The organism is Rhodococcoides fascians A44A, assembly GCF_000760735.1.
Classification (GTDB): domain Bacteria; phylum Actinomycetota; class Actinomycetes; order Mycobacteriales; family Mycobacteriaceae; genus Rhodococcoides; species Rhodococcoides fascians_E.
This window is the reverse complement of the sequence record NZ_JMEX01000008.1, coordinates 461,176-517,473: the sequence shown is the minus strand read 5'-3', so window position 1 is coordinate 517,473 and position 56,298 is coordinate 461,176. Positions and strand designations below refer to the sequence as shown.

The following is a 56,298-nucleotide window of genomic DNA, read 5'->3' as shown; positions in this document are numbered from 1 at the left end:
AAGAATGCCTGCGTCGCCGAAGATGGTGAACCACAGCGAACCGATGATCGTCGGGGCCAGCAGAACACCGAAGACGAACTCACGGATGGTGCGTCCACGCGAGATGCGCGCGATGAACATGCCGACGAAGGGCGCCCAGCTCATCCACCAACCCCAGTAGAAGATGGTCCACGCGCCGGCCCAGCCGTCGTCGGAGAAGGGGGAGGTGCGCAGCATCAGCTCCGGCATGGCCTGGATGTACCCGCCGAGGTTCTGCACCCAGGACTGCATGAGAAACAGCGTCGGGCCTGCGATCAGCACGAAGACGGCCAACCCGGCGGCGAGTGCCATGTTGATGTTGGACAGCCACTTCAGGCCACGCTTGACGCCGGAGACCACCGAGTACGTGGCGATGCCGGTGATGCCTGCGATGAGCAGGACGGTGACCCAGTTGCTGGTGTCGACCCAGCCCAGGTACTCGAGGCCGGCCGAGATCTGCTGAACGCCGAAGCCGAGGGACGTCGCGACGCCGAACAGTGTTCCGATGATCGCGACCGCATCGATGGCATGGCCGATACCGCCTTCGATCCGCTTACGCCCCAGCAACGGCTCGAGCAGCCAACGCACCGACAACGGCCGGCCCTTGCGGTAGGTCATGTACGCCAGGCCGAGGCCGACGACCACGTAGATCGCCCACGCGTGCAGGCCCCAGTGGAACAGTGTCAGTTCCATGGCCTGATTCGCTGCGGCGTCCGTCGACCCGGCCACTCCACCGGCCTCCGGTGGAACGACGTAGTGCGACAGGGGCTCGGCGACACCGTAGAAGACGAGGCCGATGCCCATGCCCGCGCTGAACAGCATCGCGAACCAGGACAGCACCCCGAACTCGGGCTTCTCGTCGTCGCGTCCGAGTCGGATGTTTCCGACGCGGCTGACACCGCAGTACACGGCGAAGACGACGAATCCTGTCGTCGCGAGTATGTACCACCAGCCGACGCCGTCGGTGATCGCCGAATTCAGCGTCGAGAACGCGTCGGCAGCAGTGCTGGAATAGATCACGGCGAAGGCGATCATCACGAAGATGACGATGGAGGCGGGGATGAAGACGGGCTTTCGAAGCCCGTCCCACGCTTCCTTCACCGCGTTGGGCTTCTTGTCCAGATTCACGTCGAGTCTTCCGTCCTCACGATTTTCGTATCCGAATCATGGGCGGCTACCGATGCAGTCGAGACCGGGCCGACCACATGTCGTTTCTCTTACTTATGCGTTCTATTGGTCAAGTGCCGGTAAACACGATAACCGACCTGTTCGACTCGAGCGAATTCGGCGTTCGACCGAGAACTCGCTGACGTGGCGATCTGCCGTTAATGTTTCGTCGTGCCGCAAACAACGACGGTGGTGGTCCTCGCACTCGGTGCAGCGCTGTGCATCGCAGTCGGGACAGTGGTTCGGCAGCGCACGGCAGCGCAGGTCCCGGTGGAGTCCAACGGTGCATTGGGGCCCATCGGGTCGCTGGTCAAGCAGCCGATCTGGTGGGTGGGGACCGTCGTCGGGATCCTCGGCTACGCGCTCCAGGCGGCCGCGCTCGGGATGGGATCGCTGCTGCTGGTCCAGCCTCTGCTGGTGCTGTCGTTGCTGTTCGCGCTTCCGCTCGGCGCACGGTTTGCGCATCGGACGATCTCCGCCGCCGAGTGGATGTGGGCCGCAGCACTGACCGCCTCGGTGGCGATTCTCGTCGTGGTCGGGGACCCGAAGCCCGGAGTGGAGAGGGCCGAGGCTCGGCACTGGATCGTCGTCTGCCTGATCGGACTACCGTTCGTCGCGCTGTGCGTCCTTGCGTCACGTAAGGCGAGCGGTCCTCGAAAAGCATTGCTGCTCGGCATCTCCGGGGGTGCATTGTTCGGCGTCGCCGCCGTGCTGACCAAAGGCGTGGTCCACCTCGTGAGCCGCGGAGTCGTTCCTCTGTTGACCTCCGTCGAGTTGTACGCGCTGATAGCCGTGGCGGTCGCGGCGATCACCCTGCAGCAGTCCGCATTTCAAGCCGGCGCTCTGCAGGCCTCGCTTCCTGCCACCACGGTGATGGAACCGGTGGTGGCGTCGGCTCTCGGGTTCGTGGTCCTCGGCGAGTACCTCGCCACCGGAAGAGGCGGCGGTGTGGTCCTCGTGGTCGCTCTCGTCGCGATGGTCGCGGCCACTGTTGCACTCGCCCGGTCATCGGCGCGAGACGAGCCGTCGGTGTCGATCTCGCCATGACCACCGGCCGCCTGTCGCCGGGACGGACGTTCGCCGGGTACACGGTCGAGCGGCTGCTCGGGGTGGGTGGGATGAGTGAGGTCTACCTCGTCGAAGGGCGCGAGACACTCAAGATTCTCGACGAGGACGCCTCGGGAGACGAGCAGCTCCGGGCGAAATTCGTCATGGAGGCGAAGATCGCGGCGCGGCTGCACCATCCGAACATCGTGTCCGTGCACGCCCACGGTGAGTTCGGCGGTCGACTGTGGATGACGATGCACTACGTCGAGGGATACAGCGCAGCGCGGCTCGTCGCACGCGGCCAGATCGCCCTCGACGTCGACCGAGCTGCCCGCATCGTCAGCGAAGTGGCGAAAGGTCTGGACTACGCCCACACTCAGGGCGTACTGCACCGCGACGTGAAACCGTCGAACATCCTGATCAGTACCGAACCGCGTGGCGGTTTCGAGCAGGTGATGGTGTCGGACTGGGGGATCGCGCGATTCCTCGACGCCGGACCGGTGGCGCGAGGAGGGTCGGTCTTCGCGTCCATTCAGTACGCCGCACCGGAACTGCTTCGCGGTGAGCGTCTGTCCGCTCGAACCGATGTCTACGCGTTGGGCGCAACGCTCGTGGAATTGCTCACCGGCAAGCCCCCGTATCCCCTCGCGACGCCGCTCGCGATCACGGACGCTCAGCTGAACGCGTCGCCTCCGTCGGTGACCGCGCGCCGACGAGACCTACGGAAGGGTCTCGACGGCGTCGTCGCGACCGCGCTGGCCAAGAAGCCGGAAGATCGATTCGCGACGTGCACGGAACTCAGCAACGCCGTCGCCGACGCCCTTGCTGCTCCCGCTCCGGAGCCCCCGCCCCGAAAGTCGCCCTTCGGGGCCGGGTGGCGTCGGAGGTTCTGATTGTCCGGCCCGTCAGTTGTCCGGATCGTCGTCGAGTGGTCTGTTGGCGACGACGGGGTACTGCCCGGTGTAGCCGAGACGTTCCTCGGCGACGGCGAGGACCTTCGTCCGCACCAGGAACCATCCGCCGATCAGTGCCGGGATGATGACGACGAGGGTGGCGATCGTCCAGGACCCGATCGGGGCGTCGAAGGCCATCAGAACCAGCACCCCGAAGAGGAACACCAGCGTCGCGTAGCTCGTGTACGGGGCGCCGAACAGACGGAATTTCGGACGTTCGAGGATGCCCTTCTTGGACCAGCGGTAGAGCTGGATCTGGCACAGCACGATCGTCGCCCAGCTCGCGATGATGCCGAGGGCGGACATGTTCAGCACGATCTCGAAGGCCTCACCCGGGGCGATGGCGTTGAGTGCGACGCCGAACAGCGTGATGAAGCAGGTGAGCAGAATGCCGCCGAACGGAACGCCGCCCTTGGTCATCTTCTTGGTGAACTCGGGAGCGCTGCCGTTCATGGCCATCGAGCGCAGGATGCGACCCGTCGAGTAGAGGCCGGCATTCAGTGAGGACAGAGCAGCAGTGAGCACGACGATGTTCATGATCGTGCCCGCGCCGCCGAGACCGATGCTCGAGAAGAACGTCACGAAAGGCGATGTTCCTGCTGCGTATGCCGTGTAGGGGAGCAATAGCGCCAGCAGGACGAGCGAGCCGACGTAGAACAGCGCGATACGCGCGATCACCGAGTTGATCGCGCGCGGCATGATCTTCGCCGGGTTCTCGGTCTCACCGGCGGCGGTGCCGACCAGCTCGACGGCGGCGTACGCGAACACGACGCCGGAGATGACGATGACCAGCGGCCACGCGCCCGACGGGAACAGCCCGCCGTTGTCGGTGATGAGGCTGATGCCGGGCATCTCGCTGCCGACGGGGATGCGTCCGGCGAGGAAGACGATGCCGACGATCAGGAACGTCACGAGTGCGACGACCTTGATCATCGCGGCCCAGAACTCCATCTCGCCGAACCACTTCACCGAGACCAGGTTGAGGCTCATGACCAGCACGAGCGCGATCAGTGCGATGACCCACTGCGGGATCACCTCGAACGATCCCCAGTAGTGCATGTAGGTGGCGATGGCCGTCACGTCGACGATGGCCGTCATGGCCCAGTTGAGGAAGTACATCCAGCCTGCGACGAATGCGGCTTTCTCGCCGAAGAACTCACGGGCGTACGAGACGAACGATCCCGACGACGGGCGGTGCAGCACCAGTTCGCCGAGGGCGCGGAGGATGAAGAAGACGAAGATGCCGCACAGGGCGTAGGCGAGGAACAGGCCGGGGCCTGCGCTGGCGAGTCGTCCACCCGCGCCGAGGAACAGCCCGGTGCCGATGGCGCCACCGATGGCGATCATCTGGAGCTGGCGAGGTTTGAGACCCTTGTGGTAGCCCTCCTCCTCGTGGTCCATGGCGGAGTTGTCGTACTTCGTGTCGACCGAATCGGACATGTGACGATCCTTGCTGTCGATGCGTGTATGGGTGTTTTGTCCGAAATGAGCTAGTGGCGAATGTTGCTGTCTCCGAACGTTATTTCCGGATCGCATCGAGCCGAAAGGCGTGCAATGTAAACAACGCGCCTGCATGTAAACAGTGCGTGAAAGGGTGAGCATCTGCTCGAGCTTCGCCCCGGCGTCGGACTCGGCCGGTCTTCTGCGCCGTAGGCGAACACTTCGGTGACGACCTTGCACTCGCCATGGTCGAGTGCTAGAAATGCAGTTGGCACTCGCGCCTTGTGAGTGCCAGGTCGGGACGGTGAGGCTGGGAATCATCGACACCCCTGGTCGTCCGTCGCGGGCACCGAACTCGGCCGAGCAAGTGCAGAAGAGCGACTGAACACGGTCGCTCTGCGTGTCACCCCCAATCCGGAGGATCACTTCGCAATGGCCAAGATCATCGCGTTCGACGAAGAGGCACGCCGTGGCCTCGAGCGAGGCCTCAACGCCCTCGCCGACGCAGTAAAGGTGACGTTGGGCCCCAAGGGTCGCAACGTCGTGCTCGAGAAGAAGTGGGGCGCCCCCACGATCACCAACGACGGCGTCTCCATCGCCAAGGAGATCGAGCTCGAGGATCCCTACGAGAAGATCGGCGCCGAGCTCGTCAAAGAGGTCGCCAAGAAGACCGACGACGTCGCAGGCGACGGCACCACCACCGCTACCGTTCTCGCCCAGGCACTCGTTCGTGAAGGCCTGCGCAACGTCGCGGCCGGCGCGAACCCGCTCGGCCTGAAGCGCGGCATCGAGAAGGCTGTCGCAGCCGTCACCGAGTCGCTGCTCGCTTCCGCCAAGGAGATCGACACCAAGGAGCAGATCGCTGCTACCGCTGGTATCTCCGCAGGCGACCCGTCCATCGGCGAGCTCATCGCCGAGGCCATGGACAAGGTCGGCAAGGAAGGCGTCATCACGGTCGAGGAGTCCAACACCTTCGGCCTGCAGCTCGAGCTCACCGAGGGCATGCGCTTCGACAAGGGCTACATCTCGGCGTACTTCGCCACCGATGCAGAGCGCCAGGAAGCCGTCCTCGAAGACGCGTACATCCTGCTCGTCAGCTCCAAGATCTCCACGGTCAAGGACCTGCTGCCGCTGCTCGAGAAGGTCATCCAGTCGGGCAAGCCGCTCGTCATCATCGCCGAGGACGTCGAGGGCGAAGCTCTCTCCACCCTCGTCGTGAACAAGATCCGTGGCACCTTCAAGTCCGTTGCCGTCAAGGCTCCCGGCTTCGGTGACCGCCGCAAGGCTCAGCTCGCCGACATCGCCATCCTCACCGGTGGCGAGGTCATCAGCGAAGAGGTCGGCCTCTCGCTGGAGACCGCAGGCCTCGAGCTCCTCGGTCAGGCACGCAAGGTCGTCATCACCAAGGACGAGACCACCATCGTCGAGGGCTCGGGCGACTCCGACGCCATCGCCGGACGCGTCAGCCAGATCCGCGCCGAGATCGAGAACTCCGATTCCGACTACGACCGCGAGAAGCTGCAGGAGCGCCTGGCCAAGCTGGCCGGTGGCGTTGCAGTCATCAAGGCCGGAGCAGCGACCGAGGTCGAGCTCAAGGAGCGCAAGCACCGCATCGAAGATGCAGTGCGTAACGCCAAGGCTGCCGTCGAAGAGGGCATCGTCGCAGGTGGTGGCGTCGCGCTGCTGCAGGCTTCGCCCGCACTCGACAACCTGAAGCTCGACGGCGACGAGGCAACCGGCGTGAACATCGTCCGCGTCGCCCTCGAAGCACCGCTCAAGCAGATCGCGTTCAACGCAGGCCTCGAGCCCGGCGTCGTCGCAGAGAAGGTCCGCAACCTCCCGTCCGGTCACGGCCTCAACGCCTCGACCAACGAGTACGAGGACCTGCTCGCTGCAGGCATCAACGACCCGGTCAAGGTCACCCGCTCGGCACTGCAGAACGCAGCGTCCATCGCGGCTCTGTTCCTGACGACCGAGGCCGTCGTCGCCGACAAGCCCGAGAAGGCCGGAGCGCCCGCAGGCGACCCGACCGGTGGCATGGGCGGCATGGACTTCTAGTCCGTCTCTCTCGAACAGGCCCGACTCCACTTCGGTGGGGTCGGGCTTTTTCGTGCTCGCGGAGGCCCGGGTGTACATGTGCCCTGGGTGTACGTGTGCCCTGGATGCACACAAATCGGGTTCGCAGGGCCGGATGTGGCGTCGGGCGGCGGTTTGTGTGCAGTCCGGCCCTGGATGTCTAGGCTCGTGGAATGGCAGCAGCGTCGGAGGCGATCGAACTCGAGGTGGGGGAGCGCATCGTGCGTGTCTCCAACCCCGACCGGGTGTATTTCCCCGAGAGCGGGGCCACCAAGCTCGATCTGGTGAACTACTACCTCGGCGTCGGCGATGGCATCGTCCGTGCTCTACGGGAGCGGCCGTGCATGATGCATCGGTTCCCGAAGGGTCTGGCGGGCGACAAGGTTCACCAGAAGCGTGTGCCGAACGGCGCCCCGGACTGGCTCGAGACCGTGCGCGTGACGTTCCCGCGCTACAACCGAACCGCCGACGAACTGTGCGTCACCGAGCTGGCGCACGTCGTGTGGGCTGTGCAGATGTCGACGGTGGAGTTCCACCCCTGGAACTCCAGGCGCGCGGACGTGGAGATGCCCGACGAGTGGCGCATCGATCTCGATCCCATGCCGGACTGCCCGTTCGATCGGGTTCGCCGAGTCGCCGGCGTCGCCGCCGAGGTCCTCGAAGACCTGGGTGCGACGGGCTGGCCGAAAACATCTGGCGGACATGGGCTTCACATCTACGTGCGGATTGCGCCGGAGTACGGATTCAAGGATGTTCGACGCGCTGCGCTCGCGTTCGCCCGTGAGGTGGAACGCCGCGCCCCCGACGACGTGACGACGGTGTGGTGGCGCAAGGACCGCGATCCGACGAAGCTGTTCGTCGACTACAACCAGAACGCGCGGGACCACACCATTGCCAGCGCCTACTCGGTGCGAGGCAATCAGCAAGCGACGGTGTCGACGCCGATTTCCTGGAACGAGGTGCCGGACGTCGATCCGCGTGACTTCACGATCTTCACGGTGCCGGAGCGGTTCGCGAAACTCGGCGACCTGCACGACGGCATCGACGAGGCGGTGTTCTCGCTCGATCCGTTGCTGGAATGGGCGGAGCGGGACGAGCGGGAAGGGCTGACGGAACCCGAGGAGTAACCGATTCGAGTCGTCATCGTTATCCGTGATCGGTTAATGGCTTCGTAAAGCAGACCGATAGGACGGGTAGACGAGACGGCGCCCGGTTGTCTTGGGACGAGGAGTGTTCATGATCGCCGCACGGTCTGCCGTCGTCGTTGCCGCTGTGGCTGCTGTTCTGGCCGTGAGCGGCTGCAGTAGCGAGGAGCCGGATGGCGCTGCAGCGTCGGAAACGACGAGCGTAGCGCCCCAGTCGACGTCGGAACAGCCGACGTCCGACCAGCCGACGTCCGATCAGCCGCCGTCCGGACCTGCGCAGCCCGAGCAGGAGATCGTCATCGTTCCCACGGCGCCTGCCCCGGAGGAAGCGTCGGATCTGTTCCCGTGGAATCAGCCCCGACCGAGCCTGGATTCCGGCAATGTCGACCCGGCACTGTTCGCGACCGATCTCGGCCGGTACAACTTCACCACCCCGTCGGGAAATATTCAGTGCGGGATCTGGGCCGGGGGATCACCCGCAGGCCAGGTCGGTTGTCAGGCCAAGACGAGTGTCGCGCCGTTCGAAGGCCGCACATGCACCAATGCCGAGAACGACAAGTACGCAGTGCGAGTGAACGACGGCGGGACGCAACACATCTGCACGACGCAAGGGATCTACACGGCCGACGAACCTCGAGTGCTCGAGTACGGTCAGGTGTTGTCCGCGGTCGGTGTGGTGTGCGAGTCCGACGAGATGTTCGGCATCACGTGCTGGGGAACCGAGGGCGCGTTCATGTTCGCGCGTGACTGGAACGAGAGCTGGAGCTAACGGCGGAGCGATTCCACGGCGCCCCGGACGGCGTCGAGGTGCGCGGCCATGGCTTCGGCGGCTTCCTCGTAGCTGCCGGATCGGATGCCCTCGACGATGAGGTCGTGCTCGACGTTGGATTTCTGCTGGCGTCGGGCGACGAGGTTGAGGGTCTCGGACTGACGGGTGAGCGCGCCGCGGATGTCGACGATGATCGCTTCGAAGACGCGGTTCTTGCTGGCTCGGGCGATGGCGGTGTGGAATTGGCCGTCGAGCAGTACCCAGGCGTGGTGGTCGTCCTCGCTTCGCATTTCGTCGGTGAGCCCTTCGAGGACGGCCAGGTCTTCGTCGGTGCGGCGCTCGGCTGCCCAGCCAGCCGACGGGATTTCGACGTGGGGGCGGGCTTCCATCAGTTCGCGGGCGTCGTAGTTGCCGATGTCGAGATCGCCGGTGACGCGATCTCGGGTGACGAAAGTGCCTCGACCCGTTTTGGTTTCGGTGAGTCCGAGTGCATTGCACGATCGAAGTGCCTCGCGGATCACGGATCGGCTGACGGCGTATCGGGTGGCCAGTGCGCTCTCGGCGGGGAGTCGTTCGCCGATGGCGATGTGGCCGGCGACGATTGCGTCGCGGATGTCGGCGAAGACGGCTTCTGCCGCGCTCAGTCTCGTTGCGGTCGGCTGACTGACCGCCCAGCTGTCCGACAGGTTCATGTCTGAATAGTCCTCTTCCTGCGGCGGGCGAGTCAAGGTGACGGTTGACGGGCGGACGTGTCTTGGTTCACACTTTAACCTGTCAGACAGCCGGACAGCCGGACATCAGAAGGAGCAGGACGTGGTGGAGACTCGAATCGAGAAGGACCTTCTCGGTGAACGCGAGATACCCGCGGAGGCGTACTGGGGCATACACACCCTGCGCGCCCTGGAGAACTTCCCCATCACGGGCCGTTCGATCGGTACCAACGCTCATCTGATCCGCGGCCTGGCCGCCGTGAAGTGGGCCGCGGCCTCTGCCAACGAGGATCTGGGGATTCTCGACGCCACCCGAAGCGACGCGATCCGTCGGGCATGCGACGAGATTCTGGGCGGGCAGTGGCACGACGAGTTCGTCGTGGATGTCGTTCAGGGCGGCGCGGGCACCTCGACCAACATGAACGCCAACGAGGTGATCGCCAACCGTGCGCTCGAGATCCTCGGTCATGCGCACGGTGACTACAGCCACCTGCACCCCAACGAGCACGTCAACGCAAGTCAGTCCACCAACGACGTGTACCCGACGGCCGTGAACATCGCGACGATCTACGCGGCGCACGAGCTGATCGAGTCCATGAAATTCCTGCGCGACGCGTTCCGCCGCAAGGCATCCGAGTTCGCCACCGTCGTGAAGATGGGACGTACGCAGTTGCAGGACGCGGTGCCGATGACTCTCGGTCAGGAGTTCGGAACGTACGCGATCATGATCGACGAGGACTGCTCGCGGCTGGAGGAAGCCGCGCTGCTGGTGCACGAGATCAATCTCGGTGCAACGGCCATCGGTACCGGTCTCAACGCGCCCGACGGATACACCGCGGCTGCGTGCGAGCATCTGCGCACCAAGACAGGACTTCCGCTGGTCACGGCGACCGATCTGATCGAGGCGACGCAGGACGTGGGTCAGTTCGTGCACCTGTCGGGTGTGCTCAAGCGGATCGCGGTGAAGCTGTCCAAGATCTGCAACGACCTGCGGCTGCTGTCCTCGGGTCCTCGGGCCGGCCTGAACGAGATCAATCTGCCTCCGATGCAGGCGGGTTCGTCGATCATGCCGGGCAAGGTCAACCCGGTGATTCCCGAGGTGCTCAACCAAGTGGCCTACGAGGTGATCGGCCACGACGTCACCATCACCATGGCCGCCGAGGCAGGGCAACTGCAGCTCAACGCCTTCGAACCGATCATCGTGAAGTCGCTGTCCGAAGGCATGGCCCATCTCGGCGCAGCCTGCCGTACCGTCGCGACCCGATGCGTGGACGGCATCACCGCCAACGCCGATCTGCTGCGCGCGCGTGTGGAGAACTCCATCGGTCTCGTCACCGCGCTGAGCCCGTACCTCGGTTACGCCGAGTCCACGACGATCGCCCAGGAGGCGTTGGTCAGTGGCCGCAATGTCGTCGACCTCGTGCTCGAGAAGAAGCTACTGGCCCGTGAAGAACTGGATCGTCTGCTCAGCCCGCAACATCTCGCCAATCTCCGCGTCGCGCCTGCACCGCACGCCGATGCCCCCGAAACTTCGACAAGGTAGCCGCACATGACAGTCGACACTCGACATTCGGAAGACCTCGGATACCGTAAAGCTCTGGTACCGAGACAGATTCAGATGATCGCCATCGGAGGTGCAATCGGAACCGGCCTCTTCATGGGCGCAGGCGGACGGTTGCACGACTCCGGTCCGGCCCTGGTGCTCGTCTATGCCCTCTGCGGATTCTTCGCTTTCCTGATCCTCCGCGCGCTCGGCGAACTGGTGATGCACCGACCGTCGTCGGGAAGCTTCGTGTCCTACGCACGCGAATTCTTCGGGGAGAAGATGGCGTTCGCGGCCGGCTGGCTGTACTGGATGAACTGGGCCATGACGGCCGTGGTCGACGTGACAGCGGTTGCGCTGTACATGAATTTCTTCAAGAAGTACTGGGCGCCACTCGGAGATGTGGATCAGTGGGTCTTCGCGCTGATCGGCCTGGTTCTCGTACTCGGTCTGAATCTGGTGTCGGTCAAGGTCTTCGGAGAGCTCGAGTTCTGGTTCGCGCTCATCAAGGTTCTCGCCTTGGTCACCTTCCTGGTCGTCGGCGTGTACTACGTCATCTTCGGAACTCCCATCGACGGTCAGGCTCCCGGCTTGTCGGTCATCACCGACAACGGCGGACTGATCCCCAACGGGCTGCTGCCCGCGATCGTCGTGGTGCAGGGCGTCGTGTTCGCGTATGCGTCGATCGAGCTCGTCGGCACCGCGGCGGGAGAGACCGCGAACCCGGAGAAGGTCATACCCAAGGCGATCAACACGGTGATCGTTCGGATCCTGGTGTTCTACGTGGGTTCGGTGCTACTGCTGTCGCTTCTGTTGCCGTACAGCGCATATCACGCCGGGGAAAGTCCGTTCGTCACGTTCTTCGGCGCGATCGACGTGCAAGGCGCCGACGCCATCATGAACCTCGTGGTGCTCACCGCAGCACTGTCCTCGCTGAACGCCGGGCTGTATTCGACGGGCCGCATCCTCCACTCGATGGCCGTCGCCGGATCCGCACCGAAGTTCGCGGCTCGGATGAACAAGGCCGGAGTTCCCTACGGCGGAATCGCTCTGACAGCGTTGGTGGCGCTCGCCGGCGTCGGACTCAACGCTGCAGTACCGGCACAGGCGTTCGAGATCGTGTTGAACTTCGCGGCCCTCGGTATCATCAGCGCATGGGCGGTGATCATTCTGTGTCAACTGAAGCTGTGGTCGCGCTCTCGCTCGGGAGACCTCGCCCGGCCGAAGTTCCGGATGTTCGGCGCTCCCTACACCGGTATCGCGACGTTGGTCTTCCTCCTCGCCGTGTTGATTCTGATGGCGTTCGACAAGCCGGTCGGTACCTGGACCATCGCGTCGATCCTGATCATCGCACCGTTGCTCGTCGGCGGATGGTTCCTGTGCCGCAACCGGATTGCCGCAGTGGCCGAAGAACGAGAGGGATGACGGCTTGTCCCACATTGCCCTGCTGACAACAGGCGGAACCATCGGGAGCAGCCGCGACGAGGACGGCATCTCGAGGCCCGGCTCCGTGGGTTTCGACCTGCCGGGCGAAGTACGGGTCCGCACCCTGATGTCCAAGGACAGCTCGGCGTTCGACTTCGCGGACCTGGACCGCATCGTCGACGCCGTGTTCGACGAGCTCGACGACCCGGCCTGCCTGGGTGTGGTGGTGCTGCACGGCACGGACACGATGGAAGAATCCTCGCTGTTGGTGGATCTGTTCCACGGTGACCCGAGGCCCGTGGTGTTCACCGGTGCACAGCGCACGTCCGACCACGCGGACGCGGACGGTCCGGGCAACGTCGCCGCGGCCGTCGACGCCGTTCTCGACGAGGCGAACCGTGGCCGCGGTGTACTCGTCGTGTTCGGTGGACGGACGCTGCCTGCGCGGGGACTGTCCAAGTGGCACACAACGGAACTCGACGCATTCGTCAGCTCCGGTGAGCCGCGCGATGTCGTGCCTCGGACTCCGATCTCCGGTGTCCGCGTGGACATCGTGGCGCTGTACCCCGGCGCCGACGCGGTGGCCATCGACGCCTTCGTCTCCGCGGGCGCCCAGGGCATCGTGCTCGAGGCCACCGGGTCCGGGAACACCAATCCGTCCGTCGTGGCGGCGGTGAAGAGCGCGGGTGTACCGGTCGTCGTCACCACTCGCGTGCCCGTCGGGACCATCGAGCCCACGTACGGCGGTGGCGGCGGCGGAGCGGATCTCGTGGACGCCGGGGCCGTGTTCTCGCCGTTGCTACGCGCAGGCCAGGCGCGGGTGGTGCTTGCGGTACAGATCGCTACAGCTCCGACTCGCCCCAGGTCGTGACGTTCACGGTGTCTCCGACGGACAGTGTGCCGCCGTCGACCACGCTGAATTTCGCGCCGAAGGCAACGCCCTTCTGCCTTGCCTTGCGGTACGTGCCGAGGGTTTTCAGTGGTTCGCGTCCGTCTCGCACTCCGCGCGCCTGGTCGACGGTGGTGACGGGGCAGCGGATCGCGAGTTTGGTGTAGGCGAGCTCTGTCTCTCCGATCGAGATGTCGCGGACAAGATCTTCGGTGTGGGGGTCGTCCCAGCCGGTGACGACGATGTTCGGCCGGAATCGATTCATCGGAAGCGGCGCGTCCATCCGGGTGTTCAATCCGTCCAGGGTGGACTCCGAGAGGATGTGAACGGCGGAGCTGTCCGCGAATGCCGCTGTCCCTGGGGTGATTCCGTCGGTGACGCGGTGAAAGTCGGAGGGGACGGCAACCAGCCGCGACGCCTCGCCGACGACGTCGCTCAACCACGACGCGACGTCGTCGCCCTGATCGATGCCGAGGAACGGCGCACGGAACATGGTGACGTCGATCGGCTGTGACCGTCGATCGATCGTGCAGGTGACCGACCCGAATTCTTCGTGCGTGAGCGTCAGTTGGTCGCCGTCGATCGACGGCGTCACCACGGCGAGGACGGGGTCGCTGCGTTGGCTGCGGAACGAGAAGTCGTCGTCGACGATCATGAATTCTCGATCGTGGTCGATCCCGCGAACCGTCATTCGTGCGGTGTCGAGTGACTGCCCGGCACAACCCTTGACCGGGTAGCAGACCAACTCGGACACTGTGGCACTCCGACCTGTGGCACTCACACCGGCGAGGATACTGGGGGCCATGACACGTGCATTGTTGGTAGTCGATGTTCAGAACGATTTCACCGAAGGCGGTGCTCTGGGAGTCGTGGGCGGTGCCGATGTCGCGCGTCGGATCAGCGGGCTTCTCGCGCGGCAGGGCGACGCGTACGACGTCATCGTCGCATCGCGGGACTGGCACGACGCGGACAGTGACAACGGCGGCCACTTCGCCACCGACGAGCAGCCCGACTTCGTGACGACGTGGCCGGTGCACTGTGTTGCGGGCACCGCCGGCGCCGCGTATCACCCGGAGTTCGCGACGGACTCGGTCGACGTGCATGTTCTGAAGGGGCAGGGTGAGCCGTCCTACTCCGCGTTCGAGGGCAGCACCGAGGACGGCACTGCGCTGCGGGACGTGCTGGATGCCAACGAGGTCACCGACATCGACGTCGTCGGGATCGCGACCGACTACTGCGTGCGGGCATCCGCCCTGGACGCGATCCACCATGGATTGGCTGTTCGGATTCTGACCGAGTTCGTTGCAGGGGTCGCGCCGGAGTCCTCCGAGACCGCCCTGAAAGAACTGTCCGACGCCGGTGCCGTGCTGGCCTAGGGCGTGTCGATGGTCGTCGTGATCGAGGTGACCGACGGTGCCGCCGGGGTACTGCCGAACCCGAAGGTGACCGGGGGCGTGACGGGTGTGAGGTGGCCGAGGTCTTCGCCGCGCCAGGATGCGGTGGCGCTGAGAATTCGGTGTTGGTGCTTCGCGCCGTAGTACTCGCGCCTGTCGTTCCCTGCACTGCCGCGGGTGCGTACACCTCGGAGGACCACCCGTGCGATGGGATCGGAGATGCGGCAGAACCACGGTGCCGTGGAGATCGTGGACGGGACCATCGCGAGGAGGGTGCCGAGTGCGGTGGAGCGTCCCGTTCTCAGAGTGAGTCGAAGGTCGTCGGTGTTCACGCTCACCGTGTCGCCGACTCGTGTGAAGCCGACCGGGGTCATTGATACGTCGTCGAACGTGTATGTCGCGGTGACGAATTCGCGCACATCTTCGTCCGGTGCGAGCAGAAGGCGGTGGCCGCCGGAGAACTGGATCATGACGTCGGTGAATTCTCCGAGCGGAGATCGGGTCCAGTGCCCGACGACGATGCGTACGCCCGACGAGGTACCTACTCCGAATATCTCACCGTGAAACCGTGATCTTCCCATCACACCGACTGTAACCCTGCGGCGTTGTTCTGGGTGCATGATGGATTCATGGCGTCCACGCGTTCCGATTCGCAGCAACCCACGATCTTCGTCCTGTTCGGTGCGACAGGCGACCTTGCCAAGCGCATGGTTCTGCCGTCGTTCCATCAACTCCATGTCGAAGGACTGCTCCCGGAGGAGTGGCTTCTCGTCGGCAACGGCAGGCACGACACGTCCGACGACGAGTTCCGGGATCACGTGCGCAGTGCGCTCGAGGAGTTCGGCTCCGGGGCGGACGACTGGGATTCGTTCTCCGAGCGAATCCGGTTCGCAGGCAACGGGTTCACCGTGGACGATCCGGGAGATCTTGTCGACGTCGTCGCGAAGGCTCGTGAGGACATCGGCGACGCGCAGCTGGTGCACTACATCGCACTGCCGCCGAGCACGTTCGAGGACTACACGGCCGCGCTGGGTGCGCACGGCCTCGCCGACGGCGCACGGGTGGTGTACGAGAAGCCGTTCGGCACGTCGCAGAAGGCATTCGAGCAGCTCGACAAGGCCGTGCACGACGTATTGGACGAGAAGCAGATCTACCGGATCGATCACTTCCTGGGCAAGGAAGCGACGCAGAACTTGCACGTGCTGAGATTCGCGAACGGCATGATCGACGGGATCTGGAACTCCGAGCACGTCGAGCAGGTTCAGATCGACGTACCGGAGACGCTGAACATCGACGACCGCGCCGAGTTCTACGACAGCACCGGTGCCGTGTTGGACATGCTGGTGACGCACTTGTTCCAGGTTGCTGCGGAGGTCGCGATGGAGCCCCCCGCGACGCTCGACGCGGAGGACCTGCAGTCCGCGCGTGAATCCGTCATCGGGTGTTTCAGGCCGATCGACACGTCCGAGGTGGTTCTCGGCCAGTACGACGGGTACCGCGACGTGGAGGGCGTGGCCGAGGATTCCGTCGTGGACACGTTCGTCGCCGCGACGCTGTGGGTGGACACCGACCGATGGCGCGGTGTCCCGTTCCTGCTCCGCACCGGAAAGATGCTCGGGGTCGGGGCCCAGCGTGTGTCGCTGGTGTTCAGGACTCCGGCGAACAGCCCGCTGAAAGATCTTCCCCGCGACGGTGCGGTGTTGTCCTTCGACCTGTCCGGCAACGGCGCGATCGACGTCGCGATGACGGTGAAGGAGCCGGGCCCGGACTTCGACCTGTCCGTCGGCCACCTGTCCCTGCCGCTGCCGTCGGTGCCTGATGCCGAACCGTTGTCCCCCTACTCACGTCTGATCCTCGACGTGCTGAACGGAGACCGGTCGCTGTTCACCCGGCCCGACGGCTTGGCTCACGTGTGGGAGGTCGCGGCGCCGCTGCTGAACGATCCTCCCGAGGTCAAGTCGTACGCACCGGGCTCGATGGGGCCTGACGAGGCCGACGAACTCGCCGCGCCGTGCGGCTGGCTGGTGCACTGACCTCGGTACCGGTGAGGGGTCAGCGCTGGGGCATCAGCATCCACGCTGCGAGGTACACGAGGGCGACGGTGCCGGCGGAGACGAACGCACCGATGACGGTGAGTACTCGGACGAGGTTCGGGTCGATCTCGAAGTATTCGGCGACACCGCCGCACACACCGGCGATCATCTTCTGCGAGTCGGAGCGAACGAATTCCTTGGGGGCGTTGGTGTAAGTCATGACACGAAGTCTGCGCGACGTCAGGGCCCCGGCGCATCGGGAACAACCCCCATCTCGACCCTGATTCGTAGCGCATGCCCGCCGTTCTCGGGGTGAACCGCGTCTGTCGTTCACCGAAGTGTCACCGGTTCGTTTCCGTATCCGGCTAGCTTCTGCGGTCATGACGCAAGATTTCAGCCTCCTCGGCGACCTGGCCACGGCGGTCGACCTGACGGACACCTCCGGGTTCGTCGTGGACGACAACGACGACGACGATCCCGTTCTCCTGACCGTCCCCGACGGTCGGATCGTCGACACCTGGCGTGAGGACTACCCGTACTCGGAGCGGATGACGCGGGCCGAGTACGACCTCCAGAAGCGGTTGTTGCAGATCGAGCTGCTGAAGCTGCAGATGTGGATCAAGGACACCGGCCAGCGTCACGTCATCGTCTTCGAGGGACGCGACGCCGCGGGCAAGGGCGGCACCATCAAGCGATTCATGGAGCACATGAATCCCCGAGGCGCACGCGTCGTCGCGCTGGAGAAGCCGTCGATTCGGGAGTCCACGGAGTGGTACTTCCAGAGGTACATTCAGCATCTGCCTGCCGCGGGCGAGATCGTGATGTTCGACCGGTCCTGGTACAACCGTGCAGGCGTCGAGCGCGTCATGGGCTTCTGCACCGAGGACCAGCACGCTCGATTCGTCCGTCAGGCACCGCTGTTCGAGCAGATGCTCGTCGACGACGGGGTCAGTCTCACCAAGTTCTGGTTCTCTGTGTCGCAGCTCGAGCAGCGCACTCGGTTCGCCATCCGTCAGGTCGATCCCGTTCGCCAGTGGAAGCTCTCGCCGATGGATCTCGCGTCGTTGGACAAATGGGATGCGTACACCGCTGCGAAGGAAGAGAACTTCAGGGCCACCGACACCGACGTCGCACCGTGGACCGTCGTCAAGAGCAACGACAAGAAGCGCGCTCGGATCAACGCGATGCGGTTCATCCTCAACAAATACGACTACGCCAACAAGGATCCCGAAATCGTCGGCGAAACCGACCCCTTGCTCGTCGGCCGGGCTCGCGACGTGATCGGCGAGTGAAAGCGCCAGGTCAAACAAGTAATCGAGCTGTTACGGTGCCGAGGCGTTACCAAGTTTGTTTCTGGATTTAACGGGGTCGGAGCCGAGACCGCCCGTTAATGCGGTAAAAACGTACATGGGTCGTGATCGATCGGCTCGTTTCCAAATTCAAGGAGATCTCATGGGTTCTGCAGCAGGCTTCATCGGTGACATCGTCAGCGGCGTGTACGACGGCATCGTCGACGCCATCGTCGATCAGATCGTCGGCGTTCTGACCTCGGGCAGCGCAGCCTGATCGGTTGAATCACACGCGGTGTCGGGGGCCGCGGTGATTCGATAGTTATCAGTGAAAACAAGATTCCTGTTTACTGTCGATTTGAATGCATTCGGTTTTTTATCGTTGCGGCTGTAGCCAATTCGATATTCGGTTGGTAGGAATGTATTCGGAAGTGATCGTTTCGTAACTTTCACATTCCGAGTACCTGACCTCGAATCGAAGGAGCTCAAAGGATGTCCATCAAGCCGTCGAACAAGATCGAACTTTCCGAACTTCTCGGCCTCCTGGCCCTCCTCTCCACGGGCAGCTCGGACAGCGGATCGAGCGAGGCAACCATTCCTGGCACGCCTCCCGTCAGCTGATCCACCGACCGCACACCGCGGTCCACGCGAACCTCGACGTCAGCCCGAACCGTGACCCGGTTCGGGCTGACGTCTTTTTCGGCCTTCCCGGCCTCGCCTTCCGTGCATAAAAGTCCTGATGAAGGTTTCGAGTGTCGTTCGAATTATTTGATCCGGTAAACATTCATTCGAACGACGCAATTGCGATCTCTTCGCTTTCCTCACGGCCATCCTGGTTGATAGAACTTTCCTCAGCCCGCCCATTCGTGGCATGGCCTTCCCCCTCAAGGAGATCCTCATGCTTGCTGCACTTCTTTCCCTCCTCGCCACCGGTAGCGCCGGAAGCTCCGAAGGCGCCGACACCGACGGTGGGCTGCTCACGGTGATCGGTGGACTGCTCGGAGGACTGCTGGGCGGCTGACCCACGCGTCGAGGTACACGAACAGCCGGCTCGCGTCACGCGAGCCGGCTGTTCGACTGTCCGGGGCCTAAGGTGTCGGCGTGGAGACAGTGCCGATTCAGATGCCCGACGGGACGAGCGTCCCGGTTCGCTTGTTCGAGGCCGAGACTCCGAGGTCCGACCTGCCGGTCATCGTCGTGCTGCCCGGCCTCGGCATTCCGGGCGGGTACTACGCGCTGTTCGCGCAGGCTCTGACGGAGCGGGGTTTCCATGTGGCGACGGCCGACCTTCGCGGCCAGGGGGACAGCCGACCGAAGCCGAGCGGAGTCAGCACGTACGGCTATCAGGAACTCGTCTCGGTGGATTTTCCCGCAATCTTCGAGGTGGTTCGGGAACGGTTTCCCGACGCCACGCCGTACGCGCTCGGTCACAGCATGGGTGGCCAGCTCAGCTCCCTCTATGCGTCGAGAATCCGGGGGCGGCTCGGTGGGTTGATCCTCGTTGCATCCGGATCGCCGTTCCATCGCGGGTTCGGTGTGGCCCGCGGGGCGTCGCTGTTCCTCGGGGCAGCGGCGATGTCGTTGACCAGCAACATCGCCGGGTTCTGGCCGGGTGATCGCATCGACGTCGGCGGGTTCGGGCGCCAGTCGAAGGTGCTCATCGAGGACTGGTCGAGGTTCGCCCGCACCGGTCGGATCGAACCGACCGGCGCGGACATCGACTACGAGGAACGCATTGCCCGGTTGACGCTTCCCATCCTCGCGGTGACGCTCGCCGGCGACGATCTTGCACCGCGCGCGTCCATGGCCAACCTGTTGAAGAAGTTTCCGCGCGCGGAGGTCACCACGCGGCACCTCTCGTCGCCGCGCGGACACAACGAATGGATCCGGCAGCCGGCGACCGTCGTCGCGGAGATCGAGGCTTGGTTCAGTCGCTGAGGGTGTTCCACAGGAATCGGTACGTCAGCGCGGTCTTGAATGCGAGTTGCGCGTTGTCGGCTGCGCCGCCGTGCCCGCCTTCGATGTTCTCGAAGTAGCGGACGGTGTGCCCTGTTTCTTCGAGCCGAGCCGCCATCTTGCGAGCATGACCCGGATGGACTCGGTCGTCGCGGGTGGAGGTCGCGATCAGGATGGGCGGGTACGTTTTCTCTGCAGGCCCGACGACGTTCTGGTACGGCGAGTACTCGGAGATGAACGCCCACTCGTCCGGGTCGTCGGGGTTTCCGTACTCCGCGACCCACGACGCCCCGGCCAGCAGCAGGTGGTAGCGCTTCATGTCGAGAAGCGGAACCTGGCAGACGATCGCACCGAACAACTCGGGGTACTTGGTGACCATGATGCCCATCAGCAGGCCGCCGTTGCTTCCGCCCTGTGCACCCAGCTGACTCGGCGTCGTGATTCCCCGGTCGACGAGGTCGCGGGCCACGGCGGCGAAGTCCTCGTGCACCTTGTGGCGCCCCGCGCGGAGAACCTGTGTGTGCCAGTCCGGCCCGTACTCACCGCCGCCACGGATGTTGGCGACGACGTAGGTGCCGCCCTTCTCCAGCCAGGCCGACCCGGTCGCTCCGCTGTACGACGGGGTCAGCGAGATCTCGAAGCCGCCGTAGCCGTAGAGCAGGGTCGGGGCCGGGGAGTCGTCGGCGGGCTCCTTCCGGACGACGAAGTACGGGATCGCGGTCCCGTCGAGTGAGGTCGCGAAATGCTGTGCGACGGTGAGTCCTTCGGTGTCGAAGAACGACGGCGCTTGCTTGAGTGCCTCGACGCCGCCGCCGACCGTTCCGAACAGCAGCGTGGCGGGAGTGAGATATCCGCTCGACGACAGGAAGAACTCGTCGCCGTTCTCTTCGCCGTCGGTGCCGACGATCTCGATCGACGTCAGTTCCGGCAGGCCGGTGAGTGGCGTGTCGCTCCATCCGTCGGCGCTCGGGGTGTAGATGCCGATTTCGGTGGCGACGTCGACGAGGGTGACGACGAGCAGGTGGTTCTCGGTCCACGCCCACTGGTGCAGCGACCGATGGGCGTCGGGCCGGAAGAGGACCGTGATGTCGCGGCTGCCACCGACGAAGTCGTCGAAGTTCGTCGCGAGCAGGGCGCCCGACGGGTACGTCACGTCGCCGACGGTCCACTCGGTCATCGTGCGGATCAGAAGCCACTGCTTGTGCACCGAAGTGGTTGCGTCGGTCGGGGTCTCGACAAGCGTGAGTGCGTCCCCCTCGAGGAGGTACAGCTCCGCGTTGTAGAAGTCGGTGGCTCGCTGAACGAAGTCGCGTTCGAAACCGGGCGTCCTGTCGTGCCACGCCGAGATCGAGATGTCCGACGCCTCGCCCTCGAAGACCGTCGTCGCCTCGGCCAGGGGAGTGCCACGGTGCCAGCGCTTGGCGATCCGCGGATAGCCCGAGTCGGTCAGGGAACCGTCGCCGAAATCGGTTCCGACGTAGACGGTGTCCGCGTCCATGTACCCGACGTCGGTCTTGGCTTCCGGAACGAAGAACCCGTCGTCGCGAAAAGTCCTCGACTCCAGATCGAACTCGCGCACGACGGTGGCGTCGGCGCCGCCCCGGGACATCGTCACCAGCGCGATCTTCTGATCGGGACGCAGAACCTGTGCGCCGCTCCACACCCAGTTCTCGCTCTCCGCGGCGGCCACGGCGTCGAGATCGAGGAGAACGTCCCACGCGGGCTCGTCCTTGCGATATTCGTCCATCGTCGTGCGACGCCAGATACCTCGGACGTGAGATGCGTCGCGCCAGAAGTTGTAGAGGTACTCACCGCGTCGGCGTGCGTACGGAATCCGCGCGTCGGTGTCCAGGACCTCGAGGATCCGTGCTTCGGTGGCGTCGAACTCGTCTCCGGCGAGTGCTGCGGTGGTCGCGGCGTTGCGGGTGCGGACCCAGTCGAGGGCCTCGTCGGCGGTGACTTCTTCGAGCCAGAGGTACGGATCGATCGCGTTGCTCATGCCCTATTTCTACCGTCTGCGAGTACTGTCCGTAGGTCATGGCCGGCCATGCGCTGACGTTCGCACTCGTGGGTCTCGTCGTCATGGTGTGGCCGTGGTCGGTGGTACCCGCGTTTCTGCTCGCGGCCACCGACAACGGTCCGAGAAAGCTTGTCGCGTACGTCCTCGGGTACGTCCTGGCCCTCGCCCTCGTGATGGTTCTTGCGGCAACTCTGCTGCCGCCGGGGCCGCGGACGAAGTCGACGTCTCACGCCCTTTCCTGGTTCGAGCTCGCCGTCGGCCTCGTTCTGGCGTTGTTCGTCCTGGTTCTGTGGATCCGTGGGCGGCGCACGGCGGGGCAGACACCGAAGTGGCTGAGAGGACTCGATCGGCTGTCGGTGATCGCGGCGTTCGTGCTGGGCTTGTGGGTGCCCAATTACATGCTGGTGACGGTGGCGGTGGCCGAACTGTCGCTGTGGGAATTGCACGGCGCAGAAGCCGTCGCCGCTGCGGTGGTGTGGGTCGTGGTCGCGACGCTCGGGGTCGTCACTCCTCTGGTGGTGCTGGCGAGGTCGGACCGCAACTCCGCTGCCGTCCAGCAGTCCTGGCGAGAATGGCTCGTGCAGCACAGTGCTGTGATCGTGTGCCTGGTCCTCGGTCTGGTATCGGTGGTGTTGATCGTGAAAGGGGGAGCATCCGTATGACTTCGCGGGAAATGATTCTGTGGGAGCAGCACTGTTGCCTTCCGCTCGTCTCGGCGTCGTCGGATGGAACTGGCGCAGACATCGCGGAGGTCGCACGGTATCCGCTCGGTTCGTACGTGTCGGTGAACGTCGGGTTCTCGCCGCATTCGTATGCCGTCGCGACGGCGTTGGCCGAGGATTTCCGTCGTAAAGCGCTGTCGGACGGTCGATTTCGAATGGTCGACGAGGTGCCCGACGGCAATCTGATCACGCTCGCCTTCGACCTGGAGGATTCCGGTCCGCTGGAAGGCGACCTCGACAACGTCGCGCACTTCCACCGCCTCGGTGTCAGATCGATGCTTCCGTCGTACAACTGGGCCAACGCGGCAGGCTGCGGATGCCTCGACACCGACGACACCGGCCTCACCGGCTACGGACGCGACCTCGTCGCGGAGATGAACCGTGTCGGCATGGTGGTCGACGGCTCGCACTGTTCGACGCGAACCGGCCTCGACCTGGCGTCGGCGACGCAGGTTCCGATGATCTACAGCCATTCGAACTTCTCCGCGCTCTGGGAGCATCCGCGCAACATCACCGACGAACAGGCAGTCGAATGCGCTCGGACCGGAGGAGTCGTCGGCATCAACGGCGTCGGTATCTTTCTCGGAAAGAACGGACGGGACGAGGGTGCGCAGCGGGTCCAGACCATGGCCGACCACATCGAGTACGGCGTCGACCTGCTCGGTATCGACCACATCGGAATCGGCTCGGACTACTCGTTCGATCACGAGGATTTCAATCTGGAACTCGCGACGCATCCCGAGGCGTTCTCGGAGGAGTACACCAAGTACGGGATGCTGCAGTGGGTGCCGCCGGAGGACGTCGTGACGCTGCCTGCTGTGCTGCGTGATCGAGGGTTCGACGAGGCGTCGATCGCCGCCGTGTACGGAGGAAACTTCGCGCGGGTCGCCGCCCGGAGCCGTGCTACCGGCCGGTAACCGGACCGTCTGGAGACAGTGATACACGACGGGACTATCCTGGGGAATCGTGACCTCACACTATGACGTCGTTGTCCTCGGAGCCGGTCCCGGTGGGTACGTCGCTGCTATCCGCGCGGCACAACTCGGACTGAGCACTGCCATCATCGAGCAGAAGTACTGGGGCGGTGTCTGCCTGAACGTCGGCTGCATCCCCTCGAAGGCTCTTCTCCGCAACGCCGAGCTGGCGCACCTCTTCACCAAAGAGGCGAAGCTGTTCGGCATCTCCGGTGAAGCGTCCTTCGACTTCGGCGCAGCGTTCGATCGCAGCCGCAAGGTTGCCGAGGGCCGCGTCAAGGGAATCCACTTCTTGATGAAGAAGAACAAGATCCCCGAGTACGACGGCAAGGGCACGTTCACCGACGCCAACACCATCGAGGTCGAGCTCACCAAGGGCGGCACCGAGACCATCACGTTCGACAACGCCATCATCTCGACCGGCAGCACCACCAAGTTGCTGCCCGGTACCGAGCTGAGCAAGAACGTCGTGACGTACGAAGAGCAGATCATGACGAAGGAGCTCCCGGGCTCGATCCTCATCGTCGGCGCGGGCGCCATCGGCATGGAGTTCGGCTACGTCCTCAAGAACTACGGTGTCGACGTCACCATCGTCGAGTACCTCGATCGCGCGCTGCCGAACGAGGACAAGGACGTCTCGAAGGAAATCGAGAAGCAGTACAAGAAGCTGGGCGTCAAGGTCATCACCGGCGCAGGCGTGCAGAGCATCGACGACGACGGCTCCAAGGTCACCGTCGAGATCAAGCACAACAAGTCCGGTGAGAGCGAAACCTTCACCGTCGACAAGGTCATGCAGTCCGTCGGGTTCGCACCCCGCGTCGAAGGCTTCGGCCTCGAGAAGACCGGCGTCGAGCTCACCGACCGCGGCGCCATCGGCATCACCAACACGATGCAGACCAACGTCCCGCACATCTACGCCATCGGCGACGTGACCGCGAAGCTGCAGCTCGCGCACGTCGCCGAGGCTCAGGCTGTCGTCGCTGCGGAGACGATCGGTGGTGCCGAGACACTCCCGATCGACGATTACCGCATGATGCCGCGCGCGACGTTCTGCCAGCCTCAGGTCGCCAGCTTCGGTCTCACCGAAGACCAGGCCCGCGAAGAGGCTCAGGCTCGTGGCTCGGACATCAAGGTCGCGAACTTCCCGTTCGCAGCCAACGGCAAGGCACACGGTCTCGGCGACGCCACCGGCTTCGTCAAGCTCATCGCCGACACCGAGCACGGCGAACTGCTCGGTGGCCACCTCATCGGCCCCGACGTTTCCGAGCTGCTGCCGGAACTGACGCTCGCGCAGAAGTGGGACCTGACGGTCAACGAGTTGGCTCGCAACGTGCACACGCACCCGACCCTGTCGGAAGCGCTGCAGGAAGCCATCCACGGCCTCGCCGGGCACATGATCAACTTCTGATCCAGCTTCACCGAAGAACATCCGCCCACAGCCTCGGCCGTGGGCGGATGTTCTCGTTTCTTCGGTCGGAGCTCCTCGGACGAAGGCTCAGAAATCGCGCTCGATGCGAAGGGTGCCGATAGTGGTGGCCAAGCCGTCGTATTGGCTTACGAGCAACAGGAATTCGATGAGTTGGCGTTCGTCGAATTCCTGGGCCAGAAGGGTCCAGGTCGGGTCGGACAGGTTCTTGGTCTTCAGGAGTTCGTCGGTTGCCGTCAGGATGGTTCGGTACCGAGGAGTCAATCCCGGGGACTCCGGCCCCTCTTTCACCTGTGCGAGAAGCTCTTTCGTCACACCGAATCGGCGTCCGATGCGGCTGTGGTGGTCCATCTCGTAGCCGCAGTCCCGCAGGTGAGCGACGCGGTTGATGACCAGTTCGGTCTCCTTCTTGGAGATGCGGCCACCCGGCATCAAGCGCCCGCTGAAGAACAGCCATCCCCGGAACAGGCCTTTGTTGCGGCCGAGGGTGCTGAACAGGTGAGCGTCGGGTGTGCCTGCGACTTTGGAGAGAATCCGACACAACGCCCAGTTGATCGGGCCCAGCTCCTTGAACGTGCCTGTCGGAATTCGAGGTGTGGAGAGGCGGGGTGTCGTCACCGGACCGACGCTACCGCCCGACCCCCACCCCGCACCAGGTAACGCGAGTCGTCGGCGTGGAACGAGTCAGGACTTCCGCCAATGGTCGAAGCGTTCCTTGATGTCCGACGCCACGTCGCCGATTCCGTTTCCGACGGCGTCGACGGCACCGGTGAAACCGCCGCCGAGATCCCGGATCGTCTTGATCAAGGGGTCTTCCGACTCGTCGAAGTTCTGCTTGTAGGTTCTGGCGGCGTTCTTGAATTCCTCCGACGCCTTGGCTCGGTGGTCCTGAGATTTCAGCGGGTACTCGCCGCGGAGCACGGCGGCATACTCCCCGCTGTCCACCCACTTCTTCAGCTCCGCTGCGCGTAGTACCGAGAACGGGTGGGACAGCAGTTCGATGTTGAGGAGTTTGAGGACGCCGTCGCGTAGGTCGCCGCTGGACTCGTACTCGGCGGCCTGCGCGAGGAACGCGTCGACGTCGATTTCGCTGATGCGGGCACCGCCTGCCAGCTTGAGTTGCACGCGGATGGCGGTGTGGACGTCCTGGCCGCACAGCAGACCGGCGCGGTCACCCGAAAGTTCGGATTTGCGTTGCCATTCCATCAAGCCTGCGATGATCGCCCGCAGTGCCCAGCCGCCGACGGGTACCCAGCCGATGGTTCCGGCGAGTCGCATGAGGTGCATCAGAACGGTCCGGTAGACCGCGTGCCCGGACAGTGCGTGCCCCAGCTCGTGACCGACGACGAATCTCTGTTCCTCGTACGTCATGATGTCCAGCAGGCCGGTGGTCACGACGATGAACGGGCGGTCCATTCCGATCGTGAACGCGTTGACCACGGGTGACTGCATGACGAACAGCTCGGGCGTCTGATCCGCGCCGAGAATGCTCACGCAGTCGGAGCGAAGATCGTTCAGGTCCTTGAACTGCTTGTCGTCGACGCGTACGGCTGTGGCGAGGTACATCAGCCGGTGCTGGCGTTCCCTGAGCAGCCCGGAAAGGGTGCGGAGCACGGTGTCGAAACCCTTCAAGCTGCGCAGGGTCACGAGCGCGGCTCTGTCCGAGGGGTGTTCCCATGCTCGCGAGCTGATGTCCGGAAACTCGATACGGGTGCGGTCCGGTGCGGCAGTCAAGCGGTTCTCCCAGCGTCGAAGATTCGCAGTCCAAAGTATCAGTAAAACGGGCTGCACGGTCTGCCCATCGGCGACGCAAGACAGGCTAACCTTCATTGAACTTTCACTCATCGAGGTACGGAGGAATGCACGATGTCGAGGTCTGATCACCGCGGCGTGGCGGTAGCGGTCGGAATACTGGCTTTCGGTCTCGTGGCGTGCTCGTCGGGCGGCGGAGGATCGGCGAGCGAGTCCGACGGCAGCGCCGACGAACAGGGCAAGCGGACCGTCGAGACCGTTCGCGGCAACGTCGAGGTTCCGGACAGTCCGATGCGCATCGTGACGCTCGAGCCGGTCGAGTTGGATACGTCCGTCGCTCTCGGTGTCGTCCCGGTCGGCACCGCTGTTCTCAGCGAAGCGACCGGTGTCCCGGCGTATCTGGGCGACGAGGCCGCGTCGATCGCGACGGTCGGGACCGTCGCCGAGCCGAGGATCGAATCCATCGCTGCGTTGAAGCCGGATCTCATCCTCGGGACCGAGACGAGGCATGCCGAGTACTACGACCAACTCGCGGCCATCGCACCGACGGTGTTCATGGCCTCGCAGTCCGATCCGTGGCAGGACAACGTCGACTTCGTCGGTCGTACGCTGGGCAGGGAGGACGACGCGCAGGCCCTGCTCGGCGAATATCGAGACCGCTGCTCCGACATCGCAACTCGATTCGACACCGAAGGTCGCACCGCGCAACTGATCCGGCCTCGGGACGACGTGCTCACGCTGTACGGTCCGCTGTCCTTCGCCGGCAGCACGCTGGAATGCGCAGGCTTCACCACACCGCCGCGGCCGGAATGGGCCGACGAGATCTCCGTCGACCTGTCTCCCGAACTCGTCACCGAGGCGCGCGCCGACGTCATCGTCGTCACCGCGACCGATCCGTCCGACCCGGCGGCGATCCCCGCCGCGATCACGGCGAACCCAGGAGCACTGCCGAACCCGCAGGCCGTCGATCAGTCCTACTGGATCACCGGCGTCGGACCGAAGGGCGGACAAGCAGTCCTCGACGACATCGAACGCATTCTCTCGCAGCCGAACTGAGACGTATCACGTGTAGGGGTACGGCAGGTCGGTGTCGACGTTCTCGTCGACGTGGACCTGCCGCCCCAGCTGTGGGAATGCCCGCTGCGCGCACGAGGTGCGTTCGCACACCTTGCATCCCGGGCCGATGGGCACCGCGGCGGCGCCGGAGTCCAGCGGCAACCCGTCCGCGTAGACGACTCGGCTCGCGTACGCGATGTCGCAGCCGAGCCCGATGGCGAAGTGCTTGCGGGGTGAGCGAAACCCGAGCCCACCGCTCTCGGTGGTGCGGGCGATCCACAGATAACTGCGGTCGTCGGGCATCGTCGCGACCTGGGTGAGAATTCTTCCGGACGCCGCGAAGGCGTCGTGAATCACCCACAGCGGGCAGCTTCCGCCGACCCGGGAGAAGTGAAATGCGGTAGCGGACTGGCGCTTCGAGATGTTCCCGGCGCGATCGGTGCGGACGAAGAAGAACGGGACGCCTTTGGCGCCGCGTCGTTGCAGAGTCGAGAGTCGATGGCAGACGGTCTCGAATCCCACTTCGAACGTCAGCGACAGCAACTCGATGTCGTAGCGCACCGACTCCGCCGCGTCCAGAAAAGTCTCGTAGGGGAGCAGGAGCGCACCTGCGAAGTAATGGGCGAGACCCACTCGGGCGAGCTCGCGTGCGGGTGCGCTCAACGACGAATCGGCGTCGACGAGAGCATCGATCATCGTGGCCTGCGACAGAAACGCCAGTTGAGTGGCGATCTGGTACGCCCGCTGGCCCGCGGTCAATCGCCTGGCGAGAGTGAGCCTTCCCTGCGAGTAGATGCGCTTGGGGCCCAGCTGTTCTTTGGGTCCCAGCCGTCCCTTGGGGCCCAGCCGTCCATCGCCGTCGTCCTCGATGTCGACGGTGACGCCGTAGTTCGCCTCGATGACACGGGCCAGCTGTAGATCGAGAGCACCGATGGTCAAGCCCTCGCGTGCGAACAATTCCTCGGCCGCGAGGTCCAGATCCGGTATGTGATTGCGCCGATCGTAGAAGAAATCGCGCACCTCCTCGTAGGGCATCGGCGAACCGTCGACGGGCAGATCGGTGCCCCGGCCGTCGACACCCGCGGTGAGACGTTCCAATCGATCCGTCGTGGCGTGCAAACGCCGATGCAGACCGACGAGTGTGCGGCCGATGTCCGGCATCCGCGACACCAACTCCTGCACTTCCGACATGGAGACTTCACCGTCGTCCGAGGTCTCGGCGAGCACGTCGTGCAGATCGGCGACCAACCTGGCGTCGGTGTCGGTGGCGAAGAACGTGGGATCCAGGTCGAACGTGCTGTTCAGGCGCAGCAGGACCGGCACGGTGAGCGGACGCTGATCGTTCTCGAGCTGATTCAGATAACTCGGCGACAGCTCGAGCGTCTTGGCCAGGGCGAGCTGAGTCAACCCGCGGTCGGCGCGCAACCGTCGCAGGCGACTGCCGGCGTAGATCTTCTGCACTGCGACCTCCTCGTGCTGGAGAGAGTATCCGACGGGCATTCGCAACATTCGCAAATTTGCACCCTGCGCATCGCAAAAATAGGCACGGGCCACACCTTTCGCAGGTGAGGCCAGGTGCGTACGTTTGCAAAAGAAGCGTGACCGCACAGCAGAAGAGGACCAGTCAGTGAAGACCCATCTGGTACGTACCCGTCGATCCGCCGAGGACTTCCCCCGGTCCGAGCACCTGGCGTGGAAAGTCGCGGAGGTGGCGGCCGATGCCGTCCCGGTACCCGAGGACACGGCCGACATGATCGTGAACCGCATCATCGACAACGCGTCGGTGGCCGCGGCCTCCCTGGTGCGTCGACCGGTCACGAGTGCGCGCACCCAAGCGCAGGCGCATCCGTACAGCCCCGGTGCAACCGTGTTCGGCGTACCCGGCACGTTCTCACCGGAGTGGGCGGCCTGGGCCAACGGCGTCGCCGTGCGTGAACTCGACTTCCACGACACGTTCCTCGCGGCGGAGTACTCGCACCCCGGCGACAACATTCCGCCGATCCTCGCCGTCGCCCAGCATTCCGGGTGCTCCGGCCGAGACCTGATCCGCGGACTCGCCACCGGCTACGAGATCCAGATCGACCTCGTACGAGCGATCTCGTTGCACGAACACAAGATCGATCACGTCGCCCACCTCGGTCCGTCGGCAGCAGCGGGTATCGGAACGCTCCTCGGACTCGACACCGAGACCATCTACCAAGCCGTCGGCCAGGCACTGCACACCACGACCGCCACCCGTCAGTCACGCAAGGGCGCAATCTCGAGTTGGAAGGCGTACGCGCCGGCTCTGGCCGGAAAGGTCGCCGTCGAAGCCGTCGACCGGGCGCTGCGCGGCGAGGGGGCACCGTCGCCGATCTGGGAGGGCGAGGACGGCGTCATCGCATGGCTTCTCGGTGGACCCGACGCCGAATACCAGGTGCCGTTGCCCGGACCTGGCGAAGCCAAGCGCGCAATTCTCGACAGCTACACCAAGGAGCACTCGGCCGAGTACCAGAGTCAGGCGCCGATCGACCTGGCCCGCCGAATGCGCTCCCGCATCGACGATCTCGACCGGATCGAGACGATCGTGCTGCACACCAGCCACCACACGCACTACGTCATCGGCACCGGGTCGAACGATCCGCAGAAGTTCGATCCCACAGCATCCCGGGAGACGCTCGACCACTCGGTGATGTACATCTTCGCCGTGGCGCTCGAAGACGGCGAGTGGCACCACGAGCGGTCCTACGCTCCCGAGCGTGCGCAGCGACCGGCGACCATCGAACTGTGGAACAAGATCTCGACGGCGGAGGATCCGGAGTGGACCCGCCGGTACCACTCGACCGACCCGGACGAGAAGGCTTTCGGCGCTCGTGCCGAGATCACGCTGAAGGACGGGACCGTCATCGTCGACGAACTCGCGGTCGCCGACGCCCATCCGCTGGGCGCCCGGCCGTTCGCCCGTGAGCAGTACATCGACAAGTTCAGGACACTCGCCGACGGGATCGTGTCTCCCGACGAGCAGGACCGCTTCCTCACCGCTGCGCAGAACGCGCCGACGCTGGCGGCCGGGGAGCTCGACCGACTCACGTTCACGGTCGGCGGCGACGTGCTGGCCCGGGCGCCGAAGACCCCGAAGGGCATCTTCCGATGACCGGCCTCATTGCCGCATCGACGTCGGCGTCGGACAAGCGGGCGGCGTTTCGCGCCGGTCTCGCCTCGGGCACGATCCAGCGGTTGCCCGGTGCCTTCTCGCCTCTCGTCGCGAAACTGGTGCAGGAAATCGGGTTCGAGGGTGTGTACGTCTCCGGTGCAGTGCTGTCCGCGGACCTCGGACTGCCCGACATCGGACTGACGACACTGAGCGAGGTCGCGGGCCGAGGACAGCAGATCGCACGCGTGACCGACCTGCCGGTATTGATCGACGCCGACACGGGCTTCGGTGAACCGATGAGCGCCGCACGCACCGTCACGATGCTCGAGGATGCAGGCATCGCCGGCTGCCACCTCGAGGACCAGGTCAATCCCAAGCGCTGTGGCCACCTGGACGGCAAAGCCGTCGTCGACACCGAGACGATGGTGCAGCGCATCCGGGCCGCGGTGTCCGCGCGGCGCGACCCGAACTTCGTGATCTGCGCGCGCACCGACGCGCGCGCGATCGAGGGAATCGACGCCGCGATCACGCGGGCGAAGGCATACGCCGACGCCGGGGCCGACCTCATCTTCACCGAAGCATTGGCCGACGAGGCCGAGTTCGCCGCGTTCCGCGGTGCCGTCACCACGCCGTTGCTCGCCAACATGACCGAATTCGGCAAATCCGAGCTGATACCGGCACACGTACTCCAGGACCTGGGGTACAACGCGGTCATCTACCCGGTCACGACGCTGCGGCTGGCGATGTTCGCCGTCGAGAACGGGCTACGTGAGATCGCCTCCACCGGAACACAAGCCGCCGACCTGGACCGCATGCAACACCGCAGCCGCCTCTACGAACTGCTCGAGTACGACCAGTACAACCGATTCGATCGAGGGATCTTCACCTACACGAGGGACGCGAGATGACCTATCCGACAACGAGAGCTGCCCTGGCCGAGACGAAGACGATCCACAAAGGCCTGGCCGGAGTGGTCGTCGACACGACGGCCATCTCCAAGGTGGTCCCGGAGACCAACTCCCTGACCTACCGCGGGTACGCCGTGCAGGACCTCGCGGAGCACTGCAGCTTCGAGGAAGTGGCGTACCTGCTGTGGAACGGCGAGCTACCGACGAACCCGCAACTCGAGCTGTTCTCGCAGCGAGAGCGGGCTCACCGCCGCGCCGACCGATCGTTGTTGTCGCTGGTGGCGAAGATGCCGGACAACTGCCACCCGATGGACGTCGTGCGCACCGCGATCAGTTATCTGGGTGCGGAAGACCCGGCGGAAGAGGACAATTCGGCGTCGGCGAACCTGAACAAGGCGCTTCGGATGACCGCCGTCCTACCGACCATCGTCGCCGCGGATCACCGTCGTCGACGCGGCCTCGATCCGATCGCACCGCACACCCACCTGGGGTTCGCCGAGAACTTCCTGAACATGTGCTTCGGGAGCGTGCCCGACCCGAAGATCGTCGAGGCGTTCGAGGTGTCACTGATCCTGTACGCGGAGCACAGCTTCAATGCGTCGACGTTCGCAGCCCGAGTCGTGACCTCGACACTGTCGGACATCTACAGTGCCGTCACCGCGGCGATAGGCGCACTGAAGGGAACGTTGCACGGCGGGGCCAACGAAGCGGTCATGCACGCCATGCTCGACATCGGCGAACCGCACTTGGCGAGGCAGTGGCTCCTGGACAAGCTCGCGGCCAAGGAGAAAGTGATGGGCTTCGGGCACCGTGTCTACAAGAACGGCGACTCCCGGGTGCCGACGATGCGAGCAGCCTTCCAGGACGTGGCCGAAGCAACGAACGGCCGCAAATGGGTACGGATGTACGACGTACTCGAACGCACGATGAACGAGGAGACCTCGATCGAGCCGAACCTCGACTTCCCCACCGGGCCGACGTACTACCTGATGGGCTTCGACATCGACGTCTTCACCCCGATCTTCGTGATGAGCCGAATCACCGGTTGGACGGCCCACATCATCGAGCAGGGTGCATCCAATGCGCTCATCCGTCCGCTCAGCGACTACTCAGGCGTTCCGCAGCGCGCAGTCGGTGCATGACGCCGTCCGAGCTCTAATTCTGCACTGCCAGTGCTATCTTCGCCATCGACAGAGCCTGAGTCGCACGGTCGATGACGATCCGCTGCGCGAGGTCGATGTGCGCCAGCAGCGACGCTCGTGCCGCCGCGAGATCCCCTTCCACGACGGCCGCACAGATGGCAACGTGTTCGTCGACAGTGGACGCGATGCGCTCCCGAGTCAGGGAATCGAACATCCGCACCGGTCGTATCCGTGCGTTCACCGCACGAAGCGCCTCGGCCAACGCAGGATTGCCCGACGCCGCCAGCAGCGTCACGTGGAACGATTCGTCCCGCGCGACGAACTCCGCGTCCGGGTGCGGAAGTGACGACCTCGCCTGCGTCCAGTCGTTCAGGACCTCGCGGACCGCGGTGGCGTCGTGCGGCTCGGTGTCGACCCGGTCGATACCTCGGAGCTCCAAAGTCGTTCGGAGTTCGTAGAGGTCGGCCAGATCGTCGAGACGTGGCCGGTACGGAAAGAGGCCCGCGTCGAGTCGCTGCACCAACCCGTCGGCGAGAAGACGCGCCATCGCTTCTCGGACGGGCGTGCGCGACACCCCGTACGCCTCGGCGAGTTTCTCCTCGCCGAGGCGTGTCGTCGGGTCGAACACCCCCGCCATCAGATCCTGACGGAGCGCGACGTACACCTGTTCGCGCAGAGGTCCTCCGCCGCTGATCGCGGTGTAGGGCACATCTGTCATGTTCGTGGTCGCCGCTCAGATCGCCATCGCTGCACGAACGTCGGCTTCCGAATCGGCCCCGCCGTTGCCGCTCGACGTGATTCGCCCGGCCTCGAGAATGTAGTAGTTCTGTGCGGACTCCAGAGCGAAGCCGATGTGCTGCTCCACCAACAGGACACCGAGACCGCCGCGACGGGTCAGATCCAGGATGGTGCGCTCGATCTCGGCGACGACCGACGGTTGGATGCCCTCGGTGGGCTCGTCGAGAATCAGCATCTTCGGTTCGGTGATGAGTGCCCGGGCGATCGCCAACTGCTGACGCTGCCCGCCGGACAGCAGTCCGGCACGACGGGTGAGGAGCTCCTTCAACGCGGGGAAGAGGTCGAGGGCCTCGTCGATCAGCGCTTTTCCGCGTTTACGGCCGTCGGCGACGACCTGCAGGTTCTCGGCCGTCGTCAACTGCCCGAAGGACTGTTGCCCCTGCGGTACGTAGGCGAGACCACGAGCGACGCGCGCGCTCGGCCGCAACGCGCTGACGTCCTCACCGTCGAACATGACCTTGCCCGAGGTGACCTTCAACAGTCCGACGGCGGCACGGAGCAGCGTCGTCTTCCCCGCACCGTTGTGTCCCATGACGGCCGCGACGCCGTCGGCCGGAACGGTCAGCGACGCACCGTGGATGACTTCGCTCCGGCCGTACCCGTTGCGTACGTCGATCAGCTCAAGCATGACTGTCTCCTTCTTCTGCGATCTGATCGAGTTCCTCGCCCGCCGCTGCGGTACCGAGATACACCTCCTGGACCTTCGGGTCGGCCTGGACCTCGGCGACGGTGCCCTCCGACAGGATTCGGCCTCCGGCGAGGACCGTCACCGACGTCGCGAACGCGCGCATGAAGTCCATGTCGTGCTCGACGACGACGACCGTGCGCTCACCGCCGATGCGGCGCAGCAGTTCACCTGTCTCCTCCCGCTCCTCGTGACTCATACCGGCAACGGGCTCGTCGAGCAGAAGCACATCGGCGTTCTGCACCAACAACATTCCGATCTCGAGCCACTGCTTCTGGCCGTGCGCGAGAATGCCCGCCGGCTTGTCCCGGTGCGCCTTCAGGCCGATCGTCTCGAGCGCCTCCTCGATCTCGTCCGACACCGTCTTGCGTTTGCGGAGCATCGTCGACCACGTGCGTTTCGACCCCGCTGCGATGTCGAGGTTCTGCAACACGGTGAGCTGCTCGAAGATGCTGGCAGTCTGGAACGTTCGACCGACGCCGAGCCGTGCGATCTGGTGCACCTTCTTGCCGAGCAGTTCGACGCCGGACTTGGTGACCGATCCCGTTGCTGGGACGAGTCCGGTGATGGCGTCGATCAGCGTCGTCTTGCCTGCACCGTTCGGTCCGATGAGAAATCGGAGATCGCCCTGCATGAGAGTGAGATCGACGTCGGTGTTCGCCTTGAAGCCGTCGAAACTGACGGTGAGACCGCGGACTTCCAGGTACTGGCTCGACATGCCTGCATTGCCACCGAACGTGGGCTGATGCCCCTCCACGTGGATCATTTGACGAGCTCCTTCTCCACGGCATCGACGGTGACCACGTCGTCACCTGCCTTCTTTCGTTTCCGGAGTGCGAACAGACCGGCCACACCCGCGGGGAAGAATCCGACGACGACGATGAACAGCAATCCCTGTGCGTAGGTCCACCCGGACGGGAACTGCTCCGAGAGTGTGGTCTGAGCCCACGCGACGCCGAGCGCGCCCAGCACCGGCCCCAGAAGTGTGGTGCGTCCGCCGATCGCAACGCCGATCAGGAAGGCGATGGACGGGACGATGCCGACGTCGTTCGGTGAGACGATCCCGACGATGGGCACGAACAGGGCTCCGGCGAGGCCGGCGAAGAACGCAGCGGCGACGTAGGCGACGATCTTGACGTTCGCGGGATCGTATCCGAGGAAGCGGACGCGCTCCTCCTGGTCGCGAACGGCGACGAGCAGCTCTCCGTACCGCGAGTACATCAGCTGGCGAGTGATGGCGACGACCGCGAGCAGAACACCGGCCGCGATGAAGAACAGCATCTGCTTGTTGGCCGGGTCGTTCAGGTTGAACCCGAAGAACGTCCGGAATCGGTTCAGTCCGTTGGATCCACCGGTGCTCTGCTGACCGATCAGCAGGATGGCGAACGCAGCGGCCAGCGCCTGACTGAGGATGGCGAAGTACGCACCCTTGACCCGACGCTTGAAGACGCCGAGACCGAGGACGAGTGCGACGAAAGCCGGGATGAACAGGATCCCGAGGATCGTGACGAGCGGAGACTGGAACGGAACCCAGTACGACGGTAGCTCGCGAATACCGGCGATGGACATGAAGTCCGGGACCGCGTCGCCGCGGATGTCGGCGTCGGAGATCTTGAGGTGCATCGCCATGATGTACGCACCGAGCCCGAAGAACACACCCTGGCCGAGCGTGAGCATTCCGCCTCGGCCCCAGGCTAATCCGATGCCTACCGCAACGATGGCGTAGCAGATGAACTTGCCGAGAAGATTGAGCCTGAACTCACTGAGAACAGCCGGTGCGACGGCGAACAGGAGGATCGCGGCGATGGCGAAACCGAGCAATGCTCCACGTTTCGCGACGAAGGTTTTCACACCAAACTCCTTGTCTTGACCGCGAACAGACCCTGCGGGCGGGCTTGGAGGAAGATCACGATGAGGACGAACAGAATGACCTTGGCAATGGACGCCGTCGTGTTGTACTCGATGAACGAGTTGACGATGCCGAGTGTGAACGCGGCTATCACCGCGCCCTTGATCTGGCCGAGGCCGCCGACGACGACCACCAGGAACGCGTCGATCAGATAGCTCTGCCCGACGGTGGAACTGGTGGAGCCGATCAGCGTCAACGCCACACCGGCGACGCCGGCGAGGCCGGACCCGATGAAGAACGTCGAGATGTCGGTCCTACGGGACGAGATGCCCGACGTCTCGGCGAGATCGCGGTTCTGCACGACCGCGCGGATGCGTCGACCCATCGGTGTCGTCTTGAGCGCGAACGACAGTGCGAGAACGCAGAGTACGGCGAGAACGAGAATGAAGATCCTCGTCTTGGGGACGACGGCTCCGAGGATGTCGACACCGCCGGACAACCAGCCGGGGGAGACGACGTTGACGGCCGGAGCGCCGAAGATGTCGCGGGCGAGCTGCTGGAGAACCAGACCGACACCGAAGGTGACGAGCAGTGTGTCCAACGGCCGGTGATACATGCGCTGGATGAGCGTGACCTCGAGCAGGACGCCCATGGCGCCGCCGACGAGGAATCCGACGATCAGAGAGATGAACAGCGACGCTCCGCCGGTGGAGACGATCTGCTGCACGACGTACGCGGTGTACGAACCGGCCATGATGAACTCACCATGAGCCATGTTGATGACGCCCATCTGACCGAACGTCAGCGAGAGTCCCAGAGCGGCGAGCAAGAGAATCGATCCGATACTCAGGCCGGTGAACAGCTGCCCGACTACGACATCCATGTAAGGCTCCTTTACAGGCCCCTCCGTGCGCGTACATGCCGACCCTGGCCTACATGTGCGCGCACAGCGGGGACCGGGGTCAATTGAGGTCGGCGGCCCAGTCGTAGGTCTCCAGGAACGGGTCGGGCTCGATCGGTGCCGGCGACTCCCAGACCGTGTAGATCAGGCCGTCGGGACGGATTTCACCGATGCGTGCGGTCTTGGAGATGTGGTGGTTGTCGCCGTTGATGACCACTTCACCCTCGGGGGCTGCGAAGCTCACGCCGTCCGCCGCGGCCTGAATGTCGGCGACTGCGAACGAATCTGCCTTCTCGACGGTGTTCTTCCACAGGTACACCGAGGTGTACGCGGCTTCCATCGGATCGGAGGTCGGCTTGTCGGCGCCGTACTTGGCCTTGTAGTCGGCGACGAACTTCGAGTTCTCCGGTGTGTCGACCGTCTGGTAGTAGTTCCACGCCGTCAACTGGCCCGCGATGTTCTGTGCACCGATGCCCGCGACCTCTTCCTCGGCGATGGACACCGAAATAACCGGCATGTCAGCGGCATTGAGGCCGGCATTGGTGTACTCACGGAAGAACGCGACGTTGGAGTCGCCGTTGAGCGTGTTGAACACGGCGTCCGCGTCGGCGGATCGAACCTTGTTGACGATGGTGGAGAAGTCGGTGGACCCGAGCGGCGTGTAGTCCTCGCCCTTGATCTCGATGCCGTTGGCCGCGGCGTACGCCTTGATCTCGCGGTTGGCGGTCTGCGGGAAGACGTAGTCGCTACCGACCAGGTAGAGCGAGGTGACCCCCTGCTCCTTCAGGTAATCCAGCGCGGGGATGATCTGTTGATTGGTCGTGGCGCCGGTGTAGAAGATGTTGTCCGACGCTTCGAGGCCTTCGTACTGCACCGGGTAGTACAGGAGTGCGTCGTTGTCCTCGAAGACCGGAAGCATGGCCTTGCGCGACGACGACGTCCACCCGCCGAATACCGCTGCGACACAGTCGCTGCTGATGAGCTTCTCGGCCTTCTCCGCGAACACGGTCGGCTCGGACGCACCGTCCTCGGCGACCACCTCGATCTGCTTTCCGTTGACGCCTCCCGACGCGTTGATCTCCTCCACGGCCAGGGCGATCGAATCACGAACCGTCACTTCACTGATCGCCATCGTGCCGGACAGGGAGTTCAGCGAACCGACCTTGACGGTGTCGCCCGAGGTGTCGACGCAGGATTCGGTGGCCCCGCCACCCTCGCCCGACGCCGTGTCACCGGCCCTGCTGCCGCACGCGGTGAGGGTCAGTCCGACCATCGCCAGCGCTGCGGGGAGCACCAGTGCCTTGGTGGCGAACTTGCTGGAAGGAAGAGCAGGCATCGCGGAAGCCCTTTCGCTTGTATACGGAGTTGTATTCGCGATTGCAGACAGTAAAGGGGAAGTATTGCGTTGATATGTTCCGCGGTGACGAGTTCGTTGCACGGATTACGCGGGTGTAAACAACCGGCCGTCGATCGAAATGACAAGCAGGGTTGACATCCAGTGACAAGTCCGCTTGACTTTTACCTATGAGAGACGCGGCGAAGGCCACCGACGCGCTGAAGATCAACTCGGTGCGCGAGCACCGCAAAGCGGCGCGGCTCACCCAGGCCGAGCTGGGCAAGATCTGCGGAGTCAGCAGGCAGAGCATCGTTTCGGTCGAGGGCGGCGATTACGCCCCGAGCGTCTACCTCGCGATCAAGCTGGCGCGAGCACTGGGAACGACCGTCGAAACACTCTTCGAAACGGAGTAGAGATGAGCACCTTCACAGCGGCGATGCAGTACATCGGCGATCTCGACGACGAATTCTACGACGATGAACGTCAGCGCGATGTGTGGAACGAGGCCTCGGCCATAGGGTTTCAGCTGTTCGTCTGGACTCTGCTGATCGCCGGATCCGTTCTCCCGTGGGTGGCAGGCGTGACCGGCAGTTGGATCACGCTCGGCGTGCTGGCCGTGTTCTTCACGGTGTCGTCGATGGTTCTGATGTACGCGAAGGCCCGAGGCCTCGACATGTACACCTCCCAATCACTGGCTCGCCCAAGGATCTACCTGTGCACCGGCGTGTACCTGATCGCGGCGTTCGGCGCGATGATCACCCTGGCTTCCGAGTACCTGAGCGCAGGAGGTGCAGCCGTGTTCGTCGGTATGGCCATCGGAGCGTGCGTCGGTGTCGGGTGCGGGGTGCACGGCCTCGTTCGCAAGCGTCGACTCGACCGCGAGGCCGAAGCTGCTGCCGAAGCAACCGAGCTGCAGGAACTGACGAAGGAGCAGATATGAACGCGTTCGTGAAAGCACTTCGATTCGTCGGCGATCTGGACGACGAGTTCTACGACGACGAACGTCAGCGTGATGTGTGGAACGAAGCGTCGGCCATAGGGTTTCAGCTCTTCCAGTGGGCCTCGCTCGTCTCTGCCGCGGTGTTGCCGTGGGTGGCAGGCACCACCGGGGCATGGGTCGGCCTCGGCATCCTCGTCACCCTCACCGTGATCAACGTCCTGACCATCGGTTACTCGGCGGCGCGGAAGGTCAACCTGTACACCGCGTCCAAGATCAACCGGGTGCGCGGACTCGTCGTCGCGGTGGTGCTGATCATCGGATACGTCGGGGCGTTGATCAGGTTGCAACCGAACACGTTCTCCGATGCGAGTTCCTGGGCAGGCGGTGTCGTCGGAGCCGTCGTCGGCGGCGGAGTCGTCGGACTCGGGGTGTGGTGGATGCGTCGTCGCAACGCCCGCTTCGAAGCCGAGGCGGACCAGTGACCCGGTAGCTAGGGTCGAGTGCATGAACGCACAGCAGATCGCCGACGGCACCTGGGCCCACCTGTGGACGCCTGGAGGCTGGGGCCAGACGAACACCGGCCTGATCGTCGACGACGGTGCGGCATCGATGGTGATCGACACCGTCTGGGACACGGGCAGGGCCGACGCCATCGCGTCCGAGAATCGTTCTCTCACACGACGATCACCGGTCACCGACGTGGTCAACACGCACTCGGACGGCGACCATTGGTGGGGCAACGACACGGTTCCGTCGGACGCCAGAATCATCACGAGCGCAGCGTCGTTGCATGCGATGAAGGAGGAGACGCCCCCGTCGGGCGTGCACCTGTTCGCGTCGTTGGGGGCACTGGCGGGCCGGTTGCCCGGGCCGGTCGGAGCAACCGGGACTTACATGGACCGTGTGCGGGGCGGGGCGACCTTTCCCCGTACCTCGCCGCGGCTACCGAATCACACCTTCGACGTGACGGAACGGATCGACGTCGGAACCAGAGCCGTACAACTCAGATATCTGGGGCCCGCGCACACGGCGGGAGACCTGATCGCCCACGTGCCCGATGTTGGTGTGGTGTTCAGCGGTGACCTACTGTTCATCGGTTCGACGCCCATCCTGTGGCACGGCCCCTTGTCCAACTGGATCGATGCACTCGATCATCTACTGGCGCTCGACGCCGCCGTGTACGTGCCCGGTCACGGACCACTGTGCGGTGCCGACGAGATCCGCGCGGTCCGCGAGTACTGGACCTGGGTCGACGACGCCGGCCGCCAACACTTCGACGCCGGTGTCGAGTATGCGCATGCGGCACGAAACATGATGCAGTCGAGGGACTTTCAGCCGTATCAGGCGTGGGGCTCGCCCGAACGGCTCGTGCTCACCATGTCCACCCTCTACCGCCTGTGGAAGGGCGAGCCTGCAGCCCCGCCGACCCTGCTGCGCCGCGCACGAGCGTTCGCCGACGCAGGGGCGCTGCTGCGGGCAATAGAATCACGCTGAGTCCAACACTGTGCACGCTGCACCGACGCGGCAATCATCGTCCGAGTGACTCCTGCTCCAGTATTTCAGCGCTACCGCGACCCGGACCTACGCGAGCTCGCGCACCGGAACGAGACGCTGGAGGTGCTGCTCTCCCATCGCTCGGTGCGCAGTTTCACCTCGGACCCGATCGACACCGCCACCATCGAGACCATCGTCGCAGCAGCACAGTCCGCGCCGACGTCGTCCAACCTGCAGGCCTGGAGCGTCGTCGCCGTCCGTGATCCGGAGCGCAAGGCACGGATCGCTACGCTGGCAGGTGACCAGGCCTTCATTGCCCAAGCTCCGGTGTTCCTGGTTTTTCTCGCCGACCTGGGCCGTGTCCGGCGCCTGGCCGAACGCCGGGGTGTGCCGTCGGAGGGTGCCGACTACCTGGACTCGACGCTCCTGGGCGCGATCGACGCAGCATTGGCCGCGCAGAACGCCGTCGTCGCCGCGGAGTCACTCGGTTGGGGGACGGTGTACGTGGGAGCCGTCCGCAACGCGCCCGAAGAGATCTCCGACGAGCTCGACCTGCCTCCCGCGGCGTTCCCGGTGTTCGGGCTGTCCGTCGGCCGCTCCGCTGTCGCCACCGACGGCACCGGTCCCGGTATCAAGCCTCGACTGCCGCTGGCGTCGGTTCTCCATCACGACGTCTACGACGCCGAGACGGCCGACTCCGGCATCGACGTCTACGACGAACGACTGGGGGAGTACAACCGCGAACAGGGGCGCACGACGGCATGGACCACCGCCGTGCTCGCGCGGCTGCGCGACGCGACATCGCTGAAAGGGCGCGACACCATTCGGGATTCACTCTCCGCCCGCGGCTTGCTCTCCAAATAACAGAAAGACATTCGACGTGCGATTTCAGATTCTGGACATCATCTTCAACCCACCGCACCCGGTGACCGGGGAGGTCGTCCATCCGTCGGACAGGCTGGGTCGCGTCGTCGAAACGGCAGTTCTCGCCGAAGAACTCGGCTTCGATTCCTTCTCCGTCGGAGAACGTCACGCCGGGGACGTCCTGTCCTCGTCGCCGACGGTGATTCTCGGTGCCATCGCCCACGCGACCGACCGGATCCTGCTGTCGACCGGAGTATCCGTCGTCGCCGTCCTCGATCCGATCCGTGTCGCCGAGGACTTCGCGACGATCGACCAACTCAGCCGCGGACGATTCGAACCCGTCATCGGTAAAGGCAACGAAGCACTGCAGTACCCACTGTTCGGCCTCGACATCTCCAAGCAGTACGAGTACCTCACCGAGAACTACGAGCTGCTTCGGCGGCTCGTTCGTGAAGAGCACGTCGACTGGAACGGGACGCACCGGCACCCACTCGTCGACGCGACCACCCTTCCACGGCCGTTCGACGGGCCGTTTCGAATCTGGCACGGATCCGCGACGTCGGTGGAGGCGGTGGACCTGGCCGCGAAGTGGGGAGATCCCATCGTCACCGCCAACGCTCTGCAGCCGCGAGAGAACTACAAGGTTCTCATCGATCGATACCGGGAGCAGTACCTCGCGCACGGCCACGACCCGGAGAAGCTCTACGTCGGATCGGGTTCCGGTGGGCTGTTCCTCGCCGACACCACCGAACAGGCGACCGACGAGTTCCGCCCGATCTACGAAGGGTTCGTGGCCCAGCAGGACAAGCGGCTGGAGCGTAGCTTGCGGAGTGACCTCGGTGGCAAGCAAGACCCGGCCGCGAAGGGGAAGGTGACGAGTTTCCGGACCATCGAGGATGCTGTCGAGCGCGGCCCGGCACTGGTGGGATCCCCGGAGAGGGTTGCGGAGAAGATTCTCGACTACCACGACAGTTACGGGCACGATCTGCAGTCGGTGTCGGTGAATCATGTCCTGGACTTCGAGCAGCAGAAGGACACGCTTCGCCGCTTCGCGGAGGAAGTGATCCCTCTGGTGAAGAAGGAACTGTCCACGACACTGTGGAGTCCGTTCGACGCCGACCGAGCCAAGGGATTCACTGCCTCCTGACCCGCTGCGAGTGCGGCGACGCCGCTCAGCGAACGAGGTAGGGAGACACGGAGCTTCGATGCTCGTCGATGTCCAGGTCCTTGCCCAGGGGAGGGAAGGCGCGTTGAGGGCAGTTCGCCCGCTCGCAGACACGGCAGCCTGCTCCGATGGGCGTGGCGACCGACGACCCGTGTAGATCCAGCCCGTCCGCGTAGACCAATCGGCCCGCATGGCGGAGTTCGCACCCGAGTCCGATGGCGAAGGTCTTGCCCGGTTGGCCGTACCGCGCCGCGCGCCGCTCGACGGTCCGAGCGATCCACAGGTAACTGCGCCCGTCGGGCATCTCCGCGATCTGAGTCATGATCTTGCCCGGGTAGGCGAACGTCTCGTACACGTTCCACAGCGGGCACGTTCCGCCACTCGACGAGAAATGAAACCCCGTCGCCGACTGCCGTTTCGACATGTTCCCGGCGCGGTCGACGCGGACGAAGGAGAACGGAACTCCGCGGAGCTTCGGCCGCTGCAGTGTCGACAAGCGATGGCATATCGTCTCGAAGCTCACCGAGAAGAAGGCCGACAACCGTTCCACGTCGTAGCGAAAATCCTCGGCTATGTCGTGGAACTGGTGATACGGCAGAACGGTCGCGGCGGCGAAGTAGTTGGCGAACCCCAGCTTCGCGAGCTTCTTGGACGCCTCGGACGTGAAGCCTCCCTCCTCGACCATCTGCTCGAGCAGGTCCGCGCACTCCAGGTAGGCCAATTCTGCCGCGAACTTGAAGACCCGCTGCCCGCCGGACAGGTGGGGCGAGATCTCCAGCAGCCGAGTCTTCGGGTCGAACCGGTGCAGAACGTTCTCGCCCAGATCGATCCGATTGACGATCTGCACCTCGTGCACCGTGCGTAGGCGTTTGGCGATCTCGTTACCGACGTCGGCCCGATGGAAGCGGATCCGCGACGTCAATTCCTCTGCCGCTGTGTCCAATTCATGGAGATAGTTCTGTCGCTGATAGAAGTAGTCACGTACCTCCTCGTGCGGCTTGCTGATCGACCCGCTGCCACTACCGTCGGCGAACCGCTCCTCGGTCGCCGCGGCGAGTTGAGCGGTGGTGTTGCGATACCGACGATGCATGTTGACCATCGCTCGCGCCAACTGCGGATGGGAAGACACCATCTGCGCGATCTCGTGCGCGTCGGCGACGATGCCCATGTCCTGATCCAGCGCGACTTCGCGCAGCTCGGCCACCAGCCTGGTGTCGTCCTCGGACGAGAAGAACGACGTGTCGACGCCGAACACCTCGGAAATCCGCAGCAGGACCGGGACGGTGAGAGGCCGCACGTCGTGTTCGATCTGGTTGAGGTAGCTCGCGGAGATCTCGAGCTGTCCGGCCAGAGCTACCTGACTCATCTTGCGTTCCGTGCGTAGTTGACGCAGGCGCACGCCGACGAACGTCTTGGGCATGCGCTCAGGTTACGCCTGCGAAGAATGGCGTTAACAGGCTTCACCGATCGGTGCGCACGTGCAGTTCCGGATGGTCCGTGGATCACAATTCGGGGTCGAGCGGAACAACCGGGCGCCGGGATGCGTATACCCATAGGTGTTGGTTCGCATAAGTAATTAAGAGGGAGGCCCATCATGTCCGACAATCTTCGTGAACTCGTCCGCGACGCCGTCGTACTCGTAGCAGGCACCGTTCTGGTGGCGTCGACCATCTGGCTTCCGGTCGACGGTGACACCGGCGTGTCCGGGGCCATTCTGATTCTCGGTCTGCTCGCCGCAGGCACCGCGCTGTGGGCGATGTCCGCGGCCTCGAGGTCGAGTCACTGGGCGCACGTCGTGCTCGGCGCGGCTCTCGCCCTGTCGCCCGTGGTTTTGGCGTTCCCTGCAGGCCTCGTGACAGCAGACCTGTTCGCGCTCGTCGGGGGCGTCGTCATCGCGGTCATGGGCGTTCTCGGCGTGGCCACCGGTCGTAGCGACATTCGGCCGAGTGTGCTCGTGGCGTCGTCGCCCGAACGCGTGCGGGTGCGCAGCTGACACGTCCCTCTCTCACCGGAAGCAGCCTCGGCACTGTGCCGAGGCTGCTTTCGTCGTACGAGGCTCCGATTGCAGTATGTGATACTGGTCACAGTGCCTGCCTTCTGGCTCGATTCAGACGGTTTCATGAAAACAGTACGTTTGTCCGGTTGGAACGGCCGGACGGTTTTCGTAAATTGCGTTCATGAACTGCGCTTTCGTCCTACCGGCGAGTAGCAAAGCCGTCCAATCGGGCGGGTGTGATCCGACGGCGATCTTCGCAAAGTTAGCAAGGCTTGATTGAAACCTAACCAAGATTGGCACTTGTAACAGGTGGACGGCCCTTTTTGGGTGTGCCACTCTTTGGAAGAACACCCGCACGGCCTGGCAACGATGTGAAGAATTCGAGCACCGAGTCGGCCGTATCGCACATCCGATAGAGACTGGAGCTGAGATGTCGACCACCGGCACCCCGAAAACTACAGAAGAAATCCAGAAGGATTGGGACACCAACCCTCGCTGGAAGGGCGTGACGCGCAACTACACCGCCGAGCAGGTTTCCAAGCTGCAAGGCTCCGTCGTCGAGGAAGCAACCCTTGCTCGCCGCGGCTCCGAAATTCTTTGGGACCTCGTCAACAACGAGGACTACATCAACTCGCTCGGCGCACTGACCGGTAACCAGGCCGTTCAGCAGGTCCGCGCAGGCCTCAAGGCCATCTACCTCTCCGGCTGGCAGGTCGCAGGCGACGCCAACCTGTCCGGACACACCTACCCCGACCAGAGCCTGTACCCGGCCAACTCGGTGCCGCAGGTCGTTCGTCGCATCAACAACGCACTGCTGCGCGCCGACGAGATCGCCCGCGTCGAGGGTGACACGACCGTCGACAACTGGCTCGCTCCGATCGTCGCCGACGGTGAAGCCGGCTTCGGTGGTGCCCTCAACGTCTACGAGCTGCAGAAGGCCATGATCGCGGCCGGCGTCGCCGGATCGCACTGGGAAGACCAGCTCGCCTCGGAGAAGAAGTGCGGCCACCTCGGTGGCAAGGTGCTCATCCCCACCCAGCAGCACATCCGCACCCTGACCTCGGCTCGCCTCGCCGCCGACGTCGCGGACGTTCCGACCGTCGTCATCGCCCGCACCGACGCCGAGGCCGCAACGCTTCTGACGTCCGACGTGGACGAGCGCGATCAGCCGTTCCTCGACGGCACCCGCACGGCAGAAGGCTTCTACGGCATCAAGAACGGTGTCGAGCCCTGCATCGCGCGTGCCAAGGCATACGCGCCGTACGCAGACCTCATCTGGATGGAGACCGGCGTGCCGGACCTCGAGGTCGCCAAGCACTTCGCCGAGTCGGTTCGCTCCGAGTTCCCGGACCAGCTCCTGGCGTACAACTGCTCGCCGTCCTTCAACTGGAAGCAGCACCTGGACGACGCGACCATCGCGAAGTTCCAGCGTGAGCTCGGAGCGATGGGCTTCAAGTTCCAGTTCATCACCCTCGCGGGCTTCCACTCGCTCAACTACGGCATGTTCGACCTGGCACACGGCTACGCCCGCGAAGGCATGACCGCGTTCGTCGACCTGCAGGAGCGCGAGTTCAAGGCTGCAGCAGAGCGTGGCTTCACCGCCATCAAGCACCAGCGTGAGGTCGGCGCAGGCTACTTCGACTCCATCGCCACCACGGTCGACCCCAACACCTCGACCGCAGCGCTGAAGGGATCCACCGAAGAGGGCCAGTTCCACTGAGCTAGCCCGCCTCCCCGGATACACAGCACATCAGTCAGGCGGCCCCAGCGTTTCGCTGCGGGCCGCCTGATCTGTATCGCCCGGGTTCTGGGGGTACCCGGCCGGAGTTACCCCACCTCGCTTACAGCTGTTGTCGTGTACGCATCGAAGGAGTCCGCCGTGCCGGTCGAGAGGGTGGGGATTGTCGGCGCCGGCCAGATGGGGGCCGGGATTGCAGAAGTCTGCGCCCGGGCACACCTCGACGTTCTGGTCTACGAGCACACTCGCGAGCTGACGACCGCAGGACGCACGCGCGTCCTGCGATCGTTGGACCGTGGCGTCAGCAGCGGCAAGATCACCGAACGCGAACGCGAACAAGCAGCGTGCGCACTACGCTTCACGACCGATCTCGACGACTTCGCGGATCGAGAGCTCGTCGTGGAAGCCGTCACCGAGGACGAGGACATCAAGTCCGACATCTTCGCCCGTCTGGACGCAGTGGTGACGGACCCCGGCGCGGTCCTCGCGTCGAACACGTCGTCGATCCCGATCATGAAACTCGGTGTCGCGACGGCCTCGCCCGACCGAGTCGTCGGGCTGCACTTCTTCAATCCGGTGCCGGTTCTGCCTCTCGTCGAGCTGGTCACCACCGTGAAAACCAGTGACGCAGTGGCCGAACGCGCCGAGAAGTTCGCCGGCGACGTACTCGGCAAGCAGGTCGTCCGCTCGGCGGACAGATCCGGGTTCGTGGTCAATGCACTTCTCATTCCTTACCTGCTCTCCGCGGTTCGGATGGTCGAGTCCGGATTTGCCTCCAAGGAAGACATCGACAAGGCGACGGTGCTCGGTCTCGCGCATCCGATGGGGCCGCTTGCGCTCGCGGATCTGATCGGACTCGACACGGTCAAGTCCATCGCCGATTCCATGTACGCCGAGTTCGGCGAACCACTCTTCGCCGCCCCGCCGTTGCTTCTTCGGATGGTCGAATCGGGTTCGACCGGCAAACGCACAGGCGCAGGGTTCTATCGGTACGAGAACGGCCGGGTAGTGAAAGAGCCTTCGTGAGTGAAAATGTAGGTGTCGGACACATTTCCACTCCCGACCGCAGTAACTTGGTGGTGCGCACACGGCGCGCCAGACGACGTCAGGGGAGAGCGATGAGCAAGTCGAAGAAGTCCGGTGGAGTGTTGCCGAAGGCGTTCGGTATCGGACTGGCCGCGACGGGCGCAGCGCACTTCGTGGTTCCCGAGGCATTCGAGCCCATCACCAAACTGCCGTTCCCGAAGGACACCCGCGACTGGATCACGCGCAACGGTGCAACCGAACTGGTCGTCGGAGCCGCCATCGCGTACCCGAAGACACGCAAGATCGGCCTGCTCGGCCTCGGTGCCTACGTCGGCTGGCTCGGATACAACATCGCTCGCAACAGCTGACGCCGAGAATGTAGCGAACGCCTCACGCCGATCGGGAATTCCCTGCTCGCGGCGCCTTCACCTGCTCGAACGCGCCAAGGCTGTTTGCCAAGCTACCGATGCGTAGGTAGCAATGTAGTTATGACTTCAGCTACCGCGTACACAGCGACAGCCCCCGACGCACCCCTCGAGAAGGTGACGATCGACCGCCGCGAGCTCGGACCCAAGGACGTCCTCATCGAGGTCAAGTTCGCCGGCATCTGCCACTCCGACATCCACACCGCCCGCAACGAGTGGGGCGGCACCACCTACCCGGTCGTCCCGGGACACGAAATCGCAGGCATCGTTGCCGAGGTCGGCTCCGGCGTCACCAAGCACAAGGTCGGCGACCGCGTCGGCGTCGGCTGTTTCGTCGACTCGTGCGGCGAGTGCGACGCCTGCCTGGCAGGCGAGGAGCAGTACTGCTTCAAGGGCGTCACCCAGACCTACAACTCCAAGCAGGCCGACGGGTCGATCACCCAGGGCGGTTACTCGACGCACATCGTCGTGACCGAGGGCTTCGTGCTGTCCATCCCCGAGGGCATCGAACTCGATGTCGCCGCACCGCTGCTGTGTGCGGGCATCACGCTGTACTCGCCGCTCAAGCACTGGGGTGCAGGCCCGGGCAAGAAGGTCGCCATCATCGGAATGGGCGGACTGGGCCACGTCGGCGTCAAGATCGCCCACGCCCTCGGAGCCGAGGTCACCGTGCTGAGCCAGACCCTGAGCAAGGAAGAGGACGGCAAGCGCCTCGGAGCCGACCACTACTACGCGACCTCCGACAAGGAGACGTTCAAGAAGCTGCTTGGCGAGTTCGACCTGATCATCAACACCGTCTCCGCCGAGATCGACATGGACAAGCACATGTCGCTGCTCGCGATCAACGGCTCGCTCGTCATCCTCGGACTGCCGTCGGAGCCCATCAAGGTTCGCGGATTCACGCTCGCTGCGAACCGTCGCAGCCTCGCAGGCTCGATGGTCGGTGGCATCGCGCAGACCCAGGAAATGCTCGACTTCTGCGCCGAACACCACATCGGTGCCGAAATCGAGACCATCCCGGCCGACAAGATCAACGAAGCCTACGAGCGCGTCCTGAAGAGCGACGTTCGATACCGCTTCGTCATCGACGCCAACACCTTCTGATCCACTCCTGTGGGCGGCAGGTAGCGATGGGCGCTACCTGCCGCCCACAGGCGTAACGTCGAAGTCGGGTCGGAAGATGTTCTCCGCAAGGAAAGGACACTTTCATGAAGACTTCCTCCAGCCGTCACGGCAAGATGGCCGCAGCCGGGCACAGCTCAGCCGGCCACGCACTGGTCGGCGCCCATCCCGGCGCCGCGCGGTATGCACTGGTCACTGTCGGTGTGCTCGCGCTCGTCCTGTTCGCACTGTCGGCCTTCAACGGTCTCGGCACCGTCGCCGTCATCGCCGGTTGCGTGTGCGTCGTCGCGATGGCGTCGGCGATGGGTCTCGTCGGCGGAACAGGGCACCCCGACTCCTGACCTGGTCGGACGCCTGACCTCGTCGGACTCCTGACCTCGTCGTAGAGGTCCGTCGCTAGCTGTCCGCGAGACGCTGCTTCTCCACCTCGACGTCGAAATCGGCTTCGGGCCACTCGAGGTCGAGCTTCTGCAGTGCATCGATCAGCAGCTCGGTCACCGCCAAGCGTGCGTACCATTTCCGATCGGCCTGAATGACGTGCCACGGCGCGTAGTCCGTGTTGGTCCTGTCGATGACCCGCTGATACGCGGTGCGGTACTGCGGCAGAAAGCCGCGCTCGGTGACGTCGCCCGGGTTGTACTTCCAGTGCTTGTCCGGCCGATCCAACCTCTCCTGCAACCTGGTTCGCTGCTCTTCCGGAGAAACGAACAACGCAACCTTCACGATGTGCGTGCCGCCGTCGACCAACTCCTTCTCGAACGCGTTGATCTCGTCGAACCGCGGTTCCCAGACCTGACGCGGAACAAGGTCGTGGACGGCGACGACCAGCACATCTTCGTAGTGCGAGCGGTCGAAGACCCCGATCCGTCCACCGCGCGGCAGGGCGTTTCGGATGCGCCACAGGTAGTGATGCTGCTTCTCCTCCTGCGTCGGAACTCCGAACGACGCCAGGTCGACGCCCTGCGGGTCGACCATTCCGATGACATGTCGCACCATGCCGCCCTTGCCTGCGGTGTCCATGCCCTGAAGTACCAGCAGGATCGAGCGCAGGTCGCCGGTCCGGCCGTTGGCGTACAGCTTCTCCTGCAACGCCGACAGCACCTCGCCGCGCTCTGCGAGCAGCGCCTGCCCGTCGGTCTTGCTGCCCTCGAAACCCGGAGTCAGTGAGCAGTCCAGGTCCGCGACGGATGTCTCGTCGGTCGCACGGAGGATGTCGGCCGCAGGTGTCGACCACAGGTTGCCGCTCTTCTTCGAATGCTTTGCCATGATTGGACCCTAGTAGCAGCGGGGACCCCACCCGCCGAGAACCGAGATGGCGTCGCGCGGCGCGGCTAACCTGGAGGCATGGCTCCGAAACTGGCAACTGCTGAATCCGTCGCACGTGAACAACTGCTCGACTTCGTCCGCCCACGTCATCATTCCACGCTCATCACGCACAAACGTGATGGTGGCCTGCAGGTTTCGCCGGTGACATCCGGCGTCGACTCCGAGGGCCGCATCGTCATCGCGTCGTACCCCGAACGCGCCAAGGTGGCCAACATCCGGCGGAACTCCGCCGTCACCGTCTGCGTTCATTCCGACGAATGGAACGACGCCTACGTCCAGATCGACGGAACCGCTGAAATCCTCGACGTACCGGACGCCGTCGAACCGCTCGTCGAGTACTTTCGCAGCATCGCCGGGGAGCATTCCGATTGGGACGAGTACCGCGAGGCAATGGTGAAGCAGGGAAAGTCGTTGATACGCATCACGATCGAATCCTGGGGCCCCGTCGCCGAAGGTGGCTTCCCTCCGGGAAGAATGTGACAAGCCCTCCGGGAAGAATGTGACAAGCCCTCCGGGAAGAATGTGACAAGCCCGCCCGGGAGAATGTGACAAGCCCTCCGGGAAGAATGTGACAAGCCCGCACGGGAGTATGTGACGGCTCAGCAGTTGCTGGGCGCGGGGCCGCCGGTGAAGCGGTCGTCGACCCAGGTTTCGACGAGGGTGCCGGGGTCGACGTCGTGACCTTGGCCTTCGAGGCGGACGGCCAGCAGGGTGTCGCCGAGGCTGCAGGCTCGCCCGAGCGCGGATTCGGTCCAGGCGGGTTTCACCACGGTGTCCTCGGAGCCGTAGACGGCGAGAATCGGTGCGGGTGATGCTGCGCGGGGCAGCGAGTACTCCTGCATGCGGCGCGTCAGTTGTTCGGCGGCTGCCGGAGTCGATGCGGTGGTGTCACCTGGCTGGACGTCGGCGGCTGCGGCGGCTTGTGCTTCGCTGCTCGCGGCGTTGCATCCGACGAGTTGGTCGAGGTTGCCGGCGAGGGCACCGTGCAGGTGGTCGGCGGGGTCGATGGACGGGTCGACCCGGGCGGCGCCTTCGACGATCAGTGGGTACACCGCCCGCTGGCCATCTGCTTCGCCTGATGTTCCCGAGCTCTGGGCTTCGATGATTCCGGGCGAGATGTCCAGTGCTGGAGACAGGACTGCGGCGCCGCGCAGGTCGAGTCCGTCGCCGTACACGTCGTCGAATTCGTTTGCAGCCCACGCTGCTTGGCCGCCCTGGGACCAGCCGACGGCGACCCATCGTGTCGACAGGCGCGGGTCGAGGTTGCGGGCGGCGCGGACGGAGTCGATGACGTCGAAGGCTGCGGTCCGAGGTTCCAGATACGGGTGTGGCGGCGAGTCGACGGTGCTGCTCAAGCCCTGGTAGTCCGTGTATGCGACGGCGTATCCGCGTTCGAGGAAGCGTGACACCACGTCGGCGTCTCCGGCGAGGTCTCGCTTCTCGGACGGGGCGCACCCGGGGGAGATGCCGACGGTTCCGTGCGCGTACGCCACGATGGGTCGCCCGCCGACGGGGGCGGGGCCGACGGGGACGAACACTGCGCCGCTCACCTGGGTCGGGCTGCCGTCCACGCCGGACACGGAGTTGTACACGACAGTCGCCGCGGTGGTGCCGGCCGGGAACAGAGCTGGATCGAACGGCGTCGTGGTGGAACTCGACACGACGGTTCCGCGCGCGGCGACGGTCTCGGCCGTGGCGGTGGGGATGCTCGTCGAATAAGCGGGCGGCTGGGCGGCCGAGTGTGCGGGTGAGGGTGCGTGCGGCTGGGCGGATGTGGTGCTGCACGCCGCCGCAAGGGTTGCACATACGGCGAGCGCAGCCGCGCTGGCCTTCGGACCCACTGTCGGTTTCGCCGGCAGGAACCGGGGAGCGCGAGAACCGAACACGCGTCGATCCAACCACGGTCGGCAGTGCGGAACCAAAGCGTTCTCGGTGGGCAACGACGAGCGGCCCCGCCCTTCTGTCGAGGGGCGAGGCCGCGGGAGTGTCGTTCGTCAGCCCTTCAGCGGAGCAGCGAACAGCGGAACAGCGTTCTCGAGGGCGTATCGGGTACCTGCAACCGAGGCGGCCGAGAAGGCGTTGCTGAGGTCGAGGTCACCGAGAACCACCAGACGCCCGTCGCGGGCGACCGGGAGACCCTGGATCGACGGGTCGTTCGCGATGGCGTCGGCGGTCTCGCCGATGGGGAACATCACGGTCAGGTCCGCGTCGAGTTGGGCTGCGTTCTCGGCGGACAGGTCGATGGCGAACTTCCCGTCCGACGCCTGGGCCTGGATCTCCGGCTTGTTGACGAAGCCGAGCCGCTTCATGAACTCGACGCGAGTATCTCCGTCGACGTAGGCACCCAACTGCCCGCTGTACAGCGTGCCGACGACGACGTTCTTGCCGTCGAACTCGGGGTTGGCCGACGTTGCGGCGTCGAACGCGGCGTTGGTCTCGTCGATGAGCGTCCGGCCTTCGGCTTCCTTGCCGAGTGCCTCGGCGACCAGTTCGGTCTGACCGTCCCACGTGGTGCCGTACGCGATCTCGGTGCCGGCGGGTGCCCCGACCGTCGGCGCGAGTTCGGACAACTGGTCGTATGTGGCTTGGTCGTTGGTGCTGCGGGTCCACAGGATGAGGTCCGGGTCGAGCGCGGCCACGGACTCGATGTCCACCTCGTACGTGCCGAGGATGGTAGGTGGCGTGTCGTAGGACTCCTCCACCCACGGGCCGAGTCCGTCTCCGCCGACTGCAAGCCAGTCACTGGCTCCCACCGGCTGCACTCCGAGCGCGAGTGCGGTCTCGGCGTCGGACCAACCGAGGGCCACCACGCGTTGCGGGTTCTCGGGAACGGTGACGTCGCCGAAGATGGTCGAGACGGTGGCACCCTCGGCGTCCGTGTCCGACGAGTCGGAGCTGCTGCAGGCGGTCATCGTGAGGGCCGCGACCGCGGCGATCGCGGGGGCGAGTAGAGCGAGGCGGGATGTGCGCATAGGCAACGCTAACCTACGGTGTCCGATTTCGAGAACTGTTCCACCAGTGCAGCGCAGAAGGCGGGGAGGTCGTCCGGGTTACGGCTCGAGATCAGATTTCCGTCGACCACCACTTCCTCGTCGACGACGGTCGCGCCCGCATTGCGCAGATCGGTGCGGATACTGGGGAACGACGTCAAGGTGCGGCCCTGGAGAACGTCGGCCTCCGCGAGGGTCCACGGACCGTGGCAGATGACGGCGACGGGCTTGCCCGAGGACACGAATCGGCGGACGAATTCCACTGCGTCGGAATCGGTTCTCAACTTGTCCGGGTTGGTGGTCCCGCCGGGGAGAATCAACGCGTCGAAATCCTCGGGAGACACATCCGCGACGACAGCGTCGACCTCGAACGTGTTGGAGGCGTCGACGTCACCGGTCATCGCTTGAATGTCCCCGTGAGTCAGCGAAATCAATGTCGTTGTGCCACCGGCGGATCGGACCGCATCACGAGGTTGGACCAGTTCTACTTCTTCGACGCCGTCGGTAGCGAGAATGGCCACCGTGCGTCCTGTCAACGAAGGGCTCATGGTGCCAGGGTGACCGGCGAATCGGCGTTTCAAACCGAGCGCTGGTCCTCCTCGTCCTTCGGGGTGACGAGCGGATGCGGCTGCGCGTTGAATTTCGCCGGGGAACCGTCGGCCATCGCGACGCCGTGAATTCCGCCCCACGTCATCATGCTGAGGTAGTCGATGAGGTCCTCCATCGACATCGACTTGTTCGAGATCCACCAGTGGGTGGCGAGTTGCACGGCCCCGACGATCGCGAACGCGAACGGCACCGAACCGCCGGAATCCATTTCGCGCTGGCGTAGACGCTCGCCGAGAACCGTCGCCAACAGTTCGGCGATCATGCGCTCCGACTCCGCTACGACGTCCCGGTTGCTGCCCGCGTTGTTCGCCATCACGTACAGGTAGACCTCGGGATCGGTGGCAACCGTCTCCACGTACGCCGCGATGACCGCCCGGGTGAGGTGGTACTCGTCCAGTTCCTCCGAGATCGCGAAATAGATCCGCGGCGCGAGCGTCGTCTCGACGTACCGCGTCATCGTCGCGTTGGTCAGGTCCGCCTTGTCGGTGAAGTACCGGTACAGCACGGTCTTCGAGATACCGATCTCCGACGCGATCTCGTCCATCCCGATCTCGCGCCCGCGCAGGCGGATCGCCGCGAGAGTGCCGTCGACCAACTCTTCCCGACGCGCGATCTTGTGGTCGCGCCAGCGACGCTTGCGTCCGTCCGGCTTCTCCGTCTTGGTGGCCTCCGTCTTACCGGCTCCTGCGTCCTTGGCTGCTGCTTCGGTGTCGTCGTTGTTCGCTGATGTTGCATTTCTCGCCACGTGTGCCCGCCGTATCCCATCGCCTTCGTATGCAGATCAGCTTAGGCGTCCGGGCTGGGAGAGGTCGTCCATGGTGCGGCTCACGTTTGCAACGCCCGTGCGCGGGCACAATGGCGCTGTGGAACTGATGAAGATGGACGACGCGACCAAGCGTCGTGATCTGCGCAAGATGAAGGTCGTCGCGACCGGATTCCTTGCGTTCGCGACGGTGGTCTACCTGATCTGCCGTTGGCAGGAATCCCGCGGTGCGGGGGAGTGGGTCGGGTACGTCAGGGCGGCGTCCGAGGCGGGCATGGTGGGTGCGCTCGCCGACTGGTTCGCGGTGACCGCGTTGTTCAAGCATCCGCTCGGCATTCCGATTCCGCACACCGCGATCATCAGGAAGAAGAAGGATCAGCTCGGATCCTCGCTCGGATCCTTCGTGGGGAGCAACTTCCTCGCGCCCGACGTCGTGTCGGAGAAAGTACGGTCCGCGCAGATCCCGCTGCGGCTCGGAACGTGGCTCGCCGAGCCGCAGAACGCCGAACGTGTCGCCGCGGAATCCGCGACGATTCTGCACGGCGCCGTCGAAGTCCTGAAGGACGAGGACATCACCCAGATCATCGACAGCACCATCGTCAAACGTCTCGGCGATCCACAGTGGGGGCCGCCCATCGGACGCGTGCTCGACGAGCTGATCAAGGAGAACCGGCAGCTACCGCTCATCGACATGCTGGCCGAGCGCGCACACCAGTGGGCCCTCGGCAGTGAGGAGACCATCGAGCGCGTCGTGTCCCGTGACTCACCGACGTGGTCGCCGAAGTTCGTCGACGCCCTGCTCGGCGAGAAGATCTACAAGGAACTCGTCGAGTTCACCTGGAAGGTTCGGTCCAACCCGCAGCACGAACTGCGCCTGGCCGCCAACAAGTTCCTCGTCGACTACGCCCACGATCTGCAGAACGACCCCGCGACCATCGAGAAGGCGGAGTCGCTCAAAGCGCAGATCATGGGCCGCGAGGAGATCACCGGGCTCGCCGCGGCAACGTGGAAGGTGGCCAAGCGGCTCATCACCGAATCCGTGGACGACCCGTCCAGCACCCTGCGACGCAAGGTCAGCGAGAACGTCGCGAGCTGGGGCGCGAGAATCCGCGACGACGAGGAACTGCGCGCCAAGGTCGACGGATGGCTGCTCGGCGGGGCCCGCTACGTGGCGTCCAACTACGCGGACGAGATCACGACAATCATCACCGACACCGTCGCACGATGGGACGCCGACGAGGCGAGCCGCAAGATCGAACTACAGGTCGGTCGCGATCTGCAGTT

General features: G+C 64.5%; 57 protein-coding genes (2 of these 57 cut by a window edge). 35 read left to right on the top strand and 22 right to left on the bottom strand.

Annotated features, from left to right (window positions below; translation table 11 throughout):
- On the bottom strand, positions 1-1,146 hold the 5' portion of the coding sequence (locus tag BH95_RS14680; RefSeq protein ID WP_019666613.1) for a BCCT family transporter. The gene continues 723 nt to the left of window position 1, outside the view; the window shows 1,146 of its 1,869 coding nt (coding positions 1-1,146); it begins with the start codon at positions 1,144-1,146; its stop codon lies beyond the left edge, outside the window.
- A gap of 210 nt (positions 1,147-1,356) precedes the next feature.
- Here BH95_RS14680 and BH95_RS14675 point away from each other — a divergent pair, with 210 nt between their 5' ends.
- Positions 1,357-2,232: a DMT family transporter gene (locus tag BH95_RS14675; protein WP_037163860.1), complete on the top strand. Its 876-nt coding sequence runs from the start codon at positions 1,357-1,359 to the stop codon at positions 2,230-2,232.
- Positions 2,229-3,125 (top strand): serine/threonine-protein kinase, encoded by an 897-nt coding sequence (locus BH95_RS14670; RefSeq protein ID WP_019666611.1) that lies wholly within the window; start codon positions 2,229-2,231, stop codon positions 3,123-3,125. Before BH95_RS14675 ends, BH95_RS14670 begins: the two co-directional genes overlap by 4 nt.
- Before the next feature lie 12 nt (positions 3,126-3,137).
- Here BH95_RS14670 and BH95_RS14665 read toward each other — a convergent pair whose 3' ends face one another.
- Positions 3,138-4,625, bottom strand: a complete 1,488-nt coding sequence (locus BH95_RS14665; protein ID WP_019666610.1) for an amino acid permease — start codon at positions 4,623-4,625, stop codon at positions 3,138-3,140.
- Between the two features lie 432 nt (positions 4,626-5,057).
- Here BH95_RS14665 and groL point away from each other — a divergent pair, with 432 nt between their 5' ends.
- The 3 genes from groL (at position 5,058) to BH95_RS14650 (ending at position 8,615) form a co-directional block, all read left to right on the top strand.
- Positions 5,058-6,683, top strand: a complete 1,626-nt coding sequence (gene groL, locus BH95_RS14660) for a chaperonin GroEL (protein WP_026348058.1) — start codon at positions 5,058-5,060, stop codon at positions 6,681-6,683.
- 191 nt (positions 6,684-6,874) lie between these two features.
- Positions 6,875-7,828, top strand: coding sequence for a non-homologous end-joining DNA ligase (gene ligD / locus BH95_RS14655; protein ID WP_037182859.1), 954 nt, complete (start codon positions 6,875-6,877; stop codon positions 7,826-7,828).
- Positions 7,829-7,937: 109 nt separating this feature from the next.
- Entirely contained in the window at positions 7,938-8,615 is a 678-nt protein-coding gene (locus BH95_RS14650) for a hypothetical protein (RefSeq protein ID WP_244164972.1), read from the top strand.
- Here the strand turns inward: BH95_RS14650 and BH95_RS14645 are convergent.
- Positions 8,612-9,307 (bottom strand): FadR/GntR family transcriptional regulator, encoded by a 696-nt coding sequence (locus BH95_RS14645; RefSeq protein WP_019666605.1) that lies wholly within the window; start codon positions 9,305-9,307, stop codon positions 8,612-8,614. The genes BH95_RS14650 and BH95_RS14645 overlap by 4 nt on opposite strands.
- 121 nt (positions 9,308-9,428) lie before the next feature.
- On the opposite strand from BH95_RS14645, the gene aspA reads away from it, so the two are divergent.
- Genes aspA through BH95_RS14630 form a run of 3 tightly spaced genes read left to right on the top strand, consistent with a single transcriptional unit; the run spans position 9,429 to position 13,164 of the window.
- Positions 9,429-10,868 (top strand): aspartate ammonia-lyase, encoded by a 1,440-nt coding sequence (gene aspA / locus BH95_RS14640; RefSeq protein ID WP_037182855.1) that lies wholly within the window; start codon positions 9,429-9,431, stop codon positions 10,866-10,868.
- A 6-nt stretch (positions 10,869-10,874) separates the two neighbouring features.
- Entirely contained in the window at positions 10,875-12,293 is a 1,419-nt protein-coding gene (locus BH95_RS14635) for an amino acid permease (RefSeq protein ID WP_020112573.1), read from the top strand.
- Positions 12,294-12,297: 4 nt separating this feature from the next.
- Positions 12,298-13,164 (top strand): asparaginase, encoded by an 867-nt coding sequence (locus tag BH95_RS14630; protein WP_019666602.1) that lies wholly within the window; start codon positions 12,298-12,300, stop codon positions 13,162-13,164.
- On the opposite strand, the gene BH95_RS14625 is transcribed toward BH95_RS14630, so the two are convergent.
- Positions 13,136-13,963, bottom strand: a complete 828-nt coding sequence (locus BH95_RS14625; protein WP_026348057.1) for an MOSC domain-containing protein — start codon at positions 13,961-13,963, stop codon at positions 13,136-13,138. The two genes, BH95_RS14630 and BH95_RS14625, sit on opposite strands and share 29 nt — an antisense overlap.
- 22 nt (positions 13,964-13,985) lie before the next feature.
- Between BH95_RS14625 and BH95_RS14620 the strand changes: the two genes are divergently transcribed.
- A complete protein-coding gene (locus BH95_RS14620; RefSeq protein ID WP_020112571.1) occupies positions 13,986-14,558 on the top strand; it encodes an isochorismatase family protein in 573 nt (190 codons plus the stop codon).
- Here the strand turns inward: BH95_RS14620 and BH95_RS14615 are convergent.
- Positions 14,555-15,157, bottom strand: coding sequence for a hypothetical protein (locus tag BH95_RS14615; protein ID WP_019666599.1), 603 nt, complete (start codon positions 15,155-15,157; stop codon positions 14,555-14,557). The genes BH95_RS14620 and BH95_RS14615 overlap by 4 nt on opposite strands.
- Positions 15,158-15,205: 48 nt before the next feature.
- On the opposite strand from BH95_RS14615, the gene BH95_RS14610 reads away from it, so the two are divergent.
- Positions 15,206-16,609 carry a glucose-6-phosphate dehydrogenase gene (locus BH95_RS14610; RefSeq protein ID WP_019666598.1) on the top strand — a complete coding sequence of 468 codons (1,404 nt, stop codon included), beginning with the start codon at positions 15,206-15,208 and terminating at the stop codon, positions 16,607-16,609.
- Between the two features lie 19 nt (positions 16,610-16,628).
- Here the strand turns inward: BH95_RS14610 and BH95_RS14605 are convergent, their stop codons facing one another.
- A complete protein-coding gene (locus tag BH95_RS14605) occupies positions 16,629-16,829 on the bottom strand; it encodes a PspC domain-containing protein (protein ID WP_019666597.1) in 201 nt (66 codons plus the stop codon).
- A gap of 160 nt (positions 16,830-16,989) precedes the next feature.
- On the opposite strand from BH95_RS14605, the gene ppk2 reads away from it, so the two are divergent.
- From ppk2 to BH95_RS14595, 4 genes are all read left to right on the top strand, one after another.
- Positions 16,990-17,901, top strand: coding sequence for a polyphosphate kinase 2 (ppk2, locus tag BH95_RS14600; protein ID WP_020112568.1), 912 nt, complete (start codon positions 16,990-16,992; stop codon positions 17,899-17,901).
- A gap of 489 nt (positions 17,902-18,390) precedes the next feature.
- Positions 18,391-18,519, top strand: a complete 129-nt coding sequence (locus BH95_RS29810) for a hypothetical protein (protein ID WP_020112566.1) — start codon at positions 18,391-18,393, stop codon at positions 18,517-18,519.
- 277 nt (positions 18,520-18,796) lie between these two features.
- Positions 18,797-18,919, top strand: a complete 123-nt coding sequence (locus BH95_RS29805) for a hypothetical protein (protein ID WP_254924961.1) — start codon at positions 18,797-18,799, stop codon at positions 18,917-18,919.
- 80 nt (positions 18,920-18,999) lie between these two features.
- Positions 19,000-19,836: an alpha/beta hydrolase family protein gene (locus BH95_RS14595; protein WP_019666592.1), complete on the top strand. Its 837-nt coding sequence runs from the start codon at positions 19,000-19,002 to the stop codon at positions 19,834-19,836.
- Here BH95_RS14595 and BH95_RS14590 read toward each other — a convergent pair.
- Positions 19,826-21,853 (bottom strand): prolyl oligopeptidase family serine peptidase, encoded by a 2,028-nt coding sequence (locus BH95_RS14590; RefSeq protein WP_037182852.1) that lies wholly within the window; start codon positions 21,851-21,853, stop codon positions 19,826-19,828. The two genes, BH95_RS14595 and BH95_RS14590, sit on opposite strands and share 11 nt — an antisense overlap.
- A gap of 38 nt (positions 21,854-21,891) precedes the next feature.
- Between BH95_RS14590 and BH95_RS14585 the strand changes: the two genes are divergently transcribed.
- The 3 genes from BH95_RS14585 to lpdA are packed head-to-tail and all read left to right on the top strand — an operon-like array spanning position 21,892 to position 24,978.
- Positions 21,892-22,536 carry a GAP family protein gene (locus BH95_RS14585; protein ID WP_037182849.1) on the top strand — a complete coding sequence of 215 codons (645 nt, stop codon included), beginning with the start codon at positions 21,892-21,894 and terminating at the stop codon, positions 22,534-22,536.
- Complete coding sequence (locus BH95_RS14580) at positions 22,533-23,513, top strand: dipeptidase (protein WP_037182846.1); 981 nt, start codon at positions 22,533-22,535, stop codon at positions 23,511-23,513. The genes BH95_RS14585 and BH95_RS14580 overlap by 4 nt, the downstream gene beginning before the upstream one ends.
- Positions 23,514-23,562: 49 nt before the next feature.
- Positions 23,563-24,978: a dihydrolipoyl dehydrogenase gene (lpdA, locus tag BH95_RS14575; RefSeq protein WP_019666588.1), complete on the top strand. Its 1,416-nt coding sequence runs from the start codon at positions 23,563-23,565 to the stop codon at positions 24,976-24,978.
- Between the two features lie 87 nt (positions 24,979-25,065).
- On the opposite strand, the gene BH95_RS14570 is transcribed toward lpdA, so the two are convergent.
- Positions 25,066-25,614 (bottom strand): carboxymuconolactone decarboxylase family protein, encoded by a 549-nt coding sequence (locus BH95_RS14570; RefSeq protein WP_037182844.1) that lies wholly within the window; start codon positions 25,612-25,614, stop codon positions 25,066-25,068.
- 66 nt (positions 25,615-25,680) lie between these two features.
- Positions 25,681-26,730, bottom strand: coding sequence for a M48 family metallopeptidase (locus BH95_RS14565; protein WP_033188672.1), 1,050 nt, complete (start codon positions 26,728-26,730; stop codon positions 25,681-25,683).
- Between the two features lie 132 nt (positions 26,731-26,862).
- Between BH95_RS14565 and BH95_RS14560 the strand changes: the two genes are divergently transcribed.
- Complete coding sequence (locus BH95_RS14560; protein WP_037182841.1) at positions 26,863-27,804, top strand: ABC transporter substrate-binding protein; 942 nt, start codon at positions 26,863-26,865, stop codon at positions 27,802-27,804.
- A gap of 6 nt (positions 27,805-27,810) precedes the next feature.
- Here BH95_RS14560 and BH95_RS14555 read toward each other — a convergent pair whose 3' ends face one another.
- Positions 27,811-29,265 carry a short-chain fatty acyl-CoA regulator family protein gene (locus BH95_RS14555; RefSeq protein ID WP_208601205.1) on the bottom strand — a complete coding sequence of 485 codons (1,455 nt, stop codon included), beginning with the start codon at positions 29,263-29,265 and terminating at the stop codon, positions 27,811-27,813.
- Positions 29,266-29,431: 166 nt separating this feature from the next.
- Here BH95_RS14555 and prpD point away from each other — a divergent pair, with 166 nt between their 5' ends.
- Genes prpD through BH95_RS14540 form a run of 3 tightly spaced genes read left to right on the top strand, consistent with a single transcriptional unit; the run spans position 29,432 to position 32,987 of the window.
- Complete coding sequence (prpD, locus tag BH95_RS14550) at positions 29,432-30,937, top strand: 2-methylcitrate dehydratase PrpD (RefSeq protein WP_020112561.1); 1,506 nt, start codon at positions 29,432-29,434, stop codon at positions 30,935-30,937.
- On the top strand, positions 30,934-31,845 hold the full coding sequence (gene prpB, locus BH95_RS14545) for a methylisocitrate lyase (protein ID WP_019666582.1): 912 nt from the start codon (positions 30,934-30,936) through the stop codon (positions 31,843-31,845). Before prpD ends, prpB begins: the two co-directional genes overlap by 4 nt.
- Positions 31,842-32,987 carry a bifunctional 2-methylcitrate synthase/citrate synthase gene (locus BH95_RS14540; protein WP_020112560.1) on the top strand — a complete coding sequence of 382 codons (1,146 nt, stop codon included), beginning with the start codon at positions 31,842-31,844 and terminating at the stop codon, positions 32,985-32,987. Before prpB ends, BH95_RS14540 begins: the two co-directional genes overlap by 4 nt.
- A gap of 13 nt (positions 32,988-33,000) precedes the next feature.
- Here the strand turns inward: BH95_RS14540 and BH95_RS14535 are convergent, their stop codons facing one another.
- The 6 genes from BH95_RS14535 to urtA form a co-directional block, all read right to left on the bottom strand.
- On the bottom strand, positions 33,001-33,705 hold the full coding sequence (locus BH95_RS14535) for a GntR family transcriptional regulator (protein ID WP_051104951.1): 705 nt from the start codon (positions 33,703-33,705) through the stop codon (positions 33,001-33,003).
- Positions 33,706-33,720: 15 nt separating this feature from the next.
- Complete coding sequence (gene urtE, locus BH95_RS14530; protein WP_037182835.1) at positions 33,721-34,413, bottom strand: urea ABC transporter ATP-binding subunit UrtE; 693 nt, start codon at positions 34,411-34,413, stop codon at positions 33,721-33,723.
- Positions 34,406-35,236 carry an urea ABC transporter ATP-binding protein UrtD gene (urtD, locus tag BH95_RS14525; RefSeq protein ID WP_019666578.1) on the bottom strand — a complete coding sequence of 277 codons (831 nt, stop codon included), beginning with the start codon at positions 35,234-35,236 and terminating at the stop codon, positions 34,406-34,408. The genes urtE and urtD overlap by 8 nt, the downstream gene beginning before the upstream one ends.
- Positions 35,233-36,321, bottom strand: a complete 1,089-nt coding sequence (urtC, locus tag BH95_RS14520) for an urea ABC transporter permease subunit UrtC (RefSeq protein WP_052060062.1) — start codon at positions 36,319-36,321, stop codon at positions 35,233-35,235. Before urtC ends, urtD begins: the two co-directional genes overlap by 4 nt.
- The gene (gene urtB / locus BH95_RS14515) at positions 36,318-37,202 is read right to left on the bottom strand and encodes an urea ABC transporter permease subunit UrtB (protein ID WP_020112558.1); all 885 of its coding nucleotides are present in this window, start codon (positions 37,200-37,202) and stop codon (positions 36,318-36,320) included. The genes urtC and urtB overlap by 4 nt, the downstream gene beginning before the upstream one ends.
- 79 nt (positions 37,203-37,281) lie before the next feature.
- The gene (urtA, locus tag BH95_RS14510; protein ID WP_020112557.1) at positions 37,282-38,556 is read right to left on the bottom strand and encodes an urea ABC transporter substrate-binding protein; all 1,275 of its coding nucleotides are present in this window, start codon (positions 38,554-38,556) and stop codon (positions 37,282-37,284) included.
- A 188-nt stretch (positions 38,557-38,744) separates the two neighbouring features.
- Between urtA and BH95_RS14505 the strand changes: the two genes are divergently transcribed.
- Genes BH95_RS14505 through BH95_RS14480 form a run of 6 tightly spaced genes read left to right on the top strand, consistent with a single transcriptional unit; the run spans position 38,745 to position 43,001 of the window.
- Positions 38,745-38,969, top strand: coding sequence for a helix-turn-helix transcriptional regulator (locus BH95_RS14505; RefSeq protein ID WP_037182832.1), 225 nt, complete (start codon positions 38,745-38,747; stop codon positions 38,967-38,969).
- A gap of 2 nt (positions 38,970-38,971) precedes the next feature.
- Positions 38,972-39,496, top strand: a complete 525-nt coding sequence (locus BH95_RS14500; RefSeq protein WP_020112556.1) for a hypothetical protein — start codon at positions 38,972-38,974, stop codon at positions 39,494-39,496.
- Positions 39,493-39,978 carry a hypothetical protein gene (locus BH95_RS14495; protein ID WP_019666572.1) on the top strand — a complete coding sequence of 162 codons (486 nt, stop codon included), beginning with the start codon at positions 39,493-39,495 and terminating at the stop codon, positions 39,976-39,978. Before BH95_RS14500 ends, BH95_RS14495 begins: the two co-directional genes overlap by 4 nt.
- Positions 39,979-40,000: 22 nt before the next feature.
- On the top strand, positions 40,001-40,990 hold the full coding sequence (locus tag BH95_RS14490; protein WP_037182829.1) for an MBL fold metallo-hydrolase: 990 nt from the start codon (positions 40,001-40,003) through the stop codon (positions 40,988-40,990).
- A gap of 45 nt (positions 40,991-41,035) precedes the next feature.
- Complete coding sequence (locus BH95_RS14485; protein ID WP_019666570.1) at positions 41,036-41,854, top strand: NADPH-dependent oxidoreductase; 819 nt, start codon at positions 41,036-41,038, stop codon at positions 41,852-41,854.
- 16 nt (positions 41,855-41,870) lie between these two features.
- On the top strand, positions 41,871-43,001 hold the full coding sequence (locus tag BH95_RS14480) for an LLM class flavin-dependent oxidoreductase (protein ID WP_037182826.1): 1,131 nt from the start codon (positions 41,871-41,873) through the stop codon (positions 42,999-43,001).
- A 25-nt stretch (positions 43,002-43,026) separates the two neighbouring features.
- Here BH95_RS14480 and ramB read toward each other — a convergent pair whose 3' ends face one another.
- Positions 43,027-44,439, bottom strand: a complete 1,413-nt coding sequence (gene ramB, locus BH95_RS14475; protein WP_020112553.1) for an acetate metabolism transcriptional regulator RamB — start codon at positions 44,437-44,439, stop codon at positions 43,027-43,029.
- A gap of 174 nt (positions 44,440-44,613) precedes the next feature.
- Between ramB and BH95_RS14470 the strand changes: the two genes are divergently transcribed.
- The 6 genes from BH95_RS14470 to BH95_RS14445 all read left to right on the top strand — a co-directional run bounded on the left by BH95_RS14470 (position 44,614) and on the right by BH95_RS14445 (position 49,667).
- The gene (locus BH95_RS14470) at positions 44,614-45,012 is read left to right on the top strand and encodes an SPW repeat domain-containing protein (protein ID WP_037182823.1); all 399 of its coding nucleotides are present in this window, start codon (positions 44,614-44,616) and stop codon (positions 45,010-45,012) included.
- 433 nt (positions 45,013-45,445) lie between these two features.
- Positions 45,446-46,735 (top strand): isocitrate lyase, encoded by a 1,290-nt coding sequence (gene aceA, locus BH95_RS14465; RefSeq protein ID WP_019666566.1) that lies wholly within the window; start codon positions 45,446-45,448, stop codon positions 46,733-46,735.
- A gap of 159 nt (positions 46,736-46,894) precedes the next feature.
- Entirely contained in the window at positions 46,895-47,779 is an 885-nt protein-coding gene (locus tag BH95_RS14460) for a 3-hydroxybutyryl-CoA dehydrogenase (protein ID WP_019666565.1), read from the top strand.
- A 92-nt stretch (positions 47,780-47,871) separates the two neighbouring features.
- The gene (locus BH95_RS14455; protein WP_020112552.1) at positions 47,872-48,147 is read left to right on the top strand and encodes a hypothetical protein; all 276 of its coding nucleotides are present in this window, start codon (positions 47,872-47,874) and stop codon (positions 48,145-48,147) included.
- 120 nt (positions 48,148-48,267) lie between these two features.
- Positions 48,268-49,308, top strand: coding sequence for an NAD(P)-dependent alcohol dehydrogenase (locus BH95_RS14450; protein ID WP_037182820.1), 1,041 nt, complete (start codon positions 48,268-48,270; stop codon positions 49,306-49,308).
- A gap of 104 nt (positions 49,309-49,412) precedes the next feature.
- Complete coding sequence (locus BH95_RS14445; RefSeq protein WP_019666562.1) at positions 49,413-49,667, top strand: hypothetical protein; 255 nt, start codon at positions 49,413-49,415, stop codon at positions 49,665-49,667.
- Positions 49,668-49,722: 55 nt separating this feature from the next.
- Here BH95_RS14445 and BH95_RS14440 read toward each other — a convergent pair whose 3' ends face one another.
- Positions 49,723-50,592 carry a polyphosphate kinase 2 family protein gene (locus BH95_RS14440; RefSeq protein ID WP_019666561.1) on the bottom strand — a complete coding sequence of 290 codons (870 nt, stop codon included), beginning with the start codon at positions 50,590-50,592 and terminating at the stop codon, positions 49,723-49,725.
- A 78-nt stretch (positions 50,593-50,670) separates the two neighbouring features.
- Between BH95_RS14440 and BH95_RS14435 the strand changes: the two genes are divergently transcribed.
- On the top strand, positions 50,671-51,132 hold the full coding sequence (locus tag BH95_RS14435; RefSeq protein ID WP_019666560.1) for a PPOX class F420-dependent oxidoreductase: 462 nt from the start codon (positions 50,671-50,673) through the stop codon (positions 51,130-51,132).
- Positions 51,133-51,251: 119 nt separating this feature from the next.
- Here the strand turns inward: BH95_RS14435 and BH95_RS14430 are convergent, their stop codons facing one another.
- From BH95_RS14430 to BH95_RS14415, 4 genes are all read right to left on the bottom strand, one after another.
- A complete protein-coding gene (locus tag BH95_RS14430) occupies positions 51,252-52,538 on the bottom strand; it encodes a lipase family protein (RefSeq protein ID WP_037182818.1) in 1,287 nt (428 codons plus the stop codon).
- A gap of 108 nt (positions 52,539-52,646) precedes the next feature.
- A complete protein-coding gene (locus BH95_RS14425; RefSeq protein ID WP_019666558.1) occupies positions 52,647-53,624 on the bottom strand; it encodes an iron-siderophore ABC transporter substrate-binding protein in 978 nt (325 codons plus the stop codon).
- An 8-nt stretch (positions 53,625-53,632) separates the two neighbouring features.
- Complete coding sequence (locus tag BH95_RS14420) at positions 53,633-54,190, bottom strand: type 1 glutamine amidotransferase domain-containing protein (RefSeq protein WP_026348051.1); 558 nt, start codon at positions 54,188-54,190, stop codon at positions 53,633-53,635.
- 29 nt (positions 54,191-54,219) lie between these two features.
- Positions 54,220-54,996 (bottom strand): TetR/AcrR family transcriptional regulator, encoded by a 777-nt coding sequence (locus BH95_RS14415; RefSeq protein WP_020112548.1) that lies wholly within the window; start codon positions 54,994-54,996, stop codon positions 54,220-54,222.
- 127 nt (positions 54,997-55,123) lie between these two features.
- On the opposite strand from BH95_RS14415, the gene BH95_RS14410 reads away from it, so the two are divergent.
- Positions 55,124-56,298, top strand: the 5' portion of a protein-coding gene (locus tag BH95_RS14410; RefSeq protein WP_170947547.1) for a DUF445 domain-containing protein. Its footprint extends 79 nt past the window's final position; only the first 1,175 of its 1,254 coding nucleotides appear in the window; its start codon is at positions 55,124-55,126; its stop codon lies off the right edge, out of view.

What these genes read in the sequence shown, in the direction of transcription:
- BH95_RS29810 (WP_020112566.1), top strand. Translation starts at nt 18,391, where the DNA reads ATGTCCATCAAGCCGTCGAACAAGATCGAACTTTCCGAACTTCTCGGC.
- ppk2 (WP_020112568.1), top strand. Translation starts at nt 16,990, where the DNA reads ATGACGCAAGATTTCAGCCTCCTCGGCGACCTGGCCACGGCGGTCGAC.
- BH95_RS14450 (WP_037182820.1), top strand. Translation starts at nt 48,268, where the DNA reads ATGACTTCAGCTACCGCGTACACAGCGACAGCCCCCGACGCACCCCTC.
- BH95_RS14495 (WP_019666572.1), top strand. Translation starts at nt 39,493, where the DNA reads ATGAACGCGTTCGTGAAAGCACTTCGATTCGTCGGCGATCTGGACGAC.
- BH95_RS14535 (WP_051104951.1), bottom strand. Translation starts at nt 33,705, where the DNA reads ATGACAGATGTGCCCTACACCGCGATCAGCGGCGGAGGACCTCTGCGC.
- aceA (WP_019666566.1), top strand. Translation starts at nt 45,446, where the DNA reads ATGTCGACCACCGGCACCCCGAAAACTACAGAAGAAATCCAGAAGGAT.
- BH95_RS14445 (WP_019666562.1), top strand. Translation starts at nt 49,413, where the DNA reads ATGAAGACTTCCTCCAGCCGTCACGGCAAGATGGCCGCAGCCGGGCAC.
- ramB (WP_020112553.1), bottom strand. Translation starts at nt 44,439, where the DNA reads ATGCCCAAGACGTTCGTCGGCGTGCGCCTGCGTCAACTACGCACGGAA.
- BH95_RS14665 (WP_019666610.1), bottom strand. Translation starts at nt 4,625, where the DNA reads ATGTCCGATTCGGTCGACACGAAGTACGACAACTCCGCCATGGACCAC.
- BH95_RS14420 (WP_026348051.1), bottom strand. Translation starts at nt 54,190, where the DNA reads ATGAGCCCTTCGTTGACAGGACGCACGGTGGCCATTCTCGCTACCGAC.
- urtD (WP_019666578.1), bottom strand. Translation starts at nt 35,236, where the DNA reads ATGATCCACGTGGAGGGGCATCAGCCCACGTTCGGTGGCAATGCAGGC.
- BH95_RS14470 (WP_037182823.1), top strand. Translation starts at nt 44,614, where the DNA reads ATGTCCGACAATCTTCGTGAACTCGTCCGCGACGCCGTCGTACTCGTA.
- BH95_RS14620 (WP_020112571.1), top strand. Translation starts at nt 13,986, where the DNA reads ATGACACGTGCATTGTTGGTAGTCGATGTTCAGAACGATTTCACCGAA.
- BH95_RS14590 (WP_037182852.1), bottom strand. Translation starts at nt 21,853, where the DNA reads ATGAGCAACGCGATCGATCCGTACCTCTGGCTCGAAGAAGTCACCGCC.
- BH95_RS14670 (WP_019666611.1), top strand. Translation starts at nt 2,229, where the DNA reads ATGACCACCGGCCGCCTGTCGCCGGGACGGACGTTCGCCGGGTACACG.
- BH95_RS14610 (WP_019666598.1), top strand. Translation starts at nt 15,206, where the DNA reads ATGGCGTCCACGCGTTCCGATTCGCAGCAACCCACGATCTTCGTCCTG.
- BH95_RS14580 (WP_037182846.1), top strand. Translation starts at nt 22,533, where the DNA reads ATGACTTCGCGGGAAATGATTCTGTGGGAGCAGCACTGTTGCCTTCCG.
- urtE (WP_037182835.1), bottom strand. Translation starts at nt 34,413, where the DNA reads ATGCTTGAGCTGATCGACGTACGCAACGGGTACGGCCGGAGCGAAGTC.
- BH95_RS14605 (WP_019666597.1), bottom strand. Translation starts at nt 16,829, where the DNA reads ATGACTTACACCAACGCCCCCAAGGAATTCGTTCGCTCCGACTCGCAG.
- groL (WP_026348058.1), top strand. Translation starts at nt 5,058, where the DNA reads ATGGCCAAGATCATCGCGTTCGACGAAGAGGCACGCCGTGGCCTCGAG.
- urtB (WP_020112558.1), bottom strand. Translation starts at nt 37,202, where the DNA reads ATGGATGTCGTAGTCGGGCAGCTGTTCACCGGCCTGAGTATCGGATCG.
- BH95_RS14540 (WP_020112560.1), top strand. Translation starts at nt 31,842, where the DNA reads ATGACCTATCCGACAACGAGAGCTGCCCTGGCCGAGACGAAGACGATC.
- BH95_RS14425 (WP_019666558.1), bottom strand. Translation starts at nt 53,624, where the DNA reads ATGCGCACATCCCGCCTCGCTCTACTCGCCCCCGCGATCGCCGCGGTC.
- BH95_RS14435 (WP_019666560.1), top strand. Translation starts at nt 50,671, where the DNA reads ATGGCTCCGAAACTGGCAACTGCTGAATCCGTCGCACGTGAACAACTG.
- BH95_RS14560 (WP_037182841.1), top strand. Translation starts at nt 26,863, where the DNA reads ATGTCGAGGTCTGATCACCGCGGCGTGGCGGTAGCGGTCGGAATACTG.
- BH95_RS29805 (WP_254924961.1), top strand. Translation starts at nt 18,797, where the DNA reads ATGCTTGCTGCACTTCTTTCCCTCCTCGCCACCGGTAGCGCCGGAAGC.
- BH95_RS14650 (WP_244164972.1), top strand. Translation starts at nt 7,938, where the DNA reads ATGATCGCCGCACGGTCTGCCGTCGTCGTTGCCGCTGTGGCTGCTGTT.
- BH95_RS14490 (WP_037182829.1), top strand. Translation starts at nt 40,001, where the DNA reads ATGAACGCACAGCAGATCGCCGACGGCACCTGGGCCCACCTGTGGACG.
- prpB (WP_019666582.1), top strand. Translation starts at nt 30,934, where the DNA reads ATGACCGGCCTCATTGCCGCATCGACGTCGGCGTCGGACAAGCGGGCG.
- BH95_RS14505 (WP_037182832.1), top strand. Translation starts at nt 38,745, where the DNA reads ATGAGAGACGCGGCGAAGGCCACCGACGCGCTGAAGATCAACTCGGTG.
- ligD (WP_037182859.1), top strand. Translation starts at nt 6,875, where the DNA reads ATGGCAGCAGCGTCGGAGGCGATCGAACTCGAGGTGGGGGAGCGCATC.
- BH95_RS14645 (WP_019666605.1), bottom strand. Translation starts at nt 9,307, where the DNA reads ATGAACCTGTCGGACAGCTGGGCGGTCAGTCAGCCGACCGCAACGAGA.
- BH95_RS14635 (WP_020112573.1), top strand. Translation starts at nt 10,875, where the DNA reads ATGACAGTCGACACTCGACATTCGGAAGACCTCGGATACCGTAAAGCT.
- BH95_RS14500 (WP_020112556.1), top strand. Translation starts at nt 38,972, where the DNA reads ATGAGCACCTTCACAGCGGCGATGCAGTACATCGGCGATCTCGACGAC.
- BH95_RS14440 (WP_019666561.1), bottom strand. Translation starts at nt 50,592, where the DNA reads ATGGCAAAGCATTCGAAGAAGAGCGGCAACCTGTGGTCGACACCTGCG.
- BH95_RS14585 (WP_037182849.1), top strand. Translation starts at nt 21,892, where the DNA reads ATGGCCGGCCATGCGCTGACGTTCGCACTCGTGGGTCTCGTCGTCATG.
- BH95_RS14455 (WP_020112552.1), top strand. Translation starts at nt 47,872, where the DNA reads ATGAGCAAGTCGAAGAAGTCCGGTGGAGTGTTGCCGAAGGCGTTCGGT.
- BH95_RS14615 (WP_019666599.1), bottom strand. Translation starts at nt 15,157, where the DNA reads ATGGGAAGATCACGGTTTCACGGTGAGATATTCGGAGTAGGTACCTCG.
- urtA (WP_020112557.1), bottom strand. Translation starts at nt 38,556, where the DNA reads ATGCCTGCTCTTCCTTCCAGCAAGTTCGCCACCAAGGCACTGGTGCTC.